Consider the following 56904-nt stretch of genomic DNA (forward strand, 5'->3'; position numbering starts at 1 on the left):
GCCGCACGACGTGGTAACCCAACGGCCTGGTGCCGAGCGGATGCACGTAGACCAGGAACTCGCGGTAAACCGGCTCATCCAGCAGGGTCTCGACCTCGACCAGCACCTCGCGCTGCTCTGGCGACAGTCCCTTGCGGGCCCAGGGCTCGCGCTCGACCAGCAGCCGTTCGAAGCGCCGCGGCCCTGGCCCAGCCAGCCTGCGTGAAAGTTCCCAGATGCGGTGGTTGAGCCGGTCGTAGTGCTCGAAGCCCCCGTGCCGCTCCAGCGCCTGCGCGGCAGCTTCGCTGACCTCGGTGACCACGAAGTTCTCGGCCTGGTTGTGGATGTCGTCCAGATGGCTGCGGTCGAACACATGCTCGATGAAACCCGGCACGCCGATGAAGGCCTGCCGCCCCATCCGCGCGGTGCGCCGCGCCTTGCCATCGGCGAAGAACTCGCCGGCACTGCTGCCCAGCAGGATGCTGTCGGTACGGTGCAGGGTCAGGAAGGTACCGATGGACAGCTCGCCGGGCGCGAACTCCGCGTCGAACGCGACATCGCCGTAGAGCTCGCGCTGGGTGGCCAGCTGCGCGATCTGGCGGCCGACGCCGCATTCGGATCGCACGCGGCCACTGTAGAACGCTTCCAGCGCCTGGCTGTTGCTGCCCGCCGGCTGGTAGCCGCGGCCGAAGCTGCGGAAGCGCTGCCAGCCCTTGCGCTGCGCGCCGCCCACGCCAAAGCCGATCCAGCCCAGCTGCAGCGCCGAGAAACGGTAGCCGTCATTGCCCTCCAGCGCCTGCGCCGCGCGACGCGTGGCCTGGCCCAGTTCGAACATGTAGGCACAGCGCGTTGCGGGGTGCTGCAGCAGTTCCTGCACAAGGGCCGTCTCATCGGCATCGGCCAGCGTGGAGGGGACCAGCACGCGCAGGTCACCCGCAGCATGCGCATCGGCAAGGTCTGCGCGTCGGCAGACCTCGCCCCCGACCACCTGCGGCGCGGCCACCTCGGCGGGCTCGAAGCGCCAGCCCAGGATCTGCAGCAGTTGCCGCTCGCAGCCGGCACTGGCCAGGCCGGGCAGCAACGTCAGCACTGCAACCATCGCTACGACATGACGCCGGCTCACTCCTGCTCCATCGGTTCCTGCCCGCCCATCGCGTCATCCGTGGACGGGCCGCGCAGGTAGTACTGCAGGCGACCGAAGAAGCGCTGGTAGAACGGGGTCTCGGTGACCGTGCTGCTGGCAATGCGCACGAGCGAATCCTCGCTGCTGCCGAAGGGCAGCGATACCGAACCCAGCGCGCCAACGCCGACACTGGCCGAGGTCGGGCTCTTCTTCAGGGCATAGCGGTCCTGCACCGCGCTGGCGAATACCAGCGCACCACTGCCCTGCGCCGCACAGGAAACGCGCAGCACCAGTTGCTCGTGCTGCTCGTCGCGCGGCTGGAAGTTCTTGCTGCCTTCCACCATCGCCGCATCGGCGCGGGTGATGGCATAACCCTCGCCCAGCAGGGTGCGGCGTGCGGCCTCGCAGGCCTGTCCCGGACTGGCGGCCACCAACCGCGAGTAAGTGTCGCCGGCATCGAAGGATTCGCGCAGCAGCGTGCTGTCGGCGGCGCGGCCGCCGCAGCCGCTCGCGACGACGGCCAGCATGGCCCACAGTGGGACGGACTTGTTCATGGCAGGGCCCGGCAGGGGAAACCGCCTGACCATAGCGCCGCCGTTGTAAGGGCCGGGTCTAAATGCGAAGGGCCGGCAGATGCCGGCCCTTCGCGGGTTGCGTTGGCAGAAGCCTTCAGTCGGCCCAGCGGCCGACGCCGGTGGACTGCGGCAGTACCTGCGCCGACAGCGGGCGGTCAGCCTCGAGCAGGTTCACCGCATCGGCCAGGATCGCGGCCGACTCACGCAGCAGCGGGTCCGGGCGCTTCTCGGCAGCCTTCTCACGGGCGGCATCCTTGACGATGTCGCGCTCGTTGCCGGTCAGGCCGTCATCGCTGTCCTCGGCCAGCGGGTCCAGGGCCAGGCCCAGCTGCTTGCGGATTTCCTGCCGTTCCTTGCGCTGCTTTTCCTGGCGCTCGCGCTCGGCGCGGCGTTCCGCCTCGTTGAGCGATACCGCCTTCTTGGCCGCCTCGGCGCGGAACTGCTGCACATCCTCGTTCCACCACTTGAACTCCACGTCCTCGGCAACGCGGCTCCTGTGGCGGGTTTCCAGCTTGGGCAGCAGCGGCGCGAAGTTGCCGTAGCGGGTATGAGGAACCGCGGCGATGCGGGTCCACGGCAGCGCGTTGTCGTAGGTGCTCTCGCCGAACTCGCTGGCGTCCACGCTGGCCGGGAACGCCAGGTCCGGCACCACGCCCTTGTGCTGGGTGCTGCTGCCGCTGACGCGGAAGAACTGGGCGATGGTCAGCTTGACCTGGCCAAATCGCTGCTTCTCGCTGGCCGGCCAGCGGTCCAGGTCGACGATGTTCTGCACCGTGCCCTTGCCGAAGGTGGTCTCGCCAATCACCAGGCCACGGCCGTAGTCCTGGATGGCGCCGGCAAAGATTTCCGACGCCGAGGCCGAACCGCGGTTGATGAGCACCGCCAACGGACCATCCCAGGCGACATCCTGGTTGCGGTCGCTGTTGACGGTGACGCGGCCGCCGGATTCGCGGACCTGCACAACCGGGCCCTGCTCGATGAACAGGCCGGTCAGTTCGATCGCCTCGTCCAGCGAGCCGCCGCCGTTGTTGCGCAGGTCCAGCACCACGCCGTCGAGCTTGTCGGCCTTGAAGCCGGCCAGCAGCTTGGCCACGTCACGCGTGGCCGAGGCGTAGTCGGTGGCGTTGCGGCGACGGCCCTCGAAATCCTGGTAGAAGGTCGGCAGCTTGATGATGCCGATGCGGCGCTCGGGCTCGCCGGCGGCGCCGGGCAGGGTCATGGTCTCGCCCTTGGCGGCCTGCTCGGCCAGGCGCACCTTCTGCCGGGTCAGGGTGACGTGGTGGTGCTTGCCGTCCACGCCTTCCTCGGCCGGGATGAATTCCAGCCGCACCTGGGTGTCCTTCTTGCCGCGGATCTTGGCCACGACGTCGTCGATGCGCCAGCCGATCACGTCCTCGACCGGACCGGACTTGCCCTGGCCGACGCCGACGATGCGGTCACCCGGCTTGAGCGTGCCGTCCAGCGCGGCCGGGCCACCGGCGATGATCTCGCGGATCACGACCATGTCGTCCTGGCGCTGCAGTTGCGCGCCAATGCCTTCCAGCGACAGCGACATGGCCTGGTTGAAGTTCTCGGCGGTGCGCGGGGTGAAGTAGTCGGTGTGCGGATCGACCGCGCTGGTATAGGAGTTGAGGAAGAACGAGAACACGTCCTCGCCCTTGAGCTCGCCTACCGACTTGAGCAGCGTGGCGTAGCGCTTGTCCAGGGTCTTGCGGATCTCGGCGGCAGGCTTGCCGGCCAGCTTCAGCCGCAGCCAGTCGTTCTTGACCGACTTGCGCCACAGCTCGTTGAGCTCGGCATCGCTGGCCGCCCAGGCGACGTCCTTGCGGTCGTAGGCGAAAGTTTCATCGCGGGAGAAATCTGGTTCCTGCTTCAGCAACTGGCGCGCATAACCGATGCGTTGCTCCACGCGCTGGCGGTAGACGGCGAAGATCTCGAACGCCGGATCCAGCTCCCCGCCGCGGATCGCGCCGGCGATGCCGGCCTTGAACGGCTCGAAGCGGGTGATGTCGGCCTGGGTGAAGAACTGCTTGCCACCGTCCAGCGACTCCAGGTAGCGCTTGAACACGTCCTGCGAGGTCTCCGCGTCCAGCGCGCGCGGCCGGTAGGCGTAGCGGCTGTCGGAGAGCAACCCGTACACCAGCTTGGCCGTCGTCGCCTGGTCCGCCGTCGCTGCCGAAGGCAGCAAGGGGGTATCGGCGCGCGCCAGCAGCGCGACCGGCGCCGACAGCGCGAAAGCCAGCAGGAAGGCGGGGACTCTGTAGTTCATTGCGTACTCTGGGCACCTGGCCGGAAGGGTGAGACTGCGTGGAACTGTGACATCCGGACAGTGCCGAAAGTTGCGGCACTTGTCATCCGGATACCCAGCCTAGCGGCCAGCCCGTAGTGAATTGTGAATCGATGCGGCACGCCGGGCGGCCGTACGCCGCCGCCCGGTACCGTGGGCTCAGCCGGCGACGCCGGCGCCTGCCGCCTGGCGGTCTGCGTGGTAGGACGAACGTACCATCGGCCCGGAAGCGACATGGCTGAAGCCCAGCGCGTTGCCGTACTCCTCCAGTTCCTTGTATTCCTCCGGCGTCCAGTAGCGCAGCACCGGGTGGTGGTGTGCGGTCGGCTGCAGGTACTGGCCGATGGTGACCATGTCCACGTCGTGCGCGCGCAGGTCGCGCAGGGTCGCCTGCACCTGTTCCATGGTCTCGCCCAGGCCGAGCATGATCCCGGACTTGGTGGCGATGGCCGGGTGCTGGGCCTTGAAGTTCTTCAGCAGCGTCAGCGACCACTGGTAGTCCGCGCCCGGACGTACGTTGCGGTACAGGTCCGGCACGGTCTCGATGTTGTGGTTGAACACGTCCGGCGGGTTCTGCGCCAGGATCTCCAGCGCGCGCTCCATGCGGCCCTTGCCGCGGAAGTCCGGGGTCAGGATCTCGATGCGGGTGCCGGGCGACCTGTCGCGGATCGCCGCGATGCAGTCGACGAAATGCTGGGCGCCGCCGTCGCGCAGGTCATCGCGGTCGACGCTGGTGACCACGACGTACTTCAGGCCCATGTCGGCCACGGTCTGCGCCAGCGAGGCCGGTTCGTTGGCATCCGGCGGCTTGGGCCGGCCGTGGGCCACGTCGCAGAACGAGCAACGGCGGGTGCAGACCTCGCCCAGGATCATGAAGGTGGCAGTGCCGTGGCCGAAGCATTCGTGGATGTTCGGGCAGCTGGCCTCCTCGCACACGGTCACCAGGCGGTTCTCGCGCAGCTTGGCCTTGAGGTTGGCCACGGCGTTGCCGGACGGGATGCGCACGCGGATCCACGAGGGCTTGCGCAGCACCGGCGCGTCGGCGAACTGGACCGGCGAGCGGTTGATCTTGTCCCCGCCCAGCTGCTTCACGCCCGCCTGCAGCGGCGCGGTGGCGGTCGGGGAATCGCCCTGCACGACCTGCAGGGGAATGGCACGGGTGGTGGATTCGGTCATGGTGTGCTCGACGGCATCACGCCGCGGGAGTGAGATCGGGCAGGCCGGCGTCGGCCCGCAGTTCCAGCCCGAACTGGCTGGCGAGGTGGGCCAGCAGCACCGGCTTGACGGCGTCCAGCCCCGAGGGACCGCCCAAGTCTAGCACCGAGGTCACCTGCAGGCCCTGGTAGCCGCAGGGGTTGATGCGGTGGAACGGCTCCAGGTCCATGGCCACGTTGAAGGCCAGGCCGTGGAAGCTGCAGCCGCGGCGCACGCGGATGCCCAGCGCGGCGATCTTGGCGCCACCCACGTACACGCCCGGCGCGCCTTCGAGCCGTTGAGCGCCAATGTTCCATTCGTCCAGGGTGTCGATGATCGCCTGCTCGATCCTGCACACGTAATCACGCACGCCGATGCCGAGCCGGCGCAGCTCCAGCAGCGGATAGACCACGATCTGGCCGGGGCCGTGGTAGGTCACCTGGCCGCCCCGGTCCACGTGCAGCACCGGGATGTCGCCCGGCGCCAGCACGTGCTCTTCCTTTCCGGCCTGGCCGAGGGTGAACACCGGATCGTGCTCGACCACCCACAGCTCGTCGGTGGTGGCGTCATTGCGGGCATCGGTGAACCGCTGCATCGCCCGCCACACCGGCTCGTAGGGCTGGCGGCCCAGGTCGCGGACCACGGCCTGCGCGGCCGTGGCGGTCACAGCGTCCACTTCACTTCCGGGTGGTCACGCAGCACCACGTGCGCGGCGTCGTACTGCGCGCGGCTCTCGGCGTGGAACGCGATGCGGACCGACACGTACTTGCCGTTGCTGGAGTGCTTCCAGGTGATGTGCTCGTGCCGCACCTGCACGCCGGCGGTTTCCAGCAGCCGGGGCAGTTCGGTTTCCAGTCCGATGCCGGCCGTGCCCATGGCACTGAGCTCGAACACACCGGGGAACTGGAAGCCGTGATCGGGGTTGTCGGACTTGATTTCCATCGCCCCATTATCGGGCCGGGCCGGGGCAAACCCAAGTGCGCCCGGCGCTCTGCGACAGGGCTTTCACCCGCGGGCAAGGATCCTGCATGGGCGCAAGCGCACCCGCACGCCGCCGGCAACGCTGCGGTGCACAGGCGCGGCGACTGCCCGGCGTCCCCAGCGGATATGCTGCGCGGCGCCGCCCCTCCCCCAAGCACGGAAGCCCCGATGCCAATGCGTTCTCCGCTGCATGCCGCACTGGCCGCCCTTGGCGCGCTGGCCCTGTCCCTGCCCGGCGCGGCTTGGGCGCAGTGCACCGACAGCCGATTGCAGCAGACCCCGCCGGGGGTCAACTTCCGTGTCGACAACGACCTGTTCGGCGGCGAGCAGCAGGACCAGGGTTACACCAATGGCGCGGTGCTGACCCTGGTCTCGCCCAACCTGGCCGACTACACCGACGACCCCTGCCTGCCGCGCCTGGCGCGCTGGGTGAACCGTTACCTGGACCGGTTCCAGCCCGGTCTGTCCGACCAGCAGAACATGGTGTTCTCCCTCGGCCAGGGCCTGTACACGCCGACCGACTACACCCGCACCGACCTCATTCCGGATGACCGCCCCTACGCGGCGGTGCTGGTGGCCAGCTTCGGTTACAACGCCCGCAGCGACACCCGCCTGCGCACCACCCAGCTGCAGCTGGGCGTGGTCGGCCCGGCTGCGCTGGGCCGGCAGGTGCAGCACGCGGTGCACAAGTTCACCGGCAGCCAGGATTTCCGCGGCTGGGACAACCAGCTCCGCAACGAACCCGTGGTCGGCGTGGTGCACGAGCGCATGCGCCGCTGGGGTGATGCCGACGGCAACGCCGCTGGCTGGGGCTGGGACGCGATCTCGCACTGGGGCGGCGCGCTGGGCAACCGCACCACCCATGCCAACGCCGGCATGGAAGTGCGCTGGGGCTGGCACCTGCCCGATGATTTCGGCAGCACACCGCTGCGCCCGGCCGGCGAGAACACCGCGCCGTCGCATGGCCGGCCTTCGGACTGGGGCTGGCATGTGTTCGCCACCAGTGACGGTCGCTGGGTGCTGCGTGACATCACCCTGGACGGCAACACCTTCCGCGACAGCCATCGCGTGGACAAGCGCCCGCTGGTGGGCGAGCTCGGCTACGGCATGGCGTTGATGCACGGGCGCTGGAAGTTCGCCCTCGCCCGCTATCACCGCAGCCGCGAGTTCGAGGGACAGCGCCAGTCGCCCGTGTTTGGCAGTTTCACCATCAGCCGCCTGCTCTGATCCGACGGAAACGACGCGGGCGACCCTGAGGCCGCCCGCGCGCAACAGCATAGAAGACCGGGATTACCTGGCCAGCTCGGTGTTGGTCGAGTTGACCCAGCCCTTGTTGCCCAGTTCGTCCTCGACTTCCCACATCATCCCGTCCTTGTTGCCGGTGGGATACAGCAGCATCCCCGGATCAAGCGAACGCACGGCCGTACCGGTGCCCTTGGCGTTGGCCAGCAGGCGCGCGGTCTTGGTCACGCGCAGGGCCTGGCTGACGTTGGCGGCGGAGGCGTTTTCGGGCATTCCGCCCAGCTCGGTGATCAGGTTGGTGTAGGCCTGCAGGTAGGCCAGGGTGATGACCTGGCCGATCTCGGTGTTGGCGTAGCCGCCCACGCCGGCTGCCCCCAGGCCACCCCCGCCGAACAGGCCGCCGCTGGCGCCGAAGCCGATGTCGGTCTTCTTGGCCGAGCCCTCGGCCATGGCCACCTGCTCGGAGGAGCGCACGTCGGTCACGGTCAGCACCACGTCAGCGGTCTTGCGCTTGAAGTTGAGGCCGCCCACCACCGCGCCGGCACGACCACCGACCAAGCCACCGATCAGGCCGCCGATGGCATTGCCGCCGGCATTGCTGTTGGCACCGATCAGGTCGGGAACCAGCACATAGTCGGCCGCCTTGATCTGGCCCTTGCCGATGTTGGAGCCGCGGCGCAGGTCGCCTTCGGACGCCAGCGCGCGCTCGGCCTAGGCCGCGGCCATGCCGGCACCGCGATCGACCAGGGTGAAGCAGCGCGACTTGTTGACGAAGACCTTGATCAGCTTGGACGGCGCCGGCAGCTGGTATCCGGTCCACCAGCTCACCGCGTCCTCTGGCTCGATCACCGAGATCGATCCCAGCGGCTTGGCGCACGTCGGGATCTGCGCCATCTGTTCCTGGCGACGATCCTGTGCGCTCTGCCGTTGCGCGTGTGCCGGCGCCGCCAGGGCGAGCGCGGCGAGCATGCCCACGGCCAGTGCCGCCGGGCGACCATACGAGTTCAACATTCCTGTATCCCCTTGCAAGTCCATTGAGTGCCGCTCCGGGCACCCGCCCCTACTTGGAGCGGACGCGTATTACCGCATGGTTGCGCCGCCGTGCCAACGACCGGGCCCGGAAATGCAGACAGCCGGCACGAGGCCGGCTGTCTGTTGCGGTGCAATAGGAGGCTGGCTTATTCGGATTCCCACCACATCCAGAACGCATCCCACAGGCGCTTGAAGAAGCCGGCTTCCTCGACCGCGCTGACCGCCACCAGCGGCGCCTGGGCGACAACCTGGCCATCGAGCGTGACTTTCACCGTGCCGATCTGCTGGCCGGCGGCGATCGGCGCTTCCAGCACCTTGGGCACATCCATGCTCGGCTTGAGGTCGTTGTAGCGGCCGCGCGGCAGGCTCACCAGCAGCGGCTGGGACACGCCCAGTTCCACCTGGTCGGCCTTGCCCTTCCAGATCTTCTGGCTGGTGACGACCTTGCCGGCTTCGTACAGGCGGTGGGTCTCGAAGAAGCGGAAGCCCCAGTTGAGCAGGGCCAGGCTGTCATCGGCGCGCTGCTTCTCCGAGCTGCCGCCCATCACCGCGGCGATCAGGCGCTGGTCGCCACGCTGGGCCGAGGACAGCAGGCAGTAGCCGGCCGCCGAGGTATGGCCGGTCTTGATGCCGTCCACGCTCTGGTCGCGCCACAGCAGCAGGTTGCGGTTCGGTTGGGTGATCGAGCCTACGGTGAATTCCTTGATCTTGTTGTAGGCGTAGGTCTCCGGGAAATCGCGCACCAGCGCACGGCCCAGCAGCGCCAGGTCATAAGCGGTGGAGTAATGGCCCTCGGCGGTCAGGCCGTGCGCGTTGACGAAGTTGGAGTTCTTCATCCCGATCTTGGCCGCGTAGCTGTTCATCAGCGAGGCGAACGCCTCCTGGCTGCCGGCCACGTGCTCGGCCAGGGCGATGGCCGCATCGTTGCCCGACTGCACCGCCATGCCCTTTTCCATTTCCTCCAGGCGCGCGGTCTGGTTGACCGGAAAGCCGGAGTAGCTGCCGTCGGTGCCGGCACCACCTTCGCGCCAAGCCCGCTCGCTCATCATCACCTGGTCATCGAGGCCGACCTTGCCGTTCTTGATCTCGGCGGCCACGACGTAGGAGGTCATGACCTTGGTGATGCTGGCCGGGGCGACCTGCTCGTGGATGTTCTCGCCTGCCAGCACCTGGCCGGTGGCGTAGTCCATCAGGATCCACGCGGTGGAGGTGCTGGGAACCGGCGCCGGCGGCGTGGCAACCACGGCCGGAGCTGCGTCAGCCGCGGCCGGAACGGGGTTCGGCGTGGGCATGGGCGTCTGGGCGAAGACCAGGCCGGCGGCGAACGTGGCCACGGCGGCGGCGGCAAAGCGGAATTTCATGGGACAACTGCTCCTGGAAGGGGCGCGGAGATCGAGGGGGCATTGTAGGCCCATGCAATCGCCTGGGCCGACGCAGTGGAGGCGGATCAGTCGCGGACGATCTGCGGACGACCCAGCCCCAGGCTGGCGATGCGACCGGCCAGCTCGGCAGCACTGTCATGGTCGCTGGCCGCCACGCGCAGGCGCCACAGGGTGCGCCCGCCACTGACGATGTCGCTGAGCGTGGCCCCGGCAATGCCGGCGGCCGAGAGCTGGGTCAGGGCACGGGTGGCATTGTCGCGACTGGAGAAGCTGGCCACCTGCAGCAGCACCTTGCCCAGCGCGGCGCTGGCGGCGGGGGAAGGTTCGGTCACTGCGGCAGCGGTGGCGGGAAGCGCGGCCACCGCCACGGCAGCGGGTGTGGCCGCGGTTGCCGCCGAGGTCGTGGCCGGGCGACCGGTCGCCACCCGCACGCCCTGCTGCTTCATCCAAGCATCGAAATTGTCCGCCGAACCCGGCGTGGCCGACTCGGCGACGCGGTAGCGCCACTTTTCCGCGGCGTTGTCGGCGCCCTGCACTGCCGCGACCACCGGTGCGGTGGCGGGCAGGCGCTGGACCAGCTGGTCCATGTCGCTGGCTGCGCGGGTCGGTGTGGCGGTCGTGGTCGAACTTGCCGGCGCGGCCTTGGCCGGGGTGCTGCCGCGGCCGGAGCGACTGGCCAGCAGGCGCTTGTTCTCGCTTTCCGGGGTCAGGGCGGTGACTTCGACGCGGCCGGTACCGCGCTGGGTGATGCCCAGTTTCACTGCCGCGGCATAACTCAGGTCGATCACCCGGCCATCGTGGAACGGGCCACGATCGTTGACCCGCACGATCACCGACTCGCCGGTATCCAGGTTGGTGACGCGGGCAAAGCTGGGCAGCGGCAGGGTCTTGTGCGCGGCGCTGAAGGCGTACATGTCATAGACCTCGCGGTTGGAGGTCAGGCGCCCGTGGAACTTGCTGCCGTAGTAGGAGGCGATGCCCTTTTCCGAGTAGCCCTCGACCCGGTCCAGCACCTTGTACTCCTTGCCCAGCACCAAGTACGGCGAGCGGTTGCCGACCGGCGAACGCGGCTCCTCGCGCACCACCGGCTCGGGGATGCAGGCCACGTTGGGCACGTAGCTGGGCGTGGAATCCTTGACCCCCGGCTTGTACAGGCCGCCGGCGGTGTAGTTGCCGCGGGTGCTGGGATCCTCCTTGGCCGGCGCATACGGCGAGCCGTCCGGACAGTCGGCGGCCGCGCTGGCGCGGGGGCCGCCGCTGGCAGCACTGCCCGCAGTTGCGGCCGGACCGGATTTGCGCGGCGCGCTGCTGCAGGCCGCAAGGCCGAGCATCACCAGCGCCGCCACCAGCCACCTGCTCGTCCTCATGCCGGCGGCAGCTCCTTGCCGGCGATGGCCTCGGACAGCTGGAACACGGCCATCGCGTACATCTTGGAGAGGTTGTAACGGGTGATCGCGTAGTAGTTCTGGAAGCCCAGCCAGTACTGCTTGCCGCTGCTGCCTTCCAGCGTCACCGGCGTCGCGGTCGCGGTCGGATCGACGGTGCCCACCGGCCGGTAACCGCGTGCGGCCAGGTCGGACAGCGTATGCGTGGGCAGCCACTCGGTCGGATTGAATTCCTCCCGCCCGGCATCCAGCGTGGCCGGCACCGCCACCTGGCCACCGGCCACCCAGCCGCCCTTCTTCACGAAGTAGTTGGCGATGGAGGCGAACACATCGGCGTGGCTGGTGAACAGGTCGCGGCGGCCATCACCGTCGCCGTCGACCGCAAAATCCAGGTAGCTCGAGGGCATGAACTGGCCCATCCCCATCGCCCCGGCATAGCTGCCCTTGAGTGTGGTGATGTCCAGCTTCTCCATGCGCGCAAGCTCGAACAGCTTGGCCAGCTCGTCACGGAAGAACAGCTCGCGGCGCACCTCGCGCTCGAGCTTGTCCGGGTCGCCACTGCGCGGGTAGTTGAAGGCCAGGGTGTACAGCGCGTCGAGCACGCGGTGGTTGCCCATGTTGCCGCCGTAGCTGGTCTCCACGCCGATGATGGCGACGATGACCTCGGCCGGGACGCCGGTGCGTGCCTGCACCTGCTGCAGCGCCTGGCGATGCCGGGCCAGGAACTGGCGGCCGCCGTCGATGCGCGCCTGGCTGATGAACATCGGCCGGTACTCGTTCCACGGCTTGACCCGCTCGGCCGGGCGCGCCATCGCCGCGATGATCGGCTGCCGCACCTGCGCCTGGTCGAGCACGCCGGCGACGTAGGCCGGCTCCAGCCCGTAGCGGGCGGCGGTATCGCGGATGAAGTTGGCCCGTGCGGTCTCCAACGGCACCGGCGTCAGGTCCACCGGCGGCAGGTTGCTTGCGGCCTCGGGCTGCGCTTCGGCCGGGCCGGATCTGGGCGGCTGCGGCGAGCCGGCGGCCGGCGATGCGGTGGGCGGAAGCGTCGGCTGGGTTGCGCAGGCAACCAGGCCGAGGGTGATGAAGCAGACCAGTGCGCGTCGAATCATGACCCGAGGTTAGCAGGTCATGGATGAATTTCCAGCACTAACGCCATGAATCACAAGAGGATTGCGGCAGTTCGCCAGGAGCTGTGGAGGCGGCGCAATGAATGCGGCGACGGCAGCAAAGAGGGAACGGCCGGCTGCGCCCCCATCCCCACGGGCACAACCGGCCGTCCGGCCGGATCCAGTGCGGGTGTGATCCGCGACTCCCCTCGCGGACCCCTTCCCGAATTCGGCGGTGATCCGGTCAGGATCACTCCCGTTGCAGCCAGGGTTGCCCCCCAAAGGCAGACCGGCGCAGCGGGAGCACATTGTCACCCAGCGCTATTCACGATGTCTTGATCACGATCAAAGTATGGCCCCGCCCAGCGGCTCAATGCCCGTGGACGGGCCGGTGCGAGCGGATGGCCATCACCAGGCCGAAGCCGGCCAGCAGCGACACCGCCGAGGTTCCGCCGTAGCTGATCAGCGGCATCGGCACGCCCACCACCGGCAGCAGGCCTGAGATCATGCCGCCGTTGACCAGCACGTAGACGAAGAAGGCCAGGCCGGTGGCGCCGGCCAGCAGCCGCGACCAGGTATCGCGCGATTCCACCGCGATCCACAGGCAGCGCCCGATCACCACCAGGTACAGCGCCAGTACCACGGCCACGCCGATCCAGCCGAATTCCTCGCTCAGCACCGAGAAGGCGAAGTCGGTGGTCTGCTCGGGGATGAAGTTCAGGTGCGACTGGCTGCCCTGGCCCCAGCCCTTGCCGGTGAGCCCGCCCGAGCCGATCGCGATCTTGGACTGGATGATGTTCCAGCCGGCGCCGAGCGCATCGGCCTCCGGGTCCAGGAACATCATGATCCGGTCCTTCTGGTAGGGACGCAGCAGCCAGATCCAGGCGATCGGCGCGGCGGCGGCCACGCCGCCCACGCCCACGCCGACCCACCACCACGGCAGGCCGGCCAGCAGCAGGACGAACGCACCGGAGGCGGCGATCAGCACGCCGGTGCCGAAGTCCGGCTGCAGCATCACCAGCCCGGTCGGCACGCCGATGATCACCGCCGCGGTCAGCACCACCGGGATGCGCGGCGGCAGCGGCATGCGGTTGAGGTACCAGGCCACCATCATCGGCAGGCTGACCTTGAGCAGCTCGGCCGGCTGCAGGTAGAAGAACCCCAGGTTCAGCCACTGCCGCCCGTACTTGCCGGTGCCCAGCACGAACACCGCCATCAGCGGGATCATCGACACCGCATAGATCATCGGCGTCCACGCGCGCAGTCGTGGCACCGGCAGGCGCGAGATCGCCCACATCGCGCCCAGGCCCACCGCAAAACGCGCACCCTGGGCGATGACCAGGCGGCTGCCGCCGGCGCTGTCGAGCACCGCCAGGCCAATGGCCATCAGCGCGGCCAGGGCCAGCAGCAGGATCCAGTCCAGGCTGCGGCTGAAACGCACGCCCATGTCCCAGGCCCAGCGCAGGAAGTCCCTCATCGCGCGTCCTCCGTGGTCGGTGCACGTGCCGGCGCGAGCGGCGGCTGGCCCTGCGGCGCGGGAGCCGGCGGCACCGGCGCGGGGGCGCCCACCATCACCGGCAGGTCTTCCAGCAGCGCCGCGGCCGCATCACCGGCCTGGCGCAGGCCCGGGTCCTCGGCATCGATCACCGCGGTCCCGATGGCGGTGGTGCCGCGCTCGGCATCCAGCGGTTCCAGCCCGTCAGGCAGCTGGCCCAGCAGCCAGGCGTCGAACACCTTGCGGGCGATCGGCGCGGCGGCCGAACCACCGTAACCGCCGCCCTCCACGGCGATGGCCACGGCGATGGTGGGCTCCTCGGCCGGGGCAAAGCCGATGAACAGCGCGCGGTGGCGCAGGTGCATTGGCAGGCTCTTGGGATTGGTCGCGGCGGTGCCCTTGCGGCTGACCACCTGTGCGGTACCGGTCTTGCCGGCCATCAGGTAGGCCGCGCCGGAGGCCACGCGCCAGCCGCTGCCACCGGGCTGCATCGTGCCCATCATGCCCTCGCGCACCGCCTGCAGGTTGGCCGGGTTGGGGCTGATCGGCTTGCCAGCCGGTTGCGGCAGTGGTGCCCAGTCATGGTCGAAGCCGGCGCGGGTCTCCTTGACCAGGTGCGGGCGGCGCAACTGCCCGCTGGCCAGGCCACCGACGCCGCGTGCCAGCTGCAGCGGGGTCACCTTCCACAACCCCTGGCCGATGCTGGCGTTGACCGTGTCGCCCGGGTACCAGCGCTCCTTGCGCGCCTTCATCTTGGCCTGCGGCGAGGGCAGGATGCCTTCGATCTCGCCGAGCAGGTCGATGCCGGTCGGCTCGCCGAAGCCGTAGCCGGCCATGTACTGGTCGAAGCGCTCGATCCCCATGTCGATGCCGAGCTGGTAGTAGTAGGTGTTGACCGACTGCGAGATCGACTTGCGCAGGTCGGTCCAGCCATGGCCGCCGCGGTTGGCATCGCCCCAACCACGGCCCACGCCCGGCAGGTAATACATGCCGCGCGAGAGGATCCTGTCTTCCGGCCGGCGGATGCCGCTGTCCAGGCCGGCCAGGCCGAGGAACGGCTTGACCGTCGAACCCGGGGCCACGCCGCCGAGCACCAGGCGGTTGAACTGCGGTCGCGACGGGTTTTCGTTGAGCCGCTTGAAGTCGGCGTGGGAGATGCCGTTGACGAACAGGTTGGGGTCGTAGGACGGCAGGCTGACCATGGCCAGGATCTCGCCCGTGCGTGGATCGATCGCCACCGCCGAGCCTTCCTGCTCGCCGAAGGCGGCGACCATCGCCCGCTGCAGGTCGGCATCGATGGACAGGCGCAGGTCGGCGCCCGACTGCGCCGGCACCCGGCCCACGGTGCGGATCGCGCGGCCCTGCACGTTGGTCTCGACCTGCTCGTAGCCGACCTTGCCGCGCAGCTCGGTCTCGTAATAGCGCTCCAGCCCGGACTTGCCGATGTGGGTCAGCGCCGCATTGCCCTCGCCCAGCGTGCCCAGGTCCTTCTCGTCGATGCGGCCGACGTAGCCAATGACATGCGCGAACAGCTCGCCGTACGGATAGCGGCGGGTCAGGTAGGGCTCGAGCTCGACCCCGGGATACTTCCAGCGGTCCACCGCGAAACGCGCCATCTCCTCGTCGGAAACACGCAGCTTCAGCGTCACCGGCAGGAAACTGCGACGCGCCTTGCGCGAACGGTGGAAGGCCTCGATCTCCTCGTCGCTGATCGCGAACAGCCCGCGCAACCCTTCCAGGGTCGCGTCCATGTCCTTGACCTTGTCCGGGGTGATGTCCAGGCGGAAGGCCGGCACGTTCTCGGCCAGCAGCCGCCCGTTGCGGTCGTAGATCATCCCGCGCCCGGGCACCACCGGCCGCGGCTTGATCCGGTTGGCCTCCGAGCGGGTGGCGTAGATGTCGTGGTCGAGCACCTGCAGCTTGAAGTACCAGCCGCCCAGGCCGAGCAGGGTCAGCAGCACGCCAAGGAAGCCCAGCGCGGCGCGGCGCCGGAACTGCTCGGCCTCGGCGTGTGGATTCTTGACCTGGCGACGCGGATACATGGCTCAGCGCCTGCGCCGGCCCAGCCGCACCGCGTCCAGCAGCACGAACATCGGCAGCCACAGCAGCATGCCCAGCAGCGGTGCCCACCAGTAGGCCCACGGCAGCACCGGCTCGCCCACGGCCAGGTGCAGGGTGGCGCTGATGATGCGGTCGTTGACCAGCAGGCCGCCGATGGCCAGCGCCTGCTGCGACATCGGGAAGAAGCGCAGGCGGGCACGGAAGCGCTGCAGGATGAAGGTCATCACCACCAGCCGCAGCGCCTGCTCGCCAAGCAGGGTGCCGTAGAGCATGTCGGCGACCAGGCCGGCGGCGAAGGCAAAGCCCAGGCCGACGCGGTCGGGGGTTTCCACCACCCAGTAGGCCAGCACCAGCGCCAGCCAGTACGGACGCAGCGGCTGCAGCAGCGAAGGCAGCGGCACCAGGCCCAGCAGCAGGGCCAGCAGCAGGCTGACCGGCAGTATCCAGGCGCTCTCGCGGAAACGGCTCATGCGCGCGGCTCCTGCGGAGGAGTGGCGGCCGGGGCATCGGAGGCGGGCGTGGTGCCCTGCTTCTGCTCCGGCTCGGCCTTCGGCGTATCGACACCTTCGTCGGCCGGGGCGGCCGGCGCCACCCGTACCGGCGGGGCCGAGCGCAGCAGCAGCACGTCGCGGCCGCGGTCCAGCTTGGCGGCCGGTTCCAGCTCGCCCACCAGGAAGGCGTGGGTGTCGTCCGGGCGCAGGCGGGTGATGGTGCCGACCGGGAAGCCGGACGGGAAACGGCCACCCAGGCCGGAGGTGACGATCTCGTCGCCCACCTCGACCCCGGCGCTGAGCGGGATGTCGCGCAGCTCCAGGGTGTCGCCGCGGCCGTAGACGATCAGGCGCACGCCGGTGCGGGCGACGGTGACCGGCACCGCGTGGTCCGGATCGGTCAGCAGCAGCACGGTGGCATGCAGCGGGGTGACCTCGATCACCTGGCCCATCAGGCCGCCGGCGTCGATCACCGCCTGGCCCACGCGTACGCCCTCGCGGCTGCCGGCGGCCAGCACCAGGCGCTGGCGCACCGGGTCCAGGTCGATGTCCAGGATCGGTGCCAGCTGCACGTCCAGCCCGCTGCGTTCAGCCACGTTGAGCAGCTCGCGCAGCTGGGCGTTGTCCAGCGCCGCGGTCTGCAGCCGGGTCAGGCGCGCGTTGGCGATCAGCAGTTCGTTGCGCAACTGGCGGTTCTCGGCCACCAGCTGCGCGTGGCTGGCGGCATTGTCCTTGACTTGGCTGCCCAGCCGGCCGGGCAGGCCGGCCAACGCCCACAGCGGCTGCACCAGCACGTTGGCCTGGCTGCGCAGGCGCGACAGCCAGCCGCCCTGGTTGTCGAGCACGATCAGGGTGATGGCCAGTGCCAAGTACGCCACCAGCCGCAACGGACTGCTGGCATCCGTCGGTCGGGAAGCTACGGGAGGGCCGGCGTAGGGAGGCACGGAAGGTCCGGGGCGGGCATCAGTCAAGGGGTGGAATACGACGACGCCCCATCGGGCGAGGCCGGCACGCACGGGGCGCGGCGGCCATCACGCCGACGGGGCGCGTGGCACGGCGCCTCACTCGGGAGCGAAGAACTCGTTGCCGTGCATGTCCACCAGTTCCAGCGCGCGGCCACCGCCGCGGGCCACGCAGGTCAGCGGGTCGTCGGCGACCTGGACGTGCAGGCCGGTCTCCTCGGAGATCAGGCGGTCCAGGTCGCGCAGCAGGGCGCCACCGCCGGTCAGCACGATGCCGCGCTCGGCGACGTCGGCGCACAGTTCCGGCGGGGTCTGCTCCAGCGCCAGCTTGACCGCCGAGACGATGCCGCTGAGCGGCTCGTGCAGGGCCTCGAGCACCTCGTTGGAGCTGATCTTGATCATCTTCGGCACGCCCTCGGCGAGGTTGCGGCCGGAAATCTCCAGTTCCTTGACCTCGGTCTGCGGGTAGGCACAGCCCAGCTCGACCTTGATCCGTTCGGCGGTGGCCTCACCGATCAGCATGCCGTGGTTGCGGCGCACGTAGTTGGTGATCGACTCGTCGAAGCGGTCGCCGCCAATGCGCACCGACGCCGAGTAGACGATGCCGTTGAGCGAGATCACCGCCACCTCGGTGGTGCCGCCGCCGATGTCGATGACCATCGAGCCACGGGCCTCGGTCACCGGCAGGCCGGCGCCGATCGCCGCGGCCATCGGTTCCTCGATCAGGTACACGTCGCGGGCACCGGCCTCCTCGGCCGATTCCTTGATCGCGCGGCGCTCGACCTGGGTCGAGCCGGCCGGCACGCACACCAGCACGCGCGGGCTCGGGCGCAGGAAGCGCGACTTGTGCACCTTCTTGATGAAGTGCTTGAGCATCGCCTCGGTATAGGTGAAGTCGGCGATGACGCCGTCCTTCATCGGGCGGATGGTGGTGATGTGGCCCGGGGTACGGCCGAGCATCTGCTTGGCCTCGGCGCCGACCGCGGCGACCGAACGGGTGCCGCCAATCGCACGGTCCTGGCGCACGGCGACCACCGACGGCTCGTTGAGCACGATCCCCTGGCCGCGCACGTAGATGAGGGTATTGGCCGTGCCCAGGTCGATGGACAGGTCATTGGAGAACATGCCACGCAGCTTCTTGAACATCTGGGGAGTGATCCTGAGGGGTGTCGTGCCCGGGCCGGATGGCGAAAAAATGGGCAGAAATCGAGGTCGGCTAGCCTAGCAACCTCCCCCTTCCCGGGCAAGGCGGAATCAACGGAAAACCGCGGCCCCGCTCGCTTCCGGGCACCGCCGGACAGCCCCGGTTCTGGCCCTGCGCCGCCGCACCCGGTAACCTTTGCACCGCCGCGCGCCACGCGCGCCCCCACCCCCACCCCGGTCCGCGGGTGGAAACCCCCTTTGTATAGGCCGTTGCCGATGTCTGCTTTGATCTGTGGTTCTCTTGCCTTCGACACCATCATGGTGTTCCCGGACCAGTTCAAGAACCACATCCTGCCGGACAAGGTCCACATCCTGAACGTGTCGTTCCTGGTCCCGCGCATGCGCCGCGAGTTTGGCGGCTGCGCCGGCAACATCGCCTACAACCTGAAGCTGCTGGGCGGCTCGCCGGTGCCGATGGCCACCGTTGGCCAGGATTTCGCCCCGTACCGCGAGCACTTCATCGAGCAGGGCATCGACCTGTCGCAGGTCAAGGTGATCGATGAGCTGTTCACCCCGCAGGCGTTCATCACCACCGACCACGACAACAACCAGATCACCGCCTTCCACCCGGGCGCGATGATGCGATCGCACGAGAACCACGTGAAGGACGTGCCGGGCATCACCTTCGGCATCGTGGCCCCGGACGGCCGCGAGGGCATGATCCAGAACGCCAACGAGTTCCTGGAGCGCGGGATCCCGTTCATCTTCGACCCGGGCCAGGCCATGCCGCTGTTCAACGGCCCGGAGCTGCGCAACTTCATCGAACAGGCCGACTACGTGGTCGTCAACGACTACGAGTCCAACCTGCTGCAGGAGCGCACCGGCTGGACCGAGAAGGACATCGTGCAGCGGGTCAAGGCCTACATCACCACCCAGGGCCCGAAGGGCGCGGTCATCCACACCCCGGAAAAGAGTTTCCATGTGCCGCCGGCACACGAGCGCCGCGTGGTCGATCCGACCGGCTGCGGCGACGCCTTCCGGGCCGGCCTGATCTTCGGCATCGAGAAGGGCTACGACTGGCTGACCGTCGGCCGCATGGGCAACCTGATGGGCGCGCTGAAGGTCGAACACCCGGGCACCCAGAACCAGCGTTTCACCTTCGACGAGTTCAACGAGCAGTTCAAGCAGCAGTTCGGCTATTCGCTGTAAGTCCCGCCCGACAGCAACACGACGACGGCGCCCGGGGGCGCCGTTGTTGTTTCCGCAGCCGCAGTTGCGGCGCTCAGCCGTGCAGGCCCTGCCATAGCTCCAGCAGTTGCACGCAGTCGCGCACCTGCCAGCGTGCCACGCCCGGCCAGGGATTCCGCCCTTCGGGGTCGAGCAGGATCCCGGGCACGCCGGCGGCCTGCGCACAGGCGATGTCGTGCAGGTGGTCACCGACCATGCGCATCGCCGCCGGGGCCACCTGCCAGCGCGCAGCGAACCAGCCCAGTCCATCCGGGGCCGGCTTGGGCGCAGCCTGGTCGCGCCCGAGGATCTGCGCCGGGTCGAAGCAGTCCTCCAGCCCGATCGCAGCCAGCGTTACTTGGGTCAGCGCGTGGTCGTTGCGGGTCAGGATGCCCAGCTGCACGCCGGCCGCTCGCAGTGCTCGCACCAGTGCCACCGCGCCGGGCGCGGCGATCGCCGCCTCGGCCAGACCCTGCTCGTGCTGCCTCAGCCAGCTTCGCGCCTGGTGCGCACGTGCCGGCGGCAGCGCGGCGAGGTGGGCGAGGATGTCCTCCCCGGCCGGGATCGCCAGCTCGCGCCGGATCAGCGCAAAGTCGTGCACCGGCACGGTCAGGGTGCCGTCCAGGTCGAACACCCAGTGCCGGCTGAGGACCAGGTCCTCCAGCGCGGCCGGACCCGGCCCGCGGGCCATTGCGTCCATCAGTCCCAGCCCGGCAGCTGGGTGCCATCCAGCCCGCCGGTTTCGAACAGCACCTCGCGGGTGCCGCCGGCCTTGACCGGGAATTCGATCTTCATCGTCGTGGCCTGCCGCGCCAGCTTCCACAGCGCGCGGTTGTCGGTGATGAACATCGCGGTGGCCTCGTCGGTATCCGGGCGGTGCGCGGCCATCGTGCGCGGCCGGGCATCATCCACGGTCACTGTCACCTGGCAGCGCTGGTAGCACGCCCTGGCGAAGTCGCTGGCCTGCAGCACCAGGTAGGCGTGGCGCTTCCACTCCGGATGGTCGCGGAACACCAGCTGCACCGGCCTGGCACCGCTGCCGTCCACATCCACCGGCTGCTTGCCGTAGATCGCCGCCGAGCGCTGCATGCCCTTGCTGCCGACCGACACCTGGTTGTAGTGCCACAGCGCCTGCATGCGCCGCAGCTCGCGCGCGGCCTCGGCCTTGGCCTTGACCTCGGCGTAGCCCGGCTCGATCCGCGCGGCGACGTCCGAACCGGCGTACTGGTCGAAGATCGCGGCGCCATGGATCCGCGCGCGGTCCCAGTCCTGCGCCGCCACCGCCTCGTCGTAGCGCGCGGCCACCTCTTCGGCCTTGGCCTCGCGCTGCTGCCGGGCCTGCGCTTCAACGGCGGCCTGCGCCTGGCGCTCGGCTTCCGGATCGGTGCAGCCGGCCACGGCCAGTGCGCACAGCGCTCCCAGGACAATTCGCTTCATTCCACTGCTCCCATTGTTCGTGCGTGCCACGCGGGCGGACGCCTACTTTATCGGCAGCCCCGTGGCCGGGCGAAAAAAAGGCGGGCCCCGCAGGACCCGCCTTTCCTTGCAGACGCTGGCGCGGGTTACTTCGCGCCACCCTCGGCCTTGGCCAGCATGTCCTGGACCGAGGCGGTGGTGATCGGGTGGTAGCCCGGCTTGGCGCGCTCGAACACTTCCTTGGCAAACGCCAGGCCCTCGGGCGTCTTCACCAGTTCGGCGTAGATCGGCAGGATCAGCTTGCGACGGCCGACGCGCTGGATGAACTCACCGGCCGCTTCCTGCGCCTGCGTATAGCCGCTGCGGATCGCCAGCGGGTACCAGCGCATGGCGATCTCGCCGTTCGGGGTGCCGGTCAGCTTGTAGGCCTGGTCCAGCTTGGCCAGCAGGGCTACGTCCTGGGTCTGGCCCAGCCCGCTGATGAAGTGCACCCATTCCTGGGTGGCCCAGGCATTGGTCAGCTGGCTGTTGGGCAGCTGGCCGCTGCCGAGCAGGGCGATGCGCGCGGTATCGACCAGGGCAAGGTTGCGCGAGGCCGGGGCCGGGGCGCTGGCCGGGATGCCCGGCTTGTTGAGCCACTCGTCCAGCTCCTGCGCGGTCACCGCATGCGGGTGTTTGGCCAGCAGCTCGGCCTGCAGGTACGCCACGAAGGCATCGGTATCGGTGCTCTTGAAGGCATGGGAGTCGAACCAGCCACGCAGGAAGGCATCGAACACCTCGCGGCCGACACGCTCTTCCAGGAACTGCAGGAACCAGGCGCCCTTGTCGTAGGCCACGCTGGACAGGGCCTCGTCCGGATCCAGCTCGCCGAGCGGAGCCAGCGCCAGCACCTGCTGGGCCTGCGGGGTCTCGGCGATTTCCGCCTTCAGCCCGGTCTGGTCGATCATCCGCTCCATCTGGGCCATTTCCTTGCCGTAGACAGCCTCGACGATGCGGCTCTGCACGTAGCTGGTGAAGCCCTCGTTGAGCCAGATGTCCTTCCAGCTCGAATTGGTCACCAGGTTGCCGGACCAGCTGTGCGCCAACTCGTGGGCGATCAGCGAGACCAGCGACTTGTCACCGGTGATCACGGTCGGGGTGGCAAACGTCAGACGCGGGTTTTCCATGCCGCCGAACGGGAACGACGGCGGCAGCACCAGCATGTCGTAGCGGCCCCAGCGGTACTCGCCGTACAGCTTCTCGGCCGCGACGATCATCTTCTCGGTGTCTTCGAACTCCTTGGCGGCCCTGGGCGCCATCGACGGCTCGGCCCATACGCCGGCACGGCCGGAGATCGGCTGGAACACCAGGTCGCCAGCGGCGATGGCCAGCAGGTAGGACGGGATCGGCTGCGGCATGGTGAAGCTGTACTCACCATCACGCGCGGCCTTGGAATCGTTGTCGGCGCTCATCAGCACCATCACGTCCGGGCGGCTGCTGACCTTGGCGCTGTAGGTGAAACGCACGCTCGGGGTGTCCTGCAGCGGCACCCAGGAACGGGCGTGGATCGCCTGCGACTGGCTGAACATGAAGGGCAGCTGCTGGCCCTCGGTCATCGACGGTTCCAGCCACTGCAGGCCCGAGGCGGTCGGCGCGGTGCGGTAGGTGATGGCGACCTTGGCCGGCTGGCGCGGGGTCTCGATGGTCAACCTGCTGCCGAACACCTTGTCGGCGTCGGCCAGCGTGAACAGCAGCGGCGAGGCGTTGCCCTGCGCGTCGATGGCCTCGACCTTCTCGATGGTCAGCTCGCGGGTATCGAGCACCAGCTCGGCGGCGTCCTTGTCCTTCCACTCCAGGGTGCAGGTGGCAGTGCCACCGATCTGGCGCGCGTCGAAGTCCAGCTTCAGGTCCAGCGCCAGGTCCTTGATGACGACCTTGTCCGGCTGTGCGTAGGAGCTCTCGTCGTGGCTGCGGTTGACGGCTTTCACGGCGGTGTCGGCAGCCTTGGTGGTGACGGGTTCGGCCACGGGAGCGGTGGAATCTTTGCCACAGCCGGCGGCCAGGGCAATGGCCAGCGGCAGCATCAGGAACGGTGAGCGCATCTAATCAGGACCAATCGGGGTGAAACGTGAAGTTTACCCCCTCGCGGCCACCGCGCTGCCCGGACGCGCAGGACGCGCCGCCGGCCGGGGCCGGCAGCGCGCACTGGCTGTGCTCAGACCTTGTAGCCGGAATGGATCGAGACGATGCCGGCGCTGAGGTTCTTGTAATGGCAGCGGGCGAAACCGGCCTCGCCCATCATCGCCTTCAGTTCTTCCTGCGGCGGATGCTTGCGGATGCTCTCGGCCAGGTACTGGTAGCTGTCGGCGTCGCCGCGGGCGAACAGCTTGCCCAGCGTCGGCAGCACCTTGAACGAATGGAAGTCGTAGATCGGCTTGAACCACTCGGCGGTGACCTCGGAGAACTCCAGCACCCGCGCCTGGCCGCCGACCTTGAGCACCCGGTACATCTCGCGCAGTGCGGCGTCCTTGTCGGTGACGTTGCGCAGGCCAAAGGAGATCGTCACCAGGTCGAAGCTGGCATCGGGGAACGGCAGCGCCTCGGCGTTGCACTGCACCCATTCGAAGCCGGACACCTGGCCACGGTTGGTCATGCGGTCGCGACCCACCGACAGCATGCCGGCATTGATGTCACCCAGCACCACGGTGCCCTCGGCACCCAGGCGCTCCTTGAGCAGCAGCGCGATGTCGCCGGTACCGCCGGCCAGGTCGAGGACGCGGTCGCCCGGCTTCACCTGCGCGGTGGCCACGAAGTAGCGCTTCCACAGCCGATGGATGCCCAGGCTCATCAGGTCATTCATCAGGTCGTAGTTGTCGGCCACCGAGGTGAACACCTGGCCGACAAGCTTCTGCTTGTCCTTGGCCGGTACGTCGCGGAAGCCGAAGTGGGTGGTGCCGGTCTTGTAGGGGGATTCGCTCATGGGGCCGATTATCGCACCGCCGGCGTGATTGCGGCCGCTATCATCGGCGTCCTCGTGGCCCGCCCGGCCACCCCACGCCCCGGATTTCCCATGATCGCCAACCCCGACTACCGCGCCCTGCTCGACACCGCCATCAACGAAGCCCGCCAGGGTCTGGCCGAGGGCGGCATCCCGATCGGCGCGGCCCTGTACCACGGCGACGGCCGCCTGCTCGGCTGCGGCCACAACCGCCGCGTGCAGGAGGATGACCCGTCCATCCACGGCGAGACCGATGCCTTCCGCAAGGCCGGCCGCCAGCGCTCCTACCGCGACACCATCATGGTCACCACGCTGGCCCCGTGCTGGTACTGCTCGGGCCTGGTACGCCAGTTCAACATCGGTACCGTGGTGGTGGGCGAGTCGGTCACCTTCCAGGGCGGCATCGACTGGCTGCGCGAGAACGGAGTCAAGGTGATCGACCTGGCCGACGAGCGCTGCATCGGCATGATGCGCGACTTCATCGCCGCCCAGCCGGAGCTGTGGAACGAGGACATCGGAGAATGAGCCGCAGCGCCAGCCCGAAACGCGGGCGCAGTCACGGTCTGGAAGCAAAGTCTGCCCGTTTCACCTCCACATAACGCCTTCATTGCGCGCCGCCGATAATGTTGAAGCCCCGGCGACGAGGAGGTGTGTGATGCATGCCCAGCCCAGGCTTGAACCTGACCGGAGCCTCGCCATCGCGCGGACACGCGAGCGGTTGCGCGCGCATTACCTGCGCCACCGCAACTCGCCGCCTTTCTGGGACGCCTACCAGCACCTGCAGGATGAGCTGGCTGCCAGCTTCCCGGATGATCCCGTCGGAGCCTGCAACCTGATGGCGCGGATTGCCGAGACCCTGGGGGCGGTTCCGCGCGCCCAGCTGCTGGATCGGCCGGACGAAAGCTGCTGACCCGAGCGCGCGTAGCGGTCCCGGCAATGCCGGAAACGACGATGGCGACCCTCGGGCCGCCATCGCGCAACACACCAGGAACTGGATCAGAGGATGTAGCGGCTCAGGTCCGGATCCTGCACCAGCTCGCCCAGGTGCGAGTCAACGTAGGCGCGGTCGATGGTGACGCTGTCGCCGCCGCGGTCCGGGGCCTCGTAGCTGAGCGTGTCCAGCAGCCGCTCCAGCACGGTGTGCAGGCGGCGGGCACCGATGTTCTCCTGCCGCTCGTTGACCTGCGCGGCGATCTCGGCCAGACGCTCCACGCCATCGGTGGAGAACTCCACCGACACGCCCTCGGTCCTGAGCAACGCCTGGTACTGGCGGGTCAGCGCGGCCCTGGGCTCGGTGAGGATGCGCACGAAGTCATCCTTGCTCAGCGCGCCAAGTTCCACGCGGATCGGGAAGCGGCCCTGCAGCTCGGGGATCAGGTCGCTGGGCTTGGCCAGGTGGAAGGCGCCCGAGGCAATGAACAGGATGTGGTCGGTCTTGACCGTGCCGTACTTGGTCGACACGTTGGAGCCTTCCACCAGCGGCAGCAGGTCGCGCTGCACGCCCTCGCGGCTGACATCGCCGCCACCGACGTTGTCACCGCGCTTGGCGACCTTGTCGATCTCGTCGATGAACACGATGCCGTGCTGCTCGCAGGCCTCGATCGCCGCGCTGCGGATGTCATCCTCGTTGACCAGCTTGCCGGCCTCTTCCTCGATCAGCAGCGGCCGCGCGGCCTTGATCGTCATGGTGCGCTTGTTGGACTTGGCGCTGCCGAGGTTGGCGAACATCGACTTCAGCTGCTGGCCCATTTCCTCCATGCCCGGCGGGGTCATGATGTCCATGGACACGTTGGCGGCGATCTCCAGTTCGATCTCCCGGTCGTCCAGCTCGCCGTTGCGCAGCATGCGGCGGAACTTGATGCGGGTCTCGCTGTCGGCGGCTGACGGTTCGTTGCGCGCAGCCTCGGCGTCAAACCCAATACCGACGGCGCGACGTGGCAGCAGCGCATCGAGGATGCGGTCCTCGGCGCGCTCCTCGGCCTGGGTGCGCACGCGAACCTTGGCCTGCTCGCGGTAGAGCTTGACCGCGGTATCGGCCAGGTCACGGATGATCTGCTCCACGTCCTTGCCGACGTAGCCGACCTCGGTGAAACGGGTCGCCTCGACCTTGACGAACGGCGCGTTGGCCAGCGTCGCCAGGCGGCGCGCGATCTCGGTCTTGCCCACGCCGGTGGGACCGATCATCAGGATGTTCTTGGGCATCACCTCGTTGCGCAGTTCGTCGGGCAGCTGCATGCGCCGCCAGCGGTTGCGCAGGGCGATGGCGACCGCGCGCTTGGCGTCGTGCTGGCCGACGATGTGGCGGTCCAGCTCCTGCACGATCTCGCGCGGGGTCATCGTCGAGGAGGAAACTTCAATCTTGTGCGACATGTCGGTTTCTCGTGTGCGCCCGCGCAATTGCGCAGGCGATGGAACGAATGGGATGGGCAGCGGTCTCCGGCATCGGCCGGGGCGCGGTCATCAGAGCTCTTCCACCACCACGTTGCGGTTGGTGTAGATGCAGATGTCACCGGCAATGCCGATCGCCTCGGTGGCGATGGTCCTGGCATCCAGCTCGGTGTGCGCGACCAGCGCGCGTGCGGCCGACAGCGCGTAGGAGCCACCGGAACCGATGGCGATGATGCCGTCCTCCGGCTCGATCACGTCGCCGGTGCCGCTGATGATCAGCGAGGTTTCCCTGTCGGCCACCGCCAGCAGCGCTTCGAGCTTGCCCAGCCGGCGCTCGGTGCGCCAGTCCTTGGCCAGCTCCACGGCCGCGCGCTGCAGCTGGCCGTGCTTTTCGAGCTTGGCCTCGAACAATTCGAACAGGGTGAAGGCATCGGCGGCGGCGCCGGCGAATCCGGCCAGCACCTGGCCCTCGCGGCCCAGGCGACGCACCTTGCGCGCATTGCCCTTCATCACCGTGTGGCCCAGCGTGACCTGGCCGTCGCCGGCAATGGCCACCTTGTCGCCGCGGCGGATGCACACGATCGTGGTGGCGTGGAAGACATTCGGGTTCTGGCTGGGATCCATCGCGGTACTCCGTTGTGAACCCCAGAAATGGGGCCCACGACAGGTGATTCAAGCCATCTCGCCATATCCGGAACAGTCCGCGGTTTACCGCGGCGACAGGCAGCCTTGCCCCTGCGTTGCCGCCGCGTCGAGCTCCACCTGGCCGAGCAGCTGGCGCGTGCCGTCGGCATGTCGAGCTCGATCCGGTAAAGCCCCGGCAGCACCCACGCCATCGCCTGCGCCTGCCCATCGGCCAGCGGAAACTGGTCGGCGGCAATGACCTGCTGATCGTCGCTGCCGGCATCGAACACCCGCAACAACGCCGGCTCCACCGACGGCGGCACGCACAGGTGCAGCGGCACGCGCCCGGGCAGCGTTGCCAGCCAGCCCGGGCGTGCGTCGACCGCGGGCACCGGCAGGTGCACGACGACCCAGTCGGCCTCGGCCGTCGGCGCGCGGCCGCCATCGACCACCGCCTGCACGCCGGCCTGCGGCGGTGTCGGCCAGGCCGCCGGATCATCTCCCGTGCAGGCCGTCGCGCCCTGGCGGATCGCCAGTGGCTCGGTGCCGGTCATCGCCATCAGATGGGAGGCCATCCAGCGCGCCTCGCTGCGCTTGTCCAGGTGCGAGCCGCCGACGTAGACCAGCAGCCGCTGCCGGGGATGGGCCTGCAGCCAGTCGGCCAGTCGCTGTGCCTGCATGCGTTCGCGCGCCTCGCGGCTGGCCACGTGCACCGAGGCCTCGTAGGGCAGCAGCTCCCAGCCCAGTGCCAGCGCATGGCGGACTGCTGCGGCGAACACCGGGTCGCGGGTATAGACGCCGCTGCCGGCGCGCACCCGGCCATCGGCGGTGCCGGCGACCACATCATCGGCAAAGGTCTCCGCGGCCAGCGCGCGCACGCCCTGTGCATGCAGGCGGTCGATCAGCTGCTGCAGGAAGGCACGATGGCGGCTGCGGCCATGGCTCTCGTTGAGCATCACCACGCGGCGGTCGCGCATCGCCTCGTCGAGCACCGGCAAGGCATCGCGCCAACGCGTGTGCGCTTCGAATGCCGGCAGGGGCCGGCGCTGGCTGCAGCCCAGCGCCTCGTCGCCGGCCACCGCGGCCAGCTGCGCCAGCAGCTGTTCCTTCCCGGGTCGGGGTGGTGCCTGCCGGACCAGCTGCAACGAATGCCATGGCGTATTGCCGGTGGTCAGGGCGTGATAGGGCAGCGCGCGCGCCGATTGCGCCGCCAGCAACAACAACACCGCCAGGCCCCCGATTGCCCACTGCCGCATGTCCACCCTCCGCATTCCTTGTGCGTCCCAGCATCGGCAAGCGGCGCACCGATCGCAAGCCGCGGATCGCGTCAGGCGGGCGTGATCGCGCGGCGTGTGACCGCGGTGGTCTTCGTCGCCGCGAGCTTGCCGGAAGCTCCAAGGTCACGTTGCTGTTGCGAAATCCCAACAGGTTCGTCCGCATGCACGTCGCCACGCCTCCCCGCATGCCCCTGTCGCTGGACCGCCTGCTCGAGCTGGTAGGCGCCCAACAGGGTGTCGGCGTGTTCGACCAGACCGACACCCTGCCTATGCCAACGACTTCTACCGCTAGCTGCTGCACATCCCCCCGCCGGCGAGCTGCCGTGCTGGAAGGACATCCTTCGCAGCAACCACCTGCGCCAGACCGGCAACCGCATTGCCACCACGGACTTCGAGGCCTGGGCCTCGGCCGCCTCTCGCTACGGCAGACTGCCGTTCCGCGCCTTCGAGGCCGACCTGCACGATGGGCGCTGGATCCACGTGGCCAAGACCACCCTGGCCAACGGCCCGGCCGTGACACCGGCGACATGCTGCTGCGCCACTTCGCAGGCCCGGTCCCAAGGCCTGGTGCGCCGCGAGGACGTGGCCGCTCGCTGGGGCCGGGAATCCCTGTTGTTGCTGCGCGACATCGATGCGGACGCCGCGCACGACGTAGTCGAGCATGTGTTGGCCAGGTGCGCGACAGGTGCCGCTGCCGCAGCATCGGCAGTTCCGTGCATGCCGCGCTCAAGCGCGCGGACGAAGCGCTGTACGCGGCCAAGGGCGAGGGCCGCGACCGCCGGTCACGCACTGAGGATCGTGCGCCACAAGGCGCGCGCTCAGCCCGCCAGCGGCTCGCTGCCGCCCTGCCCCTTGCGCTTGGCGCGCGGATGCGCGGCGTCGTAGACCTTGGCCAGGTGCTGGAAATCCAGATGGGTGTAGATCTGGGTGGTGGAGATGTCGGCGTGGCCGAGCAGCTCCTGCACGCCGCGCAGGTCGCCCGAGGATTCGAGGATGTGGCTGGCGAAACTGTGCCGCAGCATGTGCGGGTGCACGTGCTTGAACAGGCCCTGGCGCTGGGCCAGCTGCTTGATCCGGATCTGCACCGCACGCTGGCTGATGGGCGCGCCGCCGCGACCGGGAAAGACCGGCAGCGCTGGCTGGCCGCCGCTGTTCACGCGCCATTCCTCCAGCGCCCGGCGTGCATGCGAGCCCACCGGCACACGGCGCTGCTTGCCACCCTTGCCCAGCACATTGACCACGCCGGCGGCGAAATCCAGATCACGCCAGCGCAGCGCACACAGCTCGCTCAGGCGCAGTCCCGAGGAATAGAACAGCTCCAGCAGCGCACGGTCGCGCAGGCCCAGCGGTGCGTCGGTGGGCAGTTCGACCAGCTGCACCGCCTCATCGGCATCAAGCACCTGCGGCAGCTTGCGTGGCGCGCGCGGCGCACGCAGCGCCGCGGCCGGGTTGGTTTGTATGCGGCCATTCTTCAGCAGCCACTGGTAGAAGCTGCGGCAGGCCGAAAGCCGGCGCTGCAGGCTCTTGGGCGAGAGGCTGCGGCGGTGCTCGCTGGCGATGAACTGCCGCAGTTGCTCGCTGGCCAGCGCCTCGATGCCCACACCAGCCTCGCCCGCCCAGCCGGCCAGTGCAGCCAGATCGCGGCGGTAGGCATCAAGCGTGTGCGCCGAGGCACGCCGCTCGACCTGCAGGTAAGACAGGAAGTCCTGGCAGGGATCCATGCCGGTACTGCCCAGGCGGATCAGGCCGTGGCGAAACGCTGCAGGGCCACCGCCAGCGACTCGCCCATCATGCGCAGGAACAGCGTGCCCATGCCTGGGTAGAAACGGTTGGGGTCATGGCTGCCGACCGCGATCAGGCCAACGCCCGGCAAAGGCAGCAACGCGGTGGACTGCACCTCGCCCACGCGCTCGCCGTACAGCAAGGTGTTCTTCTCCGGCTGCAGGCGGCCGCAGATCGGCTCGCCGTCATTGAGGCAGTCGTGGAACGGGGCCAGCGCCGGGTCGCTGCCGCCATGCACCTGCAGCCACGGTGCCTGTTCCAGCCCGGCTACCGGCTGCAGCAGCACGATGCGCACCAGGTCGCCGGCGAAATCCTCTTCCAGCGAGGCCACCATCGCGCGCAGCGTATCGGCGGCGCTGGTCTGGCGCATCAGCGCCAGGGTCAACTGGTGCGTGCGCACGGCCAGGCGCTCGTTGACCTGGGCATTGCCGGCCAGTTCGCTCAGCCGCCGCGACAGCTCGCGGTTCTTGTCACGCAGGATTTCCAGCTGGTAGCTGGCCAGCGACGCGGTCGGGCCGTCATCGCGCGGCACCACCATGGTCAGTGCCAGGTCCGGGAACTGCTTGAGGAAGGTAGGGTGGCGCCGCAGCCACGCCGCCACCTCGTGGGCACCGATCTTTTCCAGGGTATCGCTCATCCGTTCCACTCCCCATCGAATACGAACGCCGTTGGCCCGGACAGGATGATCTGCGCATCATCCGCTGGCCAGCGCACGCGCAGGTCACCACCGGGCAGCGAGATCACCGCATCGCGGTCCAGGCGGCCGCGCTGCATCATCACCACGGCCGCGGCGCAGGCGCCGCTGCCACAGGCCAGGGTCTCCCCGACCCCGCGCTCGAACACCCGCAGCCGCGCATGGCCAGGGTCGAGCACCTGTACGAAACCCACGTTCACCGACTCCGGGAACGAAGCATGCTGCTGCAGCAGCGGACCGAGGCGCTCCACCGGGGCGGCATCGATCAGGCCCACTTCCAGTACCGCGTGCGGATTGCCCATCGACACCGCACCAAAGCGCACGCTCTCCCCCTGCAGCGGCAGCACGTATTCCTCGCGCGACCGCGGAAAACCCACCAGCGGGATCTGCTCGGGCTCGAACTGCGGCACGCCCATCGCCACGGCGAACTCGGCTGGGCCCAGCTGCTCGACGCGGTGGCTGTCGCCGGGGCTGTCGATCTGGAAACCACCGGCCGGGTCCACGCCATCGCGGACCAGCCAGGCCGCCACGCAGCGCGCGCCGTTGCCACACTGCCCGGAGCTGGAACCGTCCGAATTCCAGACGCGGTAAGAGGCCACGGAGGCGGGATCACGCGATGCCTCGATGGTCAGGATCTGGTCGCAGCCCACCCCGGAATGGCGGTCGGCCAGGCGCGCGGCCAGCTTCGCATCCGGTGGCGGCGTGCCATCGCGCAGGTCCAGCACCACGAAATCATTGCCGGCGCCATGCATCTTGGTGAAACGCAGGCGGCCGTCGGCCGGCTTATTCATCCGAATCCGCGTCGGCGGGCACGGTCTCGCCGGCATCCTCTTCGATCGCCTGCTCGGCGGCCTCATCGGCCTCGCCGTTTGCCTCGTCGACAGGCTCCACGGCCTGTTCCTCGATCGGCACCGGTTTCTGCGGCATCACCAGCGGGCCCTTGTTGCCACAGGCGGTCAGGACCAGCAGCGCGCATGCCGCCGGCAGCAGGAAAAACAGCGAATTGGGCTTCATCTTCATGCGCCCGAGTATAGCCACCCGGCATGAAATCCGCCGCGACACCAGCGCGCCCGATTCAGCGTTCGCCCGGTGGCAGCGGCCGTGCCCACAACCAGGTCGCGACCACGACCATGCAGCCGATCGACAGCCATTTCACCCAGGCCAGCGGCACGCACCAGAGCATGACCAGCGCGCACAGCAGCATGGTCAAAGTCGCCATCCACTTGGCGCGTCGGCTGACCGCACCGTGCGCATGCCAGTCGGTGATGACCCGACCGAACCGTGGGTGGCGCAACAGCCAGTCGTGCAACCGGTCCGAGCCGCGCGCGGCGGCCCAGGCCGAGATCAGGACGAACACCGTGGTCGGCAGGCCGGGCACGAAGATGCCGACGATGCCCACGCCGAGGCTGGCGTAGGCCAGCACCCACCACGCCCAGCGGAACCGGCTGGGTGGCCGTGAAACGGGACGGGGCTCGGGCGGCAGGTGGGGCGACATGCCGCCAAGCATACCGAGCCGGTGTGGATGAGCATCCACACCCTCGTTGGATCACTACCAGGCGGGGCGGGCGCACCTTGCGTCCCGCCCACCGTGCAGGGCATCGCCTCAGAGCTCCCAGCGCCAGTCCAGATGCGCGCCCAGTTCCCTCACCTCTCCACCCGCCCGGCCCTGCATCGCCATCGACAGGCGACTGTTGGCCGAGGTATTGACCGCCACGCCCAGTTCGGCGATGCCCAGGTTGCGTGCCAGGGCCACGCCGCCGACGTCGAAGCCATTGCTGCCGGCGACAAAGCGCTGCGCAGAGAACGGCCGCAGGTCACCCTGCGCGTTCTGCCAGGCCAGGCCAGCGCTGAGGGTAGCTGCCTCGTCCTGCCCGGCACTGATGTCCCAGCCCATGCGCAGGCCAAGCGTGGTGGTCCAGTAGGTATCCCTTCCTGCCTCCACCTGCAGGACGGCGTTGCCTCCCCTCTCGACGAAGGCGTCAGTCTCCACGCGGCCGTGGGCAGCACCGACATAGGGAACGAATTGCGCGCCACCCAGCGCCAGCTTCCACCCGGCCTCGGCAAACAGCGTGGTGCCACGGGCGTCGTAGTCGGAATGCAGTGATTGGGGCGCGACACCCACACCCAGCTGACGACGGCTTCCGACCGAGTACTTCGTGTGGCTGCCACCCAACAGCAGCGACCAGGCATGGTGCTCGAAGCCGGCGTAGAGGCCACCGTGGACCGAGTCGATATCGGTCGCCGCGGACAGTGAACGCTGCTGCACCCGCTGCTCCTGTTGGCCCAGCGCCATGCCCAGCACGAAGGCATCACCCAGGCGTCCGTCAACGCCGACGACCAGACCGTTGCGACTGGAGTGCAGGCGGTGGGCCTCGCTCCCCGCGTCATTGCGCGCCGACGCTCCGCCACCCGACAGCCACGCCGAAACGCCCAGGTCCCGACTGTCCGGATCCGCGTTGTGCATCCGCTGGCGGATGCCGTCACGCAGCAGGCGGTCTTCCAGCAGCACGCCGCGGTTCGAGGCATGCAGTTGCCCGGAGAGCTGGTCGAACGCCGCCAGCGCCTCGTCTTCCGACAGTTCCAGCAACCCGTTGTACAGGGCCAGCGCATCGCCGGACTGGACCAGGCTGTTGAGCGCCCTCGCGGTGGCGTACTGGTTGGCAGTGCGCGCGACGCGATCAAAGACCAGCGGCGGAGCCGGTGACGGTGCCGTGGGGTTGGGCGAAGGCGTGGGTGCAGGCGTGCCGGGGTTGTTGCCCGGATCCGGAGGGGGTGGGGGTCGGGGTCGGGGTCGGGCCGCCCGAGGCTGCCACCGCCAGGGTGAGCACCACGCTGGTATCGGTATAGCTCAGGCTCGGGGTCAGGAAGGCCGAACGTGTGGTGACATCATCGAAGCGCCCGCTGACCCCAGCCTGGGCGGTGAGGATCGTGTAGGCCTGACCGTTCTGGTAACTCACCTGCGGATCCAGGGTGGTGACCCGCACGCCGGTCGGCCCGCCAGTGAACCCGTCATGCGCGCCGATACGGGCCTTGCCCGTGATCTGCAGCAGGTCCGACTGGCCATTGCCCCGCACGTCCACGTCGTAGAAGGCCTTCTTATCCGGCGCCAGCAAGGTGCCGTTGTTGAAGTAGGCATCGCCCTCGATGCGCAGCGTGCCGATGCCGCCGTCACCCGGCGCCACCGTGCCACCCTGCAGGATGACCAGCTCGCCCAGGGTGCCGCTGCCCGCCAGCACGCCAGCGAGGGAGACGGTAGCCGTCGACGTGCGCTCGCGCACCGGGGTTCCGGAATGGACGATTTCCTGTTCGAAGCCGGCAGTGCCGTTGACGACCAGGGTGCCGCCGGTGACCCGGAGCTGCTGGTCGGGCTGACTGCCGCGGGCATCCGCCCTGCGGACGGTGCCAATGTCCGAATCGATGACCAGCCTGCCGCCGGCCACCTCGACCTTGCCCCGATAGCTGGACAGGTCGCCATCAAGCGTGGTGGAACCGGCCAGTGAACGGATGACGCCGCCGTCTTCACTACTTTCCAGCGCATTGACCAGCACGTAATCGTCGTGGGAATGGTTGAACAGCAGCGTGCCGTTGGATTCGAGCTGCAGGCGTGTGTCCACATCGACGCTCCCGGCCGCGACCGCCTCGGCAAACACCATGGCCGCAGCCTCCTGGTCCCACGCCGCCCAGCCGCCACCCAGCACCAGGTAACCGCCGCTGGTCAGCAGTACGCCCTCGCCGTCGGCACCGATACTGCCGCCCTCGCCGAGCGCGAGTACGCCAAACCCGTCGAACACGCCCCGGCCCACCTTCAGCTCCTGGGTCGCGTGCAGGCGCGCACCGTTGCCCTGCACCCTTACCTGCTCGACCTTGATGACCGGGCGCATTTCCGCCGAATCGCCACCGCCGGAGATGTGGGCGGTCGCCGTCTCGATGCGTGCGCCGTCCAGTACGTCCAGGTTGGTCCGGGTCTCGAACACGTCGCTGTTGCTCCACAACGTACCGGCACCACGAAGGGTGGCGCGACTGCCATCGGCTGCGTAGCTCTCCTGCAGTCGCACCTCGGCAGAGAGCACCTGGGCCTGCTCCTCGATCAGGGTGTGGTCAGAGAGCACGAGCTGCCCCACCTCCAGCCGCGAGCCAGTACCGGTCACGTGCACGTGGCCGGCCTGGTCGTAATCACGGCTGATGGCTTTCGAGTCCTCGGCCGCCAGTCGCGCGCCGGCAACCGCGCCGCCGTTGCGCACGACCAGCTCGCCCTTCGCCTGGGAGCCGACGATGATCTCGTCCGAGGACAGCAGCGAACCGGCTCCATCCACAATGATCCGGCCATCAGCCCTCTCGGTGTCACTGATGATCACGCGGCCGGCGCTGAGCTGGCCGCCCTCGAGGATGTTGACCAGGCCAGTGGGGCCGTCCGGGTCCGTACCGGCCCGGCCACGCACGCGCAGGTCGCGTTCGACCCGTACCTCGCCGGCCTCGGCAACGGTGAGCGTGCCCTTGCCCTCCACACCCACGTCCAGATGGTTGCCCTTGACCTCGAGCAGCGACCCGGGGCCTGCGACAAGCGCATGGGCGGCCCCGCCATCGCCGGAGCCCAGGCCCAATCCATACAGGTGAAACCCGCTCCAGCCGGCGGTCGTGGTGAGCCGGCCACCCTCGACAACCGCCAGGCTGCCGTTGCCCTGATGCCCGGCGGCCAGCTGGGTCACGCGCATCGTGGAGCCGTCACCGCGCACGGTAAGCGACCCTGTGGAACCGGCTGCTCCGGCCAGGCGGGTATAACCGCCAGCGGCGGCATCAAGCGTGCCGCCATCGACGACGGACAGTTCGCCCACTCCGGCCAGTCCGATGTCCAGCACACGGCTGCCATGCACCAGCCACTGCGACCCGGGCCCCTGCACGACCAGGCTGCCGTGGCTGTCGGCCAGCACCCCAAGGCGCAGCTGCCCACTGGCCACTACGGCCCCATCCTTGACCAGAACGCTACCGGCACTGTCGCTGCCAATGTCCACGCCCGTCGCGAACGTGGTGTCCTCGTCGATCGTCCTGTCCTCGTTGATGAGCGCCTGCGCAAGCGCCGGGGACATGGTGGCGAGCATCGGAATGGCGAGAACCAGCGACATCACGGCGGCCAAGGGATGCGGGCGGCGACGTGGCGCCGCGCTGCGGGCCGCGCCGGCGCGATGACTGACCACTTCGCTGGCGACCTGCACTACGCCGAGACGCCGGTTGAAGACAAGACGGAAGATACGGTTCACCAATTCTCTCCAGGGAATGAAAGACCACCGAGCCTTGCGCGCGGGGGCATGCCAGGCGATGGAAGGACATCCGGGGAGGGAATACGCACGAGGCCATGCGGCAGCTTCTGGCGGCTGCCGGGCATCCTGCGTGCGTGATTCCTTCCCTGGAATCAGGCGTGGGCGGGGCCCATGCCGGGAAGCGTCGGCTTCCTGGAACGCATCCTAGGCAACCGGCAAACCCTGGCCAGCTACGCCAGCGCGCACACGCGGGTAGGACAACTGCCCATGCAGCAGGAAGCGTGATCGCCTGCGCAAAGACACGCATGGCACGGGTGAAAAAAATCGCGCGGTTGCCCGCGCGATTCCTCCGGCTGGATTGTTGATGCGACTCAGCGTGTTTCCACGCCCAGCTGGTCCAGCACGAACGCATAGGTCTCGGCCAGCTCGCGGTAGCGACGGAAGCGGCCGGACTTGCCGCCGTGGCCAGCTTCCATGTTGGTGCGGAACACCAGCGGATGCTTGCCGGTGTTCTCGTCACGCAGCCTGGCCACCCACTTGGCCGGCTCCCAGTACTGCACCTGCGAGTCCCACAGGCCGGTGCCGACGAACAGCGCCGGATAGGCCTGCGCCTTCACGTTGTCGTAGGGCGAGTAGGTGAGCATGTAGTAGTAGAACCTCTGCTGTTCCGGGTTGCCCCACTCGTCGTACTCGTTGGTGGTCAGCGGGATCGACGGATCGAGCATGGTGGTGACCACGTCCACGAACGGCACCTGCGCCACCATCACCCGGTAGTCGGCCGGCGCCTGGTTGGCCACCGCGCCCATCAGCAAGCCGCCGGCACTGCCGCCCGATGCGCCGACGCGGTCCTTGGCCGCGTAGCCCTGCTCGACCAGCGCGCGGGTGACGTCGACGAAGTCGTTGAAGGTGTTCTGCTTGTTGAGTAGCTTGCCGCTCTCGTACCAGGCACGGCCCATCTCCTCGCCGCCACGGATGTGGGCGATGGCATAGACCACGCCGCGATCAAGCAGGCTGATCACCGGCAGGTTGAAGCCCGGATCCATCGACATGCCATAGCTGCCGTAGGCGTACTGGTACAGCGCCGCGCTGCCGTCCTTCCTGAAGCCTTTTTTGTACACCAGCGACACCGGCACCCTGGCGCCGTCGCGTGCGCTCACCCATACCCGCTCGGTCTGGTACTGCGACGGGTCATAGCCGATCACCGGCTGCTGCTTGAGCAGCTTGCGCTCACCGGTCACCACGTTGAGCTCGTAGGTGGTGGCAGGGGTGGTCAGCGAGGTGTAGCTGTAGCGCAGCCACGGCGTTTCCGGCTCCGGGTTGACCGACAGGCCCATCGAATAGGCCGGCTCGTCGGCCTTGACGAACTCGCTGCGGCCATCGGCGAACAGCAGGCGCACGCGCTCCAGCGCCTCGGCGCGCTCGGCGATCGCGGTGAAACCGTCGAACAGCTCAAAGCCCTCGACCAGCACGTCCGGGTCATGGGCGACCCAGTCCTGCCACTGCGCACGCGAGGTGGCATCGGACGGTGCGGTGACCAGCTTGAAGTTCTTGGCACCATCGGCGTTGGTGCGGATCACCCAGCGGCCGTTGTAGTGGTCGGCGTCGTACTCGACATCGCGCTGGCGCGGCGCCAGCACGGTGAAGTGGGTCGGATCGCTGGCCGGGGCATAGCGTTGCTCCGAGGACACAGTGCTTTCCACGCCGATGGTGATGAAGCGATCGTCGCGGGTGCGGCCGATGCCCATGTAGAAGCTGTCGTCCTCCTCCTCGTAGACCAGCACGTCCTGGCTGGTTGGGGTACCGAGCACGTGCTTCTTCACCCGCACGGTGAGCAGGGTTTCCGGGTCGTTCTCCACGTACAGCAGGGTCTTGTTGTCGTCGGCCCAGACCACGTTGGGCGAGACGCCCTCGATCACATCGTCCAGCACCTTGCCGGTAGCCAGGTCCTTGAAGCGGATCGTGTACTGGCGGCGGCCCACCGCGTCATCGGCCCAGGCCAGCAGGCGGTTGTCCTGGCTGACCTCCATGGCACCGACGCTGAAGTAGCCCTTGCCCTCGGCCATCACGTTGACATCGAGCAGGATCTCTTCGGGCGCGCCCATGTCGCCCTTGCGGCGGGCGTGGATCGGATAGTCCTTGCCGGTCTCGAAACGCGTGTAGTACCAGTAGCCGCGCTCGCGGTACGGCACCGAGGCGTCGTCCTGCTTGATGCGGCCGACGATCTCGCCGTAAAGCTTCTCCTCCAGCGGCCTGAGCGGGGCCATCACCGCGTCGGTGTAGGCGTTCTCGGCCTCCAGATAGGCCAGCATCTGCGGATCCTTGCGCTCGTCATCGCGCAGCCAGTAGTACGGATCCTGGCGCTCGGCCCCGAATGGCGCCTTTACCGTGTACGGGCGCTTGGGCGCATCGGGCGGGGTCGGCAGGGGCGCGGCGTTGGCAGAAGCAGTCATGAGGCTGGCGATCACAAGGCTGAGGACAGGTTTCATCAATCTGGGCTCCGGGCAGGAAAGCAAGTTTCCGCGACGCCCGAGTGTGCCACGACCGGCACGGGCTGCTGACCCGGCCGTATCATGCGCCGATGCCTACCCTGCCCCCACCGGCGCCCGGCTACAGCCGTCGCAGCCATGAAATCGCCCCGTTCCACGTGATGTCGCTGCTGGCCCGCGCGCAGCAGCTGGAGCAGGCCGGCCACGACGTGATCCACCTGGAGATCGGCGAGCCGGACTTCACCACCGCCGATCCCATCGTGCGCGCCGGCCAGGCCGCACTGGCCGCCGGCCATACCCGCTACATGGCAGCGCGTGGCCTGCCCGCCCTGCGCGAGGCGATCAGTGGCTTCTACCGCAGCCACTACGCGCTGGACATCGATCCCGAGCGCATCCTCGTCACTCCCGGTGGTTCGGGCGCGCTGCTGCTGGCCTCCAGCCTGCTGGTGGACCCGGGCCGACACTGGCTGCTGGCCGATCCGGGCTATCCGTGCAACCGCCATTTCCTGCGCCTGGTCGAAGGCGCCGCGCAGCTGGTGCCGGTCGGTCCGCAGACCGCCTACCAGCTGACGCCCGCACTGGTCGAACAGCACTGGAACCCAGATAGCGTTGGTGCGCTGGTCGCCTCCCCGGCCAATCCCACCGGCACCGTGCTATATCCCGGCGAACTGGCCGCGCTGTCGCAGTCGCTGCACGCGCGCGGCGGCCACCTGGTGGTGGACGAGATCTACCACGGCCTGACCTACGGCATGGACGCACCCAGCGTGCTCCAGGTCGATGACGAGGCCTTCGTGCTCAACAGCTTCTCCAAGTACTTCGGCATGACCGGCTGGCGGCTGGGTTGGCTGGTTGCCCCACCGCAGGCGGTGCCCGAGCTGGAGAAGCTGGCGCAGAACCTGTACATCAGCGCGTCGAGCATCGCCCAGCACGCAGCGCTGGCCTGTTTTGGCGACGAAGCGATGGCGATCTTCGAGCAGCGTCGCGAGGCCTTCCGCCAGCGCCGTGACTTCCTGCTGCCGGCGCTGCGCGAGCTGGGCTTCCGCATCGAGGTCGAACCGCAAGGTGCGTTCTACCTCTATTGCGATGTCAGTGCGTTCACCGACGACGCCCAGGCCTTCTGTGCACACTTCCTGGAGACCGAGCACGTGGCGTTCACCCCGGGCCTGGACTTCGGCTCGCACCGCGCCCACCAGCATGTGCGCCTGGCCTACACCCAGGAAATCCCGCGGCTGCAGCAGGCGGTGGAGCGGATCGCGCGCGGGCTGCGCAGCTGGCAGGGTTGAGCACGCAACCACCGACCCTCTGCCAGAAACAACAACGCCGCCCGGGGGCGGCGTTGTTGTTTCGGATATCCGAAAGGGCTTACTTGCCGCCCAGGCGCTCCCACAGGAAGCTGTAGGCCAGTGCCTGCATGTGCGCTGCCTGCGCGTTGTTGGCTGCACCACCGTGGCCGCCTTCGATGTTCTCGTAGTAGGTCACGTCCTTGCCGGCCTCGATCATCTTCGCCGCCATCTTGCGGGCGTGGCCCGGATGCACGCGGTCATCGCGGGTGGAGGTGGTGAACAGCACCGGCGGGTAGTCCTTCTTCGCATCGAACAGGTGATACGGCGAGAAGGTCTTGATGAACTCCCAGTCGCTGGTGTCCGGATTGCCGTACTCGGCCATCCACGAGGCGCCGGCCAGCAGGTGGCTGTAGCGCTTCATGTCCAGCAGCGGCACCTGCACCACCACCGCACCGAACAGTTCCGGGTACTGGGTCAGCATGTTGCCGGTGAGCAGGCCACCGTTGCTTCCGCCCTGCACGCCCAGGTGCTCGGCAGAGGTGATCTTGCGCGCGGCCAGGTCGCGGGCCACGGCGGCCATGTCCTCGTAGGCCTTGTGGCGGTTCTGCTTGAGCGCGGCCTGGTGCCAGCGCGGGCCGTACTCGCCACCGCCGCGGATGTTGGCGACCACGTACACGCCGCCCTTCTCCAGCCAGGCGCGACCCATGCCACCGGAATAGCTGGGGGTCAGCGAGATCTCGAAGCCACCGTAGCCGTACAGCAGGGTCGGGTTCTTGCCATCCAGCTTCATGTCCCTGGCATGGACCACGAAGTACGGCACGCGGGTGCCATCCTTGCTGGTGGCAAAGTGCTGCTCGATCACCTTGCCTTCGGCATTGAAGAACGCCGGCATGGTCTTGAGCACCTCCGGATGCTGGCCGATCTGCGCCAGCGACAGCGTGGTCGGGGTCAGGTAGTCGGTGACCGTCAGCCACACCGCGTCGGACTCGTCGCTGTCCACCGCGCCGACACCGATGGTGCCGAACGCCGGGGCGCCGACGAATTCGCCCTTCTGCCAGCCCTGTGCACCCGGGGTCAGCACCACCAGGCGGTTCTTGACGTCATCGAGGATGTTGAGCACGACGTGCGACCTGGTCCACACCGCACCGGCCAGCGAGGTGGTCTCGGTGGGGGCGAACAGCACCTCGAACTCGCGCTTGCCGGCCATGAACTCGTCGAAGCGGGTGACCAGCAGCGAACCGGCCGCATAGGTCTTGCCGCCCACGGTCCACGGCTCGCGCAGCTCCAGGCTCAGCCACTGCTTGTGCAGGCCCTTCTCAGCCGAGTTCGGCGCATCGATCCTGGTCAACGTGCCGTCGTCGGCGCGCAGGTACAGCTCGTTGTTGTAGAAGGCCAGCGTGCGGCTGACCAGGTTGCGCTCGTAGCCCGGCGTGTCATCGTGGATCGCCGCGATGTACATGTCCTCGGCCTTGCCTTCGTAGACCACGGTGGCGCTGTCCATCGGCGTGCCGCGCTTCCACAGCTTGGCGATCCGCGGATAGCCGGAGGTGGTCATCGAGCCATCTCCGAAATCGGTGTAGACGAATACGGTGTCGCGGTCGATCCAACCCAGGCCGCCCTTGGACTCGGGACGGAAGAAGCCGTCCTTGATCCAGCTCCTGCTGGCCAGGTCGAACTCGCGGGTAACGTCGGCATCGGCGCCACCGCGCGACAGCGCGATGAGGCAGCGGTTGTAGTCCGGGCGCAGGCAGTCGGCGCCATGCCACACCCAGTTCTCGCCCTCGGCCTTGTTCAGCGCGTCCAGGTCGAGCACGGTCTCCCACTTCGGCGAGGCCTTGCGGTACTCCTCCAGCGTGGTGCGGCGCCAGATGCCGCGCTCGTGCTGCTTGTCCTTCCAGAAGTTGTAGTAGAACCCGCCCATCTTGTAGACGCCGGGGATCTTGGCGTCCGAATCCAGCACCTCGCGGATGCTGGCTTCCATCTGCTTGAACTGCGGGGTCTGCGCCAGGCGCGCCTCGGCCTTGGCGTTCTGTTCCTTGACCCAGGACAGCGGCTTGTCGCCGGTCACGTCCTCCAGCCAGGCATACGGATCGTTCGGGGTTTCAGCGTTGGCCATGGTGGCGAAGGCAGCGGTGGACGCCAGGCCGGCCAGCAGGCAGGCAGAAGCAAGTCGGGTCATTGCGGCTCCAGGAAGTCATAGGCCGGCAACGCTAGCACAGCGCCTGCCGGCCGCACCCTGTCGAAGGTCAGGCCGCCGAAGACAGGCGCCGACGCGCCGCGACAGGACGGCGGCGGGCCTGCGGGCCACTGCGGCGCTTGCGCTGCGCGCCCGCCTTTCCGCCCAGCTTCGGCAGGCGGAAGCGGTACAGGCTCCACCACGCCACCATCGGCATGCCGACCAGCCACAACGGGCCCCAGCCCAGCCAGGCGTTGTAGCCGCGTGCCGACGGCCACACCAGTACGAGGGCCAGTCCAGCCAGCGCGACCTGGCGGACCCAGCGCAGCACGCGCGGATCAGGGGTTTGCTGGTAGTCACGACGGGTGTGGGGCGAGGTCTTCATGGCAGCTCCGCAACAGGTCAGGTGCGTGCAGCATCGGCAGTCGTCATCTCACAGGCTGCGACCTAACATTGACAACACCGTCGCCCGGCATCTGCCAGGCTGCGGCTCCCTCCTTAACGTGTCCACTGATGCGCCTGACCCTGAAGCTCGCCGCCGTGCTGCTGTTGTCGCTCCCCGCCCTGCCGGCGATGTCGGCCGAGCCCGCCCCGCCCGCCGTGGCGAGCGAAGGCATTGCCGACGGCCCGATCGACCTGCATCGTTTCAGCGGCCGCTGGTTCGTGATCGGGCGGGTGCCCAACGTGATCGAGCGCGGCCACGTGGCCAGCGTCAACGACTACACGCTGCGCGACGAGGACAAGGTGGCGATCCGCTACAGCTACCGCGACGGCTTCGACGAGCCGCTGGAAGAGCTCAGTGCCCGCGCCAGCGTGGACGGGGAAAGCGGCAACCGCCTCTGGCGCACCTGGTTCTTCAAGGTGGTGCCGACCCGCACCCGGATCCTGGAAGTGGCCCCGGACTACTCCTGGGCACTGATCGGCTATCCGGGCCGGGAGATGGCCTGGATCTTTGCCCGCGAACCAGACATGGACAGCATGCTGTACCGCGAGCTGGCCACCCGCCTGCGCGAGCAGTACGGGGTCAACACCGACAAGCTCAAGCGCGTGCCGCAGACCCGCGAGCAGGTCGGTCGGCTGGGCTTCGAAGTGCCGAAGCGAAAGTGAGGCCAGCGTCCGCCTTGCGCGGGCGCCGTCTCAATTCTCGTAGTTGCTCAATGCCAGCGACAACAGCGCCTTGGCCTGCTCGCGCAGCGAGGTCGGCTCGACGATCTCCGCATCCGAACCGTAGTGCAGCACGTCCATCAGCAGCTCGCGCGAGACGCTGTAGGGCAGCTTGAGCTCGTAGCGGCCGTCGGGCAGGAAGCGGCCCTGCTGCCTGGAATGCCAGTGTTCGTCAGCCACCCAGCGCGCGGCCTTGGCACTGAACACGATCGTCGCCCAGCCCTTGGGCGGGCCGGAGAAGATGCCGTAGCTGGCAGCCAGCTGCTCGTCCAGCTCGCTGTCGGCCACGTCGCGGGCCGGCTCGTCGAGCAGGCGCGCCTGGTTGATGCGGTCCACCGCGAAACTGCGCACCGCCTCGCGGCCGTGGTCCCAGGCATCCAGGTACCAGTTGTCGCGGTAGTGGGTGATGCGTTGCGGAGAGACGGTGCGCCTGGTCGCCTCGTCAGTCGAGCGAGCCCGGTATTCGAAGGTCAGCTGCTTGCGCTCGAGCACCGCCGAGGCCACCGCACGGAAGCTGGCCTCATCGAGCTTGCGCCCGCGGTGCGGGATCACCCGGACCCGCTCCACCGGCCATGAGGACACGCCGGCCTGGGCGGCAAGCAGTGACTCGATGCGCTGCTGCAGTGGCGCCAGCACCGAGGACAGCACGCCGCCGCCGGTGCGGGCCAGCAGGTGCTGGGAGGCCAACAACGCGTGCAGCTCCTCCGAGCTCAGCCACAGCCCGGGCAGTTCAAAGCGGTCACTTTCCCCGCTCTGGTAGCGGAAGCCCGCCTCGCCATCGCCCTCCACCGGCGCCATCAGCGCGTCGCGCAGGAAGGCGAGGTCGCGGTAGACGGTCGCCCGTGAGCAACCCAGTTCGTCCTGCAGCCGTGCCACCGTCACCGGATAGCGTGCGGACTTGAGGAGACGATGCAGTGCGTTGATGCGTTCATAGCGGTCCATTGGCCGATTATGTCCGAGACGCAGCCGTCGTGGCGCCTGCCAGGCGATGGCGCCCGGACCGGCGCGGATCCGCTGGGCAAACGGCGACCAGATGGCCGCGGACGGCCCGCAACCTGGTCGGGTTTCCCAACTGCAGGTAAAGGCGGCGGTACCCGCGCGCCGGGGTGCGGGGTGTCTTCCGGTATCATCACGCGCCTTGCAGCACCTGGCTGTTCCCCCACGGAGGTCGTTGATGTCCCTGCGTTTTTCCCTGTTACTGCCGCTGTTGTTGACCGCGCCGATGGCCTGGGCGCAGGAGTCCACCGACCCGGCCGCGATGTCCTCGCCGTGGAGTGGCAGCGGTGGCGAACTGGGCTTTGCCTCGGCCCACGGCAACAGCAGCACCGAGAGCTTCAACGGCCGCCTGCGCCTGCGCTATGCCGATGGCGACTGGATCCACAGCGGCGACCTGTTCGGCCTGCGCTCCAGCGCCGAGTACACCGAGACCGCCGATGACGGCACCACCACGCGCAGTCGCCAGACCACGGCCAACCGCTACACCGTCAGCGCCGGCAGCGCGCTGCAGCTGGGCGAGCACCGCCAGCTGACCGCGACCGTGCGCCATGAAAGCGACGACTTCGCCACCTATGACCGCCAGTCCAGCTTCGGTCTGGGTTACGGCACGCGGCTGATCGACACCGAGCGCCTGAACCTGGACGCGCAGATCGGCCCCGGTGTGCGCCGCACCCACGAGGCGGAGACCGACGAGACCCGCACCGGCCTGATCGGCCGCGGGCTGTTCGACCTCAAGTTCTCGATGACCGAGAACACCGACCTGGTCAACACGCTGCTGATCGAATCCGGCTCGTACAACACCTTCGCGCAGAACGACTTCGGCGTTTCGGTGAACATGAACGCCCATTTCGCGCTCAAGGCCGGCTGGCAGGCCCGCCACAACAGCGACGTCACCGACGACCGCCGCAAGACCGACACCCTGACCACGATGAACGTGGTCTACACCTTCAAGTAATCAAGGCGCTCGACCCGGCGCAATGCCGGGTCAGGCCTGCGCCAGCAGCTCGCCGGCGCCGGCATCGAGCAACAGGCCGGCGACCTGCCGGCCCAGCGCGTCGGGATCCGTGGCCGGGCCACGCGCTTCGGCGCGCACTATCCGGCCATCAGCCGCACTGCCGACCAGGCCCTGCAGCCACAGCTGACCGCCCTCCTCCTGCGCGAAGGCCGCCACCGGCACATGGCAACTGCCATGCAGCGCGCGGTTCATGGCCCGCTCGGCTTCCACGCAGCGGCGCGTCGGCGCATCGTCCAGCGCGGCGAACAGCGCCTGCGCCCGTTCATCGTCGCCGCGGCATTCCACCGCCACCGCGGCCTGCGCGGGTGCCGGCAGCCATTCCGGTGGGGTCAGGCGCGCATTGATGCGCTCGTCGAAGCCCAGCCGCTGCAGCCCGGCACAGGCCAGGACGATCGCGTCGTAGCCACCGGCATCGAGCTTGGCCAGGCGCGTGTTGACGTTGCCGCGCAGGTCCAGCAGCGCCAGGTCCGGGCGACGCGCGCGCAGTTGTGCCTGGCGGCGCAGCGAGGAGGTGCCCACGCGCGCACCGGGCGGCAGCGCGTCGATCGAGGCATACAGGTTCGACACCCAGGCATCGGCCGGATCGGCGCGGGTCAGGATCGCGGGCAGCGAGAACGGCTCGTCCAGCTCCATCGGCACGTCCTTGAGCGAATGCACCGCGCAGTCCGCCTCACCCCGCAGCATCGCCAGCTCCAGTTCCTTCAGGAACAGGCCCTTGCCGCCGATGGCCGCCAGCGAGCGGTCCAGCACCTCGTCGCCCCGGGTGCTCATCGGCACCAGCACCACCTCCAGCCCCGGGTGGGCCTGGCGCAGGCGTTCGGCGACATGTTCGCTCTGCCACAGGGCAAGCGGGCTCTTCCGGGTGGCGATTCGCACGGTATCCATGCCGGGCATTATCGCGGACCCGGCGTCGCGATCACAGTTGCCGCAATTCCTGCTTCAGGCTGGCCACGCAGCGGCGGCTCACTTCCAGCGGCTGCTTGCCATCGCGCAGCACCGCCTGCACCTGGCCGCCGCCATTGCGGCGCAGTTCCACCAGTTGCTGGCGCGCGACCAGGCAATTGCGGTGGATGCGGATGAAGCGCGAGGGGAATTCCTCCTCCAGCGACTTGAGCGATTCCTCGATCAGGTCCTCGCCGCGCGCGTGGTGGACCACCACGTACTTTTCCTCCGCCTGCAGGTAGTGGATGTCCTCGACCGGAATCAGGCGCAGGCTGCCGCGCAGGCGCGCGCACAGCAGCGTACGTGCCCGCGACGGCATCGCTGCCTGCGCGCCGCCACGGCCGGCGACGAAGGTGCGCGCACGCTCCAGCGCCGCCGCCAGCCGCTCCGGGCGCACCGGCTTCATCAGGTAGTCTATGGCCGCGGCCTCGAAGGCCGACAGCGCGTGGGCGTCGTAGGCGGTGCAGAACACCACCGCGGGACGCGGTTCGAAGCCCGCCAGGTGACGGGCCGCTTCCAGGCCATCGATGCCGGGCATGGCGATATCCAGCAGCACCACGTCCGGGTGGTGCTCGGCACAGGCGTGCAGGGTCTCGGCACCGTTGGCCGCCTCGGCCACGATCTCCACCCCGCCATGCGCCTGCAGCAGCGAGCGCAAGCGTTCGCGTGCCAGCGGCTCGTCGTCGGCGATCACCACCTTCAACTGGATACCTCGTTCAACGGCAGCGTGATTGCACATTCATAGTAGCCATCGCTCCATCCACCCGTCATCCGCGCCGCTGGTCCGAAGCGGTAGCCCAGCCGGTGGGCGATGTTGCGACACGCGTGGCCGGCGCCGTTGCCCAGCGGCAGGTGCGCGGTTCCCGGTTCCGGGGCCGGATTGCGGATCAGGAGCCGCAGCGCCCCGGCTTCGCGATGCACGGAAAGCTCGATGACTCCGCCTTCGGGGAGTTTGGAGATGCCGTGCAGCACCGCGTTCTCGACCAGCGGCTGCAGTACCAGCTGCGGCATCGGCAAGGTCCAAGGTACACTCTCGTCCAGCTGCCACTCCACGTGCAGGCGCTCACCCAGCCGCAGCGACTCGATCGAGAGATAGCGCTGGGCCAGCTCGATCTCGCCGCGCAGGGTGGAACTGGTCTCGCCCGCGACCAGCGCCGCGCGGAACAGATCGGACAGGTCGAGCACTGCGCGCTCTGCCACGTCGGCGTCGCGCCGGACCAGCCCGGCGATGAGGTTCATGCTGTTGAACAGGAAATGCGGGCGAATGCGCGCCTGCAAGGCATCGGCCTGGGCCTGGGCATGGGCCAGCACCTGCGCACTCCAGCGATCGCTGACGTAGAAATGGCGCAGCGCCAGCGCGCTGATCAGGGCCACCATTGCCGCGCAGCCCAGGCTGAAGCGCCAGAACCCGGCGGGCGCGATGCCCCCGGGCATCTCGCCCATCACCGAGTACAGCCCGTGCACGATGCCGGCGCAGACCCACGCGATCACCCCGGCCAGCGAGACCGCCGCGACCGAACCGAGCGCCTGCGGCAAGTCCGAAAGCGTGCGCCGCGAAACACAAAGCGCGCCAGTCACCGCCAGCGCCGTCCACAGCGCCAGGCCGCTGGCGTACAGGAACTGCGCAAGGGTCCATCCGGCCGCGGCCGAAGGTGCCAGCGCAAGGACGACCACGACCAGTTCGGCCATGCCCAGCATGGCCGCGACCCGGTGCATCCGGCACAGGTCCGGCAGCCAGACTTCCCCGCGCGGATCGCTCATGCTCAGCTTCCTGCGAAGCGCTGTTCAAGCCAGTGGCCAAGGTCGGAAATTTCCTCGGCGCAGACCTGGTGGGCCATCGGGTAGCGATGCCACTCCACGGCCAGCCCAAGCTGCTGCAGCAGTTGCGCGCTGTGTTCGCCGATCTGTACCGGGATCACCGGATCGCTGCTGCCGTGGGCCATGAACACTGGCTGCGCGGCGGCCGCCCCGGTGAGGCTGGCGCGGGCTGCATCGGGATCCGGGATGTAGGTGGACAGCGCGACCAGGCCACCCAGCGGCTGGTTGCGCGCGAGACCGGCGGCCAGGGTGATCGCGCCGCCCTGGGAGAAACCAGCCAGCAGGATGCGTTCGGGCGCCATGCCGCGCTCCTGCTCACGTGCGATCAGCGCTTCGACCTGCGCCACCGAGTCGGCCACGCCGGCTGCATCGGCACGCGAGCGGAAATCCAGGCTGAGGATGTCGTACCAGGCGCGCATCGGCACGCCGTTGTTGATCGTGACCCGGCGTACCGGGGCGCGCGGGAAGACAAAGCGCAGCGCCGGCCAGTGCGGGCGCACCAGCTCCGGAACGATGGGGGCAAAGTCATGTCCGTCCGCGCCCAGGCCATGCAGCCAGATGATCGACCATGCCGGGTTGGTCCCGGTTTCACGCTCCAGTGTTTCCAGCATCAAAGCGACTCCCGAAAGGCAGCCTGCATTATGCCCTGCACCGTTACTGCGCCGGTCCGGCCATGGCCTCTGCCGCCTGCCGGCGCAGCTCGGCTGCGCGCAGCAGCAGCCGCGGCGGGTCATGCTCCTCGGGAATGGTCAGCACGCGGTGGCGGGCCAGCCATTGCCCGGCCGCGCGCGAGGAGGTCAGCTTGACCACCGGGATCGCCAGCACCATGCCGATCACTACCGGGGACATCCACGCTGCCAGCGACGGCGACACCGCGTAGGCCATGCCGCCGGCCAGCACGCCGAACAGGCTCAGGCCACCGTAGCTGCGCACCAGCGCCCACCACGGCACCGTGCCGTCGTCGCGCTGCTGTGCGTCCCAGCCCGAATCCTTGCCGGCCAGCACCTCGGCCACCCCGCGCGACTGCAGGTACATCACGATCGGCGCCATCAGCGCTGCCAACAGCGTCTCCAGCAGCACTCCGAGCAATGCGCGCAAGCCGCCACCGCAGCCACGCCGCTCCGCGGGCGCGAGCAGCAGCGCGATGTAGCCCATCGCCTTGGGAGCGAGCAGCACGGCCATCGTCACCGCGAACACCCACACCACGCCGGCCTGGTCCTCGTGCCGCCAGTAGTGCACCGGCGAGAACGGCAGGTGCAGCGCCTGCGCCAGGTCGATTCCGCCCTGCTGCAGCGGGATGGCGATGCCGATCAGCATCAGCATCGCCCACATCGGCGCGGTGAAATAATGGGCGATGCCGCACAGCATGTGCATGCGGCTGATCCAGTGCAGGCCACTGGCACCCACCACCTTGGAATGCTGCAGGTTGCCCTGGCACCAGCGGCGATCGCGCACCAGCAGGTCGGTCAGCGTCGGTGGGCCTTCCTCATAGCTGCCGCCCAGGTAGGGCACCATGTGCGTGGACCAGCCACCGCGGCGCATCAGCGCGGCCTCGACGAAATCGTGGCTGAGGATGTGGCCGCCGAAAGGCTGCCGCCCGGGCAGCGCCGGCAGGCCGGCATGGTCGGCGAAGGCACGGGTGCGGATCACCGCGTTGTGGCCCCAGTAGTTGCTCTCCGCGCCGTGCCACCACGCCACGCCATAGGCAACCACCGGTCCGTACACGCGGCCACCGAACTGCTGCATGCGGGCAAACAGGGTGCGGCCGTTGACCACCACGGGCAGTGACTGGATCAGCCCCACGTCCTGGTGGCGTTCCATCGCCGCGCACAGGCGGATGATGGTGTCGCCGGTCATCAGGCTGTCGGCGTCCAGGATCAGCATCTGCGGATAGGCACCACCGAAGCGGCGCACCCAGTCGGCGATGTTGCCGGCCTTGCGCCCGCTGTTGTCGCCACGCCGGCGGTAGAAGATGCGACCGTGGCCCCCGGCGCGTTCGCACAGCTGGGCGTAGACGCGCTCCTCCTCGCGACCGACCTCTTCGCGACGGCTGTCACTGAGGATGAAGAAGTCGAACTGGTCGAGCTGGCCGGTAGCGGCGACCGACTCGTAGATCGCCTGGAGCCCGGCCATCAGCCGACCCGGCTCCTCGTGATAGGTCGGCATCAGCAGCGCGGTGCGCGTGGACAGCCGCGGCAATGGCTGGGCCGGATCGATACCGAGCTTGCGCAGGCCGCGCACCAGTGCCTGGAAACCGGCGAGCGAGCCGACGAAGGACAGCGCGACCCAGGCGAACAGCGGCACGAAGAACATCATCAGGCAGGCTTCGAGCACGGTGATGCCACCGACCGCCAGCACGTCCCACATCATCCACGACGCCATCGTGGTCATCACCAGGGTGCCGCCGAACACGAACAGTCGGCGCCAGAAGATCAGGCGCGGCGCGGTCGGCAACCGGCGGTTGTACAGCCTGCTCTCGCGCAGCGACTGCTCCGGCATTGGCAGCGGCGACTCAGGGGGCAGGACGGCGTGCCCCGCATCAGGCGTGGGGATTGCGGATTCACTCATGGGACGACCGCAGGCTCCTTGCAGAAGGACGGCATGGACCGCGGCGGCAGTGCCGGGCTCATCCAATTCAGGTTAGTTGAAAAACGCGGCGGCGGTGCGAAGACACCACCGCAGATTGTCGATGTCGCCACACAGGGCCAGGCATTTTCCCACTCCGCGCGACATCGGGCGCAGTGAACTACTTAGTTTTGTGATCACCTCAGCGCCATTCCTTCACCTCGTTCACCGTATGTTCGGGGCCCCGATCAAAGGTGGTGAGGAGAGCAATGCAAATGGGCACGCGGGCCGCCCCGATGGTTTTGGACGTGGAAGCCGAACTGGCCTACTGGCGTGCCGAACATGCTGCCGGGCGCCTGGGCAAGCATGGCTTCGGCACCTATGCGCTCGCGGTCAAGAGCGCGTGCGATGTCTGGCTGCACACACCACGCGCCAATGAGGAGCGTCGCCTGGAAACACTGCGCGAACGCTACGAACTCAACGTCATGAGCCGCCTGCAGTGGGATGAGGCAGCGGATCTGGCAAAGCGGGTATGGCGCCATCTCGGCGCAGACGCCTGAGCCAGGAAGCAGAAACCGTCGCAGCCGAGCCAAGGTGCCGGCTGCGGCAATGCCTGAAGTGCTTCAACGCGAGTGGAAGGACATGGGCCCACCAGCAACCACATACATGCTGCAACTACTTGTAATTACTAATTTTTCAAGCGCGGCGAAGAATCAAAGACTCACTAATTGACTCACTTTCCACTGGCTCGTACCAGACGACTCTGGACAGCGCCAGACAGCGCTCAGCAGAAATGACGGGAGGTAGTAGTATTACTAACAACCATCTGATCAAGACCCAGCCCTCGGCTGCGGCCTACAAAGCTCATGCCTCTCGTCACTCCGACAGTCATACATCTCCAGAACTCGCTGCCATCCCTGCCATTGCCGGTGCTTGCCTCCACTGCCGCCTGCGGCTTTCCCAGCCCTGCTGAAGACTTCTTCCGAGAAGAAGACCGCTTGGATCTCAATGCCAAGCTGGTGCCTAACCCACCAGCTACGCTCCTTGTGCAGGCCGACTGCGGCGGGTCGATGGCCGATTTCGGTATCCACGACGGCGATCTCTTGGTTGTCGATCGTTCGATCAGCCCACGGCCTGGGCACACTGTCGTGGCTCTGTGGGAGGGCGGCTTCGTCTGCAAGAAGCTCTACATACGTAACAACTGCATGGTCCTGGCCAGCGGTAGCGGATATCCCTCCATCATCGTGCCAGAGGATGTCGAGCTGGAAATCTGGGGGGTGGTGCGCAGTTCCATCACCCAGCACCTCTGATCTCAACTCCTGATACATGAGCCCCGTACCGTGCCCGCATGCGCTACGGACTTATCGACGGCAACACCTTCTATGTCTCATGCGAGCGGGTCTTCGACCCCAAGCTGCGAGGCAAACCCACTGTTGTGCTTGGCAATGGCGATGGATGCTGTATCGCCCTGTCGCCAGAGGCGAAGGCCTTGGGATTGAAAATGGGTATGCCCATCTTCCAGGTCCCCAAGGACATCAGAAAGCAAGTCCTCGTCAGGTCAGCCAACTTCGCGCTGTACGGGGATCTGTCAGCCAGGATTGTGACGATTCTTCAGGATCTCTTCCCCAGGGTGGAGATCTATTCGATCGATGAAAATTTCGTCGACCTGGAAGGCCTCAAAGACCCTCTTGCGGCCTGCCTGGAAGCACGCCAACGCATCCTGCAATGGGTGGGCATTCCCTGCTGCGCTGGCCTGGGTGCCACACGCACCCTGGCCAAGGCAGGCAACAAGCTCGCCAAGGACCAGTCCAAGCGTGCCGTCCATGCGGGCTCCTTAGCCGTCTTCCATGCGGTAACCCCCCCGCTTTTAGCGGACTCCAAAAGTGGAGCTAAGTGGCGAGTGCCAACTTCTGCATCGGTGTGATGCCGCCGAGCGCCATGTTGGGGCGCTCGTGGTTGTACGTCCATAGCCAGCGGGTGGCCTTGTCCTGCACCTGCTCGATCGAATCGAACAGGGTGCGGGCGAGCCAGGCATAGCGCACGGTGCGGTTGTAGCGTTCGACGTAAGCATTCTGCTGCGGTTTGCCCGGTTGGATATGCTGGATGTCGATGTTCCTGTCCTTGGCCCAAGCCAGCATGGGGCCGCTGATGTACTCCGGGCCGTTGTCGCAGCGGATCACCCGCGGTTTGCCGCGCCATTCGATGATCTGTTCCAGCGCACGGATCACCCGCACCGCCGGCAGCGACAGATCGACTTCGATCCCCAAGCCCTCGCGGTTGAAGTCGTCCAGCACGTTGAACAATCGGAAACTGCGGCCGTCGCTGAGTTGGTCGTGCATGAAGTCCATCGACCAGACCTGGTTGATCGCCTCGGGCACCGTCAGCGGCTCGGGCCGCTCACGTACCAACCGCTTCTTCGGCTTGATCCGCAGGTTCAACTCCAGCTCCCGGTAGATGCGATATACGCGCTTGTGGTTCCAGCCAAAGCCCTTGACGTTGCGTAGGTGCAGGAAGCACAGGCCGAAGCCCCAATCCTTGAACGTCGTCGTCAGCCGAACCAGCCAGTCGGCGATCCGTGCGTTCTCCTCGCTGGCCTTGACCTGGTAGCGGAAACAGGTCTCGCTCAGATCGAAGGTCTGGCAAGCGTGCCGGATGCTCGTGCGCCCGCCCTGTACCGCCCATCGGGCCATCTCCCGGCGTTGAGATGGCCTCACCATTTTTTTGACAGCGCCTCCTTCAGCAGGTCGGCGCTGAGCTGCGCGTCGGCGTACATCTTCTTCAACCGCCGGTTCTCGTCCTGCAGCTCCTTGAGCTGGGACATCAGCGACGCGTCCATGCCGCCGAACTTGCTGCGCCACTTGTAGAACGTCGCCGAACTGATGCCGTGTTCGCGACATAGCTCCGGCACCGGCGTGCCGGTTTCGGCCTGCTTGAGCACGGCAATGATCTGGCTGTCAGTAAAGCGGGACTTCTTCATGGAACCTCCTCGGGGAAGACTACGAGAAAATTCCACTTCTGACGTCAGCTAATTGGCGGGGGGATTACCGGTAGAACCCAATGCTTCGCCGCAGGCTGGACATCTGTGATCGCAGAAGATCCCCGTCGGGCAGGTCGTCACCCCAGAGAGTGTGCTCAAGCTGCCGCCTGGTCACAGCGGCAGGACTTGCCCGCATCAGCGCTTCAAGGAGCTTCCTGCAAGCTGGGTACAGATGCAGTCGTTTTCCAGCCCGTGTGGCCTCCAACGTACTCAGGTCCAACGTGAGCTCTCCGATCAGCAGCCGCCTCCTTGTTACGCGTCCCTCCGTACGGGAAACCAACGCCTCTAGGCGAACTTCGAGCTCCGGGAGCTCAAAAGGCTTGGTCACATAGTCATCTGCACCGGAGCGGAAAGCGATGATTTTGTCCGAGAGCGCAACCTTTGCAGCCAACATCACAACAGGAACTGAAACACCGTGATTCAACCGCAGCCTTCTCAGAACCTCCGGGCCTTCCATGCGAGGAAGCATCCAATCAAGAATGACTGCGTCGTAACCATTGGACGCCGCAAAGTGAAGGCCGGCGATGCCGTCCCCGATGGTATCAAGCTGATGCCCTCGGGCCTCGAAGTAGGCCAGAATCTTCAAAGCGACTTCTCGATCGCGCTCAATCACTAGAATTCGCATGTCACGACTGACGGAAGCCAAGGAGCCTCAGCGCATTGAATACAACCAACAAGGTTGAACCTTCATGCACTGCCACAGCCGGTCCAATGCCAAGACCTAGGATGGTCGCAGGAACCAACAACGCTACGACGCCCAGGCTCACATACACGTTCTGACGGATCACCCGTTTCGTGCGTCGACTAAGCGCTACAGAGAATGCAACCTGTCTCAAATCCTCAGACATAAGCGCGACGTCGGCAGTCTCCAGCGCTACGTCCGAAGAGGCGGCACCCATTGCAATTCCGACGCTGGCACTAGCCATTGCGGGTGCGTCATTCACACCGTCGCCGACCATTGCCACTCGCTCCGTCTCCTTCAACTGACGTATTGCCTTCACCTTGTCGTCAGGCATGAGATTTCCCCATGCCTCGTTTAGACCCACGTCCGTTGCCACGGCTTGAGCTACAGTCTGGTGGTCGCCAGAGATCATGATCATTCGTTGGATGCCCAAGCGCCTTAGCTTGTCCAGGGCTTCACGCGCCTCTGGCCGGGGCGTATCCATAAGGCCGATGACACCTAGGTCGCGATCACCTAGGCGAACGGCCATCGTGGTTCTGCCGGCGTTACGGAGCTCCTCAATGGCAGACTCCGCACCCGCGGATAGAGCGCCAATGCCGTCGTTACCGAACATTTCTGCCTTTCCTATCCACACGTCAATGCCGTTCACCTTCGCCTGAACGCCTCTTCCAGCGAAGTTAGCGAGGTCTGTCGCTACCATGACCGGTCCATCGCCCAGGCGAGTATTACCATCTCGAACGATAGCTGCGGCCAAAGGGTGGTCACTTAAAGCCTCGACGGCGACGGCAACGTGAAGCAGTTCCTGCTCTGTCGTTCCCTGCATCACTTTGATGTCGGTAATTCGCGGCTTGCCTTCAGTGAGCGTTCCAGTCTTGTCGAACGCGATGGCGCGGATCATTCCTAGCTCTTCGAGTGGCGCCCCACCTTTGATGAGCACACCACCACGTGCCGCTCTTGCGATGCCCGCCAGAACAGCACTTGGCGTGGCTATGGCCAGTGCACAGGGGCTCGCTGCCACCAAAACTGCCATAGCACGATAGAAGCTGTCACGGAATGGCTCATCAACCACAACCCAGGAGAAAAGGAGGAGCACAGCCAGAATCAACACCGCGGGAACGAATACTCTCTCGAACTTGTCCGTGAAGCGCTGCGTGGGCGACTTCCTAGTCTCAGCCTCACTTACCATCTTGACGACGCGGGCCAGTGCCGATTCGCCTGATCGACGCGTGACTTCAACCTCCAGGGCGCCGGAGCCATTGATAGTGCCGGCGAAAACACGTGACTCCATTACCACCGAATCAGGTCGATCCCGTGCTAGAGCAGCGTCATTGACTGCCAGCTTATCAACCGGGATGCTTTCCCCGGTGACAGGGGCTTGGTCAACGCTGCTAGCCCCTTTGATAACGAATCCGTCCGCCGGCATCCGGTCATTGGGACGTACGACCACCACATCTCCAGGTATCAACGATTCAACCTGGACTTCCACGACCTGCCCATTCCTCAGCACCCTGGCAGTTTCTGGGGCAAGCTTGGCGAGAGCTTCTATCGCACGTTTAGCCCGGCCCATCGCGTAGTGTTCAAGGGCGTGACCGAGACTGAAGAGGAACAGAAGCAAGGCGCCTTCGGCCCATGCGCCGAGCGCGGCTGCGCCTGCCGCTGCAACCAGCATCAGCGTATCGATCTCAAAGCGCTTCAGCTTGATGTTCCCGATCGCCTCGCCAAGCGTGAACCAGCCGCCAAAGACGTAGGCTGCTACGTAAAACGCTGTGGGGATCCAGGGCGTTTGGGTCAACCCAAGCTTTTCAATCGCAAATCCCACGATCAGGAGCAGGCCGCAAGCAAGTGAGAAGATCAGCTCACTATTGCCACCTAGCGTGCCCCCGTGGGAATGACCGGGGTCCTGTCGGTCCTTGTGATCGTGTCCTTCGTGCTGATCCTTCAAATCTCCCCTCGGACTCGGTGGCTCTTGCGCTACACCCAGCGCCTCAAGCTTCGCTCTCAGCTCCGCCTCGCCTGTCTTGGCTCTCTCGTACTCGATGCTTATGCCACCAGCTGGGCTGGTGGTGGCTTCAATGACGCCTGGTACGGCCTGCACTTGCGCCGCAATTGTCCTTGCCTTTCGTGCGTGAACGGCCGAACCAAGCTCCAAGAAAAGGTGGCCATACCGATCACCCAACTCAATGCCCACGGATGCCGCCACCTCTCGCACTCGCTGAAGCGAGACGATCTCGGGGTCGTAATGAATGCAGAGCGTTCCGAGAGCTTCGTCGCTACCCTCGCGAATGTGCACGCGCGATACTCCCTCCATGTCCTGAAGACCAGCGACCAGCCTCTGGACGCAGCTGTCGTCCCGAGAGACACCTGGGAGTATTACTGGCAGTTCGAGTTCTGTGGTCAGGTTCATTTGTTCCCTCCAACGTCATAAAAATGGAACGGGAAGTCCGGCAGGCAGATGCTCTGCCGGGCCCAAACACTCCATCATTCAGTGGACAGTTTCCGGTTGCCCTTTCGGGCCTGCCTTGGCCAAGCGTCCCGCAAATGTCGGCAGCACAAGAAGTGTTAGCACTGTTGCGGTCAACAGGCCGCCAATGACCACCGTGGCGAGAGGCTTCTGCACCTCAGCACCAGATCCACTCGCAATAGCCATTGGAATGAAGCC

Annotated in this window: 50 protein-coding genes and 2 pseudogenes (2 of these 52 only partly in view); 10 read left to right on the plus strand and 42 right to left on the minus strand. The window is 67.6% G+C overall.

Translation table 11 applies throughout. The features are described 5' to 3' along the window. The 6 genes from LG380_RS09980 to LG380_RS10005 all read right to left on the minus strand — a co-directional run. Window positions 1-1078: the 5' portion of a hypothetical protein gene (locus LG380_RS09980; RefSeq protein WP_225766564.1), read on the minus strand. 176 nt of this gene lie to the left of the window's left edge; the window shows 1078 of its 1254 coding nt (coding positions 1-1078); its start codon is at window positions 1076-1078; its stop codon lies beyond the left edge, outside the window. A gap of 20 nt (window positions 1079-1098) precedes the next feature. After that, window positions 1099-1656, minus strand: a complete 558-nt coding sequence (locus tag LG380_RS09985; protein ID WP_225764912.1) for a DUF2242 domain-containing protein — start codon at window positions 1654-1656, stop codon at window positions 1099-1101. Window positions 1657-1771: 115 nt separating this feature from the next. After that, complete coding sequence (locus tag LG380_RS09990) at window positions 1772-3946, minus strand: carboxy terminal-processing peptidase (RefSeq protein WP_225764914.1); 2175 nt, start codon at window positions 3944-3946, stop codon at window positions 1772-1774. Window positions 3947-4123: 177 nt separating this feature from the next. Then, window positions 4124-5140: a lipoyl synthase gene (lipA, locus tag LG380_RS09995; RefSeq protein ID WP_225764917.1), complete on the minus strand. Its 1017-nt coding sequence runs from the start codon at window positions 5138-5140 to the stop codon at window positions 4124-4126. 16 nt (window positions 5141-5156) lie between these two features. Continuing rightward, a complete protein-coding gene (gene lipB / locus LG380_RS10000) occupies window positions 5157-5834 on the minus strand; it encodes a lipoyl(octanoyl) transferase LipB (RefSeq protein ID WP_225764919.1) in 678 nt (225 codons plus the stop codon). Next, the gene (locus LG380_RS10005) at window positions 5822-6100 is read right to left on the minus strand and encodes a DUF493 family protein (protein ID WP_225764920.1); all 279 of its coding nucleotides are present in this window, start codon (window positions 6098-6100) and stop codon (window positions 5822-5824) included. The genes lipB and LG380_RS10005 overlap by 13 nt, the downstream gene beginning before the upstream one ends. 213 nt (window positions 6101-6313) lie before the next feature. On the opposite strand from LG380_RS10005, the gene LG380_RS10010 reads away from it, so the two are divergent. Continuing rightward, window positions 6314-7366, plus strand: a complete 1053-nt coding sequence (locus LG380_RS10010) for a lipid A deacylase LpxR family protein (protein WP_225766565.1) — start codon at window positions 6314-6316, stop codon at window positions 7364-7366. Between the two features lie 63 nt (window positions 7367-7429). Here the strand turns inward: LG380_RS10010 and LG380_RS10015 are convergent. From LG380_RS10015 to LG380_RS10055, 9 genes and pseudogenes are all read right to left on the minus strand, one after another. Further along, window positions 7430-8350 (minus strand): annotated as a pseudogene (locus tag LG380_RS10015) (CsgG/HfaB family protein). A gap of 209 nt (window positions 8351-8559) precedes the next feature. Beyond that, window positions 8560-9774, minus strand: coding sequence for a D-alanyl-D-alanine carboxypeptidase family protein (locus LG380_RS10020; protein ID WP_225764921.1), 1215 nt, complete (start codon window positions 9772-9774; stop codon window positions 8560-8562). Window positions 9775-9860: 86 nt separating this feature from the next. Next, the gene (locus LG380_RS10025) at window positions 9861-11162 is read right to left on the minus strand and encodes a septal ring lytic transglycosylase RlpA family protein (protein WP_225764922.1); all 1302 of its coding nucleotides are present in this window, start codon (window positions 11160-11162) and stop codon (window positions 9861-9863) included. After that, window positions 11159-12292: a lytic murein transglycosylase B gene (mltB, locus tag LG380_RS10030; RefSeq protein WP_225764923.1), complete on the minus strand. Its 1134-nt coding sequence runs from the start codon at window positions 12290-12292 to the stop codon at window positions 11159-11161. The genes LG380_RS10025 and mltB overlap by 4 nt, the downstream gene beginning before the upstream one ends. Window positions 12293-12659: 367 nt before the next feature. After that, window positions 12660-13766, minus strand: coding sequence for a rod shape-determining protein RodA (gene rodA, locus LG380_RS10035; RefSeq protein ID WP_225764924.1), 1107 nt, complete (start codon window positions 13764-13766; stop codon window positions 12660-12662). Beyond that, window positions 13763-15826 (minus strand): penicillin-binding protein 2, encoded by a 2064-nt coding sequence (gene mrdA, locus LG380_RS10040; protein ID WP_225764925.1) that lies wholly within the window; start codon window positions 15824-15826, stop codon window positions 13763-13765. The genes rodA and mrdA overlap by 4 nt, the downstream gene beginning before the upstream one ends. 3 nt (window positions 15827-15829) lie before the next feature. Next, window positions 15830-16288, minus strand: coding sequence for a rod shape-determining protein MreD (gene mreD / locus LG380_RS10045; protein WP_225766567.1), 459 nt, complete (start codon window positions 16286-16288; stop codon window positions 15830-15832). After that, window positions 16245-17280 (minus strand): annotated as a pseudogene (gene mreC / locus LG380_RS10050) (rod shape-determining protein MreC); the annotation flags it as partial. The pseudogene mreC and the gene mreD, both read right to left, overlap by 44 nt. Window positions 17281-17397: 117 nt before the next feature. Continuing rightward, window positions 17398-18444, minus strand: coding sequence for a rod shape-determining protein (locus LG380_RS10055; protein ID WP_225764926.1), 1047 nt, complete (start codon window positions 18442-18444; stop codon window positions 17398-17400). A gap of 273 nt (window positions 18445-18717) precedes the next feature. Here LG380_RS10055 and LG380_RS10060 point away from each other — a divergent pair, with 273 nt between their 5' ends. Continuing rightward, window positions 18718-19650 (plus strand): carbohydrate kinase family protein, encoded by a 933-nt coding sequence (locus tag LG380_RS10060; RefSeq protein WP_225764927.1) that lies wholly within the window; start codon window positions 18718-18720, stop codon window positions 19648-19650. Between the two features lie 73 nt (window positions 19651-19723). Here the strand turns inward: LG380_RS10060 and LG380_RS10065 are convergent, their stop codons facing one another. The 4 genes from LG380_RS10065 to ubiE all read right to left on the minus strand — a co-directional run bounded on the left by LG380_RS10065 (window position 19724) and on the right by ubiE (window position 24043). After that, window positions 19724-20359, minus strand: a complete 636-nt coding sequence (locus LG380_RS10065; protein WP_225764929.1) for an HAD-IA family hydrolase — start codon at window positions 20357-20359, stop codon at window positions 19724-19726. A gap of 8 nt (window positions 20360-20367) precedes the next feature. After that, complete coding sequence (locus LG380_RS10070) at window positions 20368-21105, minus strand: hypothetical protein (protein WP_225764931.1); 738 nt, start codon at window positions 21103-21105, stop codon at window positions 20368-20370. A gap of 125 nt (window positions 21106-21230) precedes the next feature. Beyond that, the gene (locus tag LG380_RS10075; RefSeq protein WP_225764932.1) at window positions 21231-23165 is read right to left on the minus strand and encodes a M1 family metallopeptidase; all 1935 of its coding nucleotides are present in this window, start codon (window positions 23163-23165) and stop codon (window positions 21231-21233) included. Window positions 23166-23278: 113 nt separating this feature from the next. Continuing rightward, complete coding sequence (ubiE, locus tag LG380_RS10080; protein ID WP_225764933.1) at window positions 23279-24043, minus strand: bifunctional demethylmenaquinone methyltransferase/2-methoxy-6-polyprenyl-1,4-benzoquinol methylase UbiE; 765 nt, start codon at window positions 24041-24043, stop codon at window positions 23279-23281. A gap of 90 nt (window positions 24044-24133) precedes the next feature. Here ubiE and LG380_RS10085 point away from each other — a divergent pair, with 90 nt between their 5' ends. Both LG380_RS10085 and LG380_RS10090 read left to right on the plus strand, forming a co-directional pair. Continuing rightward, entirely contained in the window at window positions 24134-24586 is a 453-nt protein-coding gene (locus tag LG380_RS10085; protein ID WP_225764934.1) for a nucleoside deaminase, read from the plus strand. Window positions 24587-24716: 130 nt separating this feature from the next. After that, window positions 24717-24971: a hypothetical protein gene (locus LG380_RS10090; protein ID WP_225764935.1), complete on the plus strand. Its 255-nt coding sequence runs from the start codon at window positions 24717-24719 to the stop codon at window positions 24969-24971. Between the two features lie 86 nt (window positions 24972-25057). Here LG380_RS10090 and hslU read toward each other — a convergent pair whose 3' ends face one another. The 11 genes from hslU to LG380_RS10145 form a co-directional block, all read right to left on the minus strand. After that, on the minus strand, window positions 25058-26431 hold the full coding sequence (gene hslU, locus LG380_RS10095) for an ATP-dependent protease ATPase subunit HslU (RefSeq protein WP_225764936.1): 1374 nt from the start codon (window positions 26429-26431) through the stop codon (window positions 25058-25060). 90 nt (window positions 26432-26521) lie between these two features. Continuing rightward, window positions 26522-27073 (minus strand): ATP-dependent protease subunit HslV, encoded by a 552-nt coding sequence (hslV, locus tag LG380_RS10100; protein ID WP_225764937.1) that lies wholly within the window; start codon window positions 27071-27073, stop codon window positions 26522-26524. Beyond that, window positions 26959-28329 carry a hypothetical protein gene (locus tag LG380_RS10105; RefSeq protein WP_225764938.1) on the minus strand — a complete coding sequence of 457 codons (1371 nt, stop codon included), beginning with the start codon at window positions 28327-28329 and terminating at the stop codon, window positions 26959-26961. The genes hslV and LG380_RS10105 overlap by 115 nt, the downstream gene beginning before the upstream one ends. Window positions 28330-29168: 839 nt before the next feature. After that, window positions 29169-30071 (minus strand): tyrosine recombinase XerC, encoded by a 903-nt coding sequence (xerC, locus tag LG380_RS10110; RefSeq protein WP_225764939.1) that lies wholly within the window; start codon window positions 30069-30071, stop codon window positions 29169-29171. Between the two features lie 20 nt (window positions 30072-30091). Then, window positions 30092-30769 carry a DUF484 family protein gene (locus tag LG380_RS10115; RefSeq protein WP_225764940.1) on the minus strand — a complete coding sequence of 226 codons (678 nt, stop codon included), beginning with the start codon at window positions 30767-30769 and terminating at the stop codon, window positions 30092-30094. Then, window positions 30766-31617, minus strand: coding sequence for a diaminopimelate epimerase (dapF, locus tag LG380_RS10120; RefSeq protein ID WP_225764942.1), 852 nt, complete (start codon window positions 31615-31617; stop codon window positions 30766-30768). The genes LG380_RS10115 and dapF overlap by 4 nt, the downstream gene beginning before the upstream one ends. After that, a complete protein-coding gene (locus tag LG380_RS10125) occupies window positions 31610-31846 on the minus strand; it encodes a lipoprotein (protein ID WP_225764943.1) in 237 nt (78 codons plus the stop codon). The genes dapF and LG380_RS10125 overlap by 8 nt, the downstream gene beginning before the upstream one ends. A gap of 55 nt (window positions 31847-31901) precedes the next feature. Further along, window positions 31902-32321 carry a YbaN family protein gene (locus tag LG380_RS10130; RefSeq protein WP_225764944.1) on the minus strand — a complete coding sequence of 140 codons (420 nt, stop codon included), beginning with the start codon at window positions 32319-32321 and terminating at the stop codon, window positions 31902-31904. A 108-nt stretch (window positions 32322-32429) separates the two neighbouring features. Next, window positions 32430-33515 carry an autotransporter outer membrane beta-barrel domain-containing protein gene (locus LG380_RS10135; protein WP_225766569.1) on the minus strand — a complete coding sequence of 362 codons (1086 nt, stop codon included), beginning with the start codon at window positions 33513-33515 and terminating at the stop codon, window positions 32430-32432. After that, window positions 33505-36081 carry an ESPR-type extended signal peptide-containing protein gene (locus LG380_RS10140; protein ID WP_225764945.1) on the minus strand — a complete coding sequence of 859 codons (2577 nt, stop codon included), beginning with the start codon at window positions 36079-36081 and terminating at the stop codon, window positions 33505-33507. The genes LG380_RS10135 and LG380_RS10140 overlap by 11 nt, the downstream gene beginning before the upstream one ends. A gap of 371 nt (window positions 36082-36452) precedes the next feature. Further along, window positions 36453-38567: a S9 family peptidase gene (locus tag LG380_RS10145; RefSeq protein WP_225764946.1), complete on the minus strand. Its 2115-nt coding sequence runs from the start codon at window positions 38565-38567 to the stop codon at window positions 36453-36455. 92 nt (window positions 38568-38659) lie between these two features. Here LG380_RS10145 and LG380_RS10150 point away from each other — a divergent pair, with 92 nt between their 5' ends. Further along, a complete protein-coding gene (locus LG380_RS10150) occupies window positions 38660-39850 on the plus strand; it encodes a pyridoxal phosphate-dependent aminotransferase (RefSeq protein WP_225764947.1) in 1191 nt (396 codons plus the stop codon). Between the two features lie 79 nt (window positions 39851-39929). Here LG380_RS10150 and LG380_RS10155 read toward each other — a convergent pair whose 3' ends face one another. Beyond that, the gene (locus tag LG380_RS10155) at window positions 39930-42029 is read right to left on the minus strand and encodes a prolyl oligopeptidase family serine peptidase (RefSeq protein ID WP_225764948.1); all 2100 of its coding nucleotides are present in this window, start codon (window positions 42027-42029) and stop codon (window positions 39930-39932) included. Window positions 42030-42096: 67 nt separating this feature from the next. Further along, window positions 42097-42411 carry a hypothetical protein gene (locus LG380_RS10160; protein WP_225764949.1) on the minus strand — a complete coding sequence of 105 codons (315 nt, stop codon included), beginning with the start codon at window positions 42409-42411 and terminating at the stop codon, window positions 42097-42099. 128 nt (window positions 42412-42539) lie between these two features. Between LG380_RS10160 and LG380_RS10165 the strand changes: the two genes are divergently transcribed. Continuing rightward, window positions 42540-43133: a lipocalin family protein gene (locus LG380_RS10165; protein WP_225764950.1), complete on the plus strand. Its 594-nt coding sequence runs from the start codon at window positions 42540-42542 to the stop codon at window positions 43131-43133. A 30-nt stretch (window positions 43134-43163) separates the two neighbouring features. Here LG380_RS10165 and LG380_RS10170 read toward each other — a convergent pair whose 3' ends face one another. Continuing rightward, a complete protein-coding gene (locus LG380_RS10170; RefSeq protein ID WP_225764951.1) occupies window positions 43164-44132 on the minus strand; it encodes a YafY family protein in 969 nt (322 codons plus the stop codon). A gap of 280 nt (window positions 44133-44412) precedes the next feature. On the opposite strand from LG380_RS10170, the gene LG380_RS10175 reads away from it, so the two are divergent. Then, window positions 44413-45141: a DUF481 domain-containing protein gene (locus LG380_RS10175; RefSeq protein WP_225766571.1), complete on the plus strand. Its 729-nt coding sequence runs from the start codon at window positions 44413-44415 to the stop codon at window positions 45139-45141. 30 nt (window positions 45142-45171) lie between these two features. On the opposite strand, the gene hemC is transcribed toward LG380_RS10175, so the two are convergent. From hemC to mdoH, 5 genes are read right to left on the minus strand one after another with little or no spacing between them, the layout of a single operon-like run. Then, window positions 45172-46086 carry a hydroxymethylbilane synthase gene (hemC, locus tag LG380_RS10180; protein ID WP_225764952.1) on the minus strand — a complete coding sequence of 305 codons (915 nt, stop codon included), beginning with the start codon at window positions 46084-46086 and terminating at the stop codon, window positions 45172-45174. Window positions 46087-46117: 31 nt separating this feature from the next. Continuing rightward, entirely contained in the window at window positions 46118-46882 is a 765-nt protein-coding gene (locus LG380_RS10185) for a LytTR family DNA-binding domain-containing protein (protein WP_225764954.1), read from the minus strand. Then, on the minus strand, window positions 46843-47904 hold the full coding sequence (locus tag LG380_RS10190) for a histidine kinase (protein ID WP_225764956.1): 1062 nt from the start codon (window positions 47902-47904) through the stop codon (window positions 46843-46845). Before LG380_RS10190 ends, LG380_RS10185 begins: the two co-directional genes overlap by 40 nt. Window positions 47905-47906: 2 nt before the next feature. Next, window positions 47907-48575, minus strand: a complete 669-nt coding sequence (locus LG380_RS10195) for an alpha/beta hydrolase (RefSeq protein ID WP_225764958.1) — start codon at window positions 48573-48575, stop codon at window positions 47907-47909. Between the two features lie 40 nt (window positions 48576-48615). Further along, window positions 48616-50529 carry a glucans biosynthesis glucosyltransferase MdoH gene (mdoH, locus tag LG380_RS10200; protein ID WP_225764960.1) on the minus strand — a complete coding sequence of 638 codons (1914 nt, stop codon included), beginning with the start codon at window positions 50527-50529 and terminating at the stop codon, window positions 48616-48618. A 266-nt stretch (window positions 50530-50795) separates the two neighbouring features. Between mdoH and LG380_RS10205 the strand changes: the two genes are divergently transcribed. The 3 genes from LG380_RS10205 (at window position 50796) to LG380_RS10215 (ending at window position 52450) form a co-directional block, all read left to right on the plus strand. After that, on the plus strand, window positions 50796-51086 hold the full coding sequence (locus LG380_RS10205; protein WP_225764961.1) for a hypothetical protein: 291 nt from the start codon (window positions 50796-50798) through the stop codon (window positions 51084-51086). Window positions 51087-51392: 306 nt separating this feature from the next. Further along, window positions 51393-51836: a translesion error-prone DNA polymerase V autoproteolytic subunit gene (gene umuD / locus LG380_RS10210; RefSeq protein ID WP_053505816.1), complete on the plus strand. Its 444-nt coding sequence runs from the start codon at window positions 51393-51395 to the stop codon at window positions 51834-51836. 38 nt (window positions 51837-51874) lie between these two features. Beyond that, on the plus strand, window positions 51875-52450 hold the full coding sequence (locus tag LG380_RS10215) for a hypothetical protein (protein ID WP_225764962.1): 576 nt from the start codon (window positions 51875-51877) through the stop codon (window positions 52448-52450). On the opposite strand, the gene LG380_RS10220 is transcribed toward LG380_RS10215, so the two are convergent. From LG380_RS10220 to LG380_RS10235, 4 genes are all read right to left on the minus strand, one after another. Beyond that, window positions 52416-53503 (minus strand): IS3 family transposase gene (locus tag LG380_RS10220; protein ID WP_225764963.1). Its coding sequence is split into 2 segments (ribosomal slippage): window positions 52416-53251 and window positions 53251-53503, totalling 1089 coding nucleotides; the frame shifts between segments, so codons are not numbered across the junction. The genes LG380_RS10215 and LG380_RS10220 overlap by 35 nt on opposite strands. 64 nt (window positions 53504-53567) lie before the next feature. After that, window positions 53568-54188 carry a response regulator transcription factor gene (locus LG380_RS10225; RefSeq protein ID WP_318780080.1) on the minus strand — a complete coding sequence of 207 codons (621 nt, stop codon included), beginning with the start codon at window positions 54186-54188 and terminating at the stop codon, window positions 53568-53570. A 1-nt stretch (window position 54189) separates the two neighbouring features. Next, window positions 54190-56649: a heavy metal translocating P-type ATPase gene (locus LG380_RS10230; protein ID WP_017354994.1), complete on the minus strand. Its 2460-nt coding sequence runs from the start codon at window positions 56647-56649 to the stop codon at window positions 54190-54192. A gap of 78 nt (window positions 56650-56727) precedes the next feature. Next, window positions 56728-56904: the 3' end of a CusA/CzcA family heavy metal efflux RND transporter gene (locus LG380_RS10235; protein WP_070471847.1), read on the minus strand. Its footprint extends 3060 nt past the window's final position; only the last 177 of its 3237 coding nucleotides appear in the window; its start codon lies beyond the right edge, outside the window; the stop codon is at window positions 56728-56730.

Origin of the sequence: Stenotrophomonas sp. Marseille-Q4652 (assembly GCF_916618915.1) — a bacterium.
GTDB lineage: Bacteria > Pseudomonadota > Gammaproteobacteria > Xanthomonadales > Xanthomonadaceae > Stenotrophomonas.

What these genes read in the sequence shown, in the direction of transcription:
- LG380_RS09985 (WP_225764912.1), bottom strand. Translation starts at nt 1,656, where the DNA reads ATGAACAAGTCCGTCCCACTGTGGGCCATGCTGGCCGTCGTCGCGAGC.
- LG380_RS09990 (WP_225764914.1), bottom strand. Translation starts at nt 3,946, where the DNA reads ATGAACTACAGAGTCCCCGCCTTCCTGCTGGCTTTCGCGCTGTCGGCG.
- lipA (WP_225764917.1), bottom strand. Translation starts at nt 5,140, where the DNA reads ATGACCGAATCCACCACCCGTGCCATTCCCCTGCAGGTCGTGCAGGGC.
- LG380_RS10005 (WP_225764920.1), bottom strand. Translation starts at nt 6,100, where the DNA reads ATGGAAATCAAGTCCGACAACCCCGATCACGGCTTCCAGTTCCCCGGT.
- LG380_RS10010 (WP_225766565.1), top strand. Translation starts at nt 6,314, where the DNA reads ATGCGTTCTCCGCTGCATGCCGCACTGGCCGCCCTTGGCGCGCTGGCC.
- LG380_RS10020 (WP_225764921.1), bottom strand. Translation starts at nt 9,774, where the DNA reads ATGAAATTCCGCTTTGCCGCCGCCGCCGTGGCCACGTTCGCCGCCGGC.
- LG380_RS10025 (WP_225764922.1), bottom strand. Translation starts at nt 11,162, where the DNA reads ATGAGGACGAGCAGGTGGCTGGTGGCGGCGCTGGTGATGCTCGGCCTT.
- mltB (WP_225764923.1), bottom strand. Translation starts at nt 12,292, where the DNA reads ATGATTCGACGCGCACTGGTCTGCTTCATCACCCTCGGCCTGGTTGCC.
- rodA (WP_225764924.1), bottom strand. Translation starts at nt 13,766, where the DNA reads ATGAGGGACTTCCTGCGCTGGGCCTGGGACATGGGCGTGCGTTTCAGC.
- mrdA (WP_225764925.1), bottom strand. Translation starts at nt 15,826, where the DNA reads ATGTATCCGCGTCGCCAGGTCAAGAATCCACACGCCGAGGCCGAGCAG.
- LG380_RS10055 (WP_225764926.1), bottom strand. Translation starts at nt 18,444, where the DNA reads ATGTTCAAGAAGCTGCGTGGCATGTTCTCCAATGACCTGTCCATCGAC.
- LG380_RS10060 (WP_225764927.1), top strand. Translation starts at nt 18,718, where the DNA reads ATGTCTGCTTTGATCTGTGGTTCTCTTGCCTTCGACACCATCATGGTG.
- LG380_RS10065 (WP_225764929.1), bottom strand. Translation starts at nt 20,359, where the DNA reads ATGGCCCGCGGGCCGGGTCCGGCCGCGCTGGAGGACCTGGTCCTCAGC.
- LG380_RS10070 (WP_225764931.1), bottom strand. Translation starts at nt 21,105, where the DNA reads ATGAAGCGAATTGTCCTGGGAGCGCTGTGCGCACTGGCCGTGGCCGGC.
- LG380_RS10075 (WP_225764932.1), bottom strand. Translation starts at nt 23,165, where the DNA reads ATGCGCTCACCGTTCCTGATGCTGCCGCTGGCCATTGCCCTGGCCGCC.
- ubiE (WP_225764933.1), bottom strand. Translation starts at nt 24,043, where the DNA reads ATGAGCGAATCCCCCTACAAGACCGGCACCACCCACTTCGGCTTCCGC.
- LG380_RS10085 (WP_225764934.1), top strand. Translation starts at nt 24,134, where the DNA reads ATGATCGCCAACCCCGACTACCGCGCCCTGCTCGACACCGCCATCAAC.
- LG380_RS10090 (WP_225764935.1), top strand. Translation starts at nt 24,717, where the DNA reads ATGCATGCCCAGCCCAGGCTTGAACCTGACCGGAGCCTCGCCATCGCG.
- hslU (WP_225764936.1), bottom strand. Translation starts at nt 26,431, where the DNA reads ATGTCGCACAAGATTGAAGTTTCCTCCTCGACGATGACCCCGCGCGAG.
- hslV (WP_225764937.1), bottom strand. Translation starts at nt 27,073, where the DNA reads ATGGATCCCAGCCAGAACCCGAATGTCTTCCACGCCACCACGATCGTG.
- LG380_RS10105 (WP_225764938.1), bottom strand. Translation starts at nt 28,329, where the DNA reads ATGCGGCAGTGGGCAATCGGGGGCCTGGCGGTGTTGTTGTTGCTGGCG.
- xerC (WP_225764939.1), bottom strand. Translation starts at nt 30,071, where the DNA reads ATGGATCCCTGCCAGGACTTCCTGTCTTACCTGCAGGTCGAGCGGCGT.
- LG380_RS10115 (WP_225764940.1), bottom strand. Translation starts at nt 30,769, where the DNA reads ATGAGCGATACCCTGGAAAAGATCGGTGCCCACGAGGTGGCGGCGTGG.
- dapF (WP_225764942.1), bottom strand. Translation starts at nt 31,617, where the DNA reads ATGAATAAGCCGGCCGACGGCCGCCTGCGTTTCACCAAGATGCATGGC.
- LG380_RS10125 (WP_225764943.1), bottom strand. Translation starts at nt 31,846, where the DNA reads ATGAAGATGAAGCCCAATTCGCTGTTTTTCCTGCTGCCGGCGGCATGC.
- LG380_RS10130 (WP_225764944.1), bottom strand. Translation starts at nt 32,321, where the DNA reads ATGTCGCCCCACCTGCCGCCCGAGCCCCGTCCCGTTTCACGGCCACCC.
- LG380_RS10145 (WP_225764946.1), bottom strand. Translation starts at nt 38,567, where the DNA reads ATGAAACCTGTCCTCAGCCTTGTGATCGCCAGCCTCATGACTGCTTCT.
- LG380_RS10150 (WP_225764947.1), top strand. Translation starts at nt 38,660, where the DNA reads ATGCCTACCCTGCCCCCACCGGCGCCCGGCTACAGCCGTCGCAGCCAT.
- LG380_RS10155 (WP_225764948.1), bottom strand. Translation starts at nt 42,029, where the DNA reads ATGACCCGACTTGCTTCTGCCTGCCTGCTGGCCGGCCTGGCGTCCACC.
- LG380_RS10160 (WP_225764949.1), bottom strand. Translation starts at nt 42,411, where the DNA reads ATGAAGACCTCGCCCCACACCCGTCGTGACTACCAGCAAACCCCTGAT.
- LG380_RS10165 (WP_225764950.1), top strand. Translation starts at nt 42,540, where the DNA reads ATGCGCCTGACCCTGAAGCTCGCCGCCGTGCTGCTGTTGTCGCTCCCC.
- LG380_RS10170 (WP_225764951.1), bottom strand. Translation starts at nt 44,132, where the DNA reads ATGGACCGCTATGAACGCATCAACGCACTGCATCGTCTCCTCAAGTCC.
- LG380_RS10175 (WP_225766571.1), top strand. Translation starts at nt 44,413, where the DNA reads ATGGCCTGGGCGCAGGAGTCCACCGACCCGGCCGCGATGTCCTCGCCG.
- hemC (WP_225764952.1), bottom strand. Translation starts at nt 46,086, where the DNA reads ATGGATACCGTGCGAATCGCCACCCGGAAGAGCCCGCTTGCCCTGTGG.
- LG380_RS10185 (WP_225764954.1), bottom strand. Translation starts at nt 46,882, where the DNA reads ATGTGCAATCACGCTGCCGTTGAACGAGGTATCCAGTTGAAGGTGGTG.
- LG380_RS10190 (WP_225764956.1), bottom strand. Translation starts at nt 47,904, where the DNA reads ATGAGCGATCCGCGCGGGGAAGTCTGGCTGCCGGACCTGTGCCGGATG.
- mdoH (WP_225764960.1), bottom strand. Translation starts at nt 50,529, where the DNA reads ATGAGTGAATCCGCAATCCCCACGCCTGATGCGGGGCACGCCGTCCTG.
- LG380_RS10205 (WP_225764961.1), top strand. Translation starts at nt 50,796, where the DNA reads ATGCAAATGGGCACGCGGGCCGCCCCGATGGTTTTGGACGTGGAAGCC.
- umuD (WP_053505816.1), top strand. Translation starts at nt 51,393, where the DNA reads ATGCCTCTCGTCACTCCGACAGTCATACATCTCCAGAACTCGCTGCCA.
- LG380_RS10215 (WP_225764962.1), top strand. Translation starts at nt 51,875, where the DNA reads ATGCGCTACGGACTTATCGACGGCAACACCTTCTATGTCTCATGCGAG.
- LG380_RS10225 (WP_318780080.1), bottom strand. Translation starts at nt 54,188, where the DNA reads ATGCGAATTCTAGTGATTGAGCGCGATCGAGAAGTCGCTTTGAAGATT.
- LG380_RS10230 (WP_017354994.1), bottom strand. Translation starts at nt 56,649, where the DNA reads ATGAACCTGACCACAGAACTCGAACTGCCAGTAATACTCCCAGGTGTC.